Raw genomic sequence first — 57240 nt, 5'->3', positions numbered from 1 at the left:
CTTTGCGCGCCCTGATCTGGTTTCAGGCTCCACTACCGATCCCCGCCTGCGTGAAATGAATTTCGGAGCGTGGGAAGGCAAAACGTACGATATGCTTAAGGATTTTGCTGTTTATCGGGCGTGGATCGATGATCCAAAGGCGGTTACTCCACCCGGGGGCGAATCATGGCACAGCTTTCAGGGGAGGGTGGCTGAAATGGGGGAGGAACTGCTGGCACTTTCCAAGCGTTTTGTCGAAAAGAGCGATAATGTACGGCTCCTCGTGATTACACACGGTGGAGTTATTTCCATGCTTTCCGCTTTGCTGCAGCCTGGTTTCGGTTTTTGGGACACTAAGGTTTCCCCTGGTGGCGTGATTAGGATAGCACTGAAGGCAACTGATTCGGTAAACCGTAAACTGCTTTAGTCACGCCTCAGGCGCCTAGACTCGTTATCGTTAAAATATAGTGGATTTAGTCAGTTCGGTCATTGACCAGGACAGCCGTAAACAGGAAGGTCAGCAATATAGTCAGTGCGATTCCTACGATTTGAAAAAATAAGTCGTACGGCTCAGGAATAGTTATATATGCAAATATTATGTCCTTCACCAGGAAAAAGAGAATTTGAAAAATGCCCCACCCAACTAGAAGGGTGATGATCCATGGTTTGACTATTCTCATCATGCTTTATCCACCTTTGAAATTTCATAAACGACGGGAATTCAAAGCGTTTGGCTAATGCTGGAAACAATAACATTATACTGGAACAATTATCAAATTTGAATGGGAACAGGAAAGGAATTGGCGAATGAAAATTGATGCTGGCCGAGGCGGACCTGAAGCTCTAACAGATAATAGTATTTACTTTTACGCCTGCCACGAAAATGATGTGGAACTATGCCACATGGAGCTGCGCGCCTTGTTTGGACATAACCCTGAATCATCCGCTTTTATTGAGTCTTCCCGCAAAGTAGAGCCTAACCGTAGTCCCTTCATCTCCATGCGATTGGATGTCCTGTTTAGGGTGAATTCTATAGAAGAACTGGTCTTGAATGTGAAAGCTGTTCGGCTTGAGGAAAAAACCTTCAAAGTCGTTTATATGAAAAGCGGTACGAAACGCAGCTATGAAGAGCAGCGAGAGCTGGAACGCCTGATCGGGGGACATATAACTGGAAAGGTCGATGTGCATAAGCCACATGTGATGTTCGGATTATTTTCAAACGGAGATACTTGGGTCTTTGGTGTATGCCATTCCGGTGAGGCAGTCTGGCTGAAGCATAAAGACAAGCCTCAAAACTATTCAACCGGTTTAAGTACATATGTTGCGCGTGCACTTGTTAATATCGCCGTTCCTGAGACGGCGGGAATCAAGGCGATCGACCCTTGCTGCGGGATGGGCAATGTGCTGATTGAGGCGCTATCCATGGGCATTGACATCGTTGGTCGGGATATTAATCCACTGGCTATAAAAGGAGCTAGGGTCAATTTGCGCCATTTTGGATATTGCGACCCGGATTTAGTAGTCATCGGAGATATGAACGAGATAGAGGAGAGATACGATGCGGCTATCATCGATATGCCCTACAATCTGTGCTCGGTGCTTTCTCCGGAAGAGCGGGTCCGTATGCTCAACAGTCTGCAGCGATTCAGCAACAGGTCGGTCATCGTATCCTCCGAACGCCTTGAGAAGGACATAGCTGCTGCAGGTCTTGCAATTGCCGACCAATGTACATTAACAAAAGGTTCTTTTGTGCGCAACGTTTGGTTGACTTGACGGGAACATTTGTTCCCTTTATAATCAAGTCATAGGAGGCGTGTGCGCTATGAATGTCTACGAGAAACTGACCATTTTGACCGATTCTGCAAAATATGACGTGTCCTGCTCCTCGAGCGGCGTTGACCGGAAGAATACCGGCAGCGGAATGGGAAGTGCTGCGTCATTCGGCATATGTCACAGCTTTGCTGCGGACGGACGATGCATATCGCTGCTGAAAGTGCTGTTCACCAACAGCTGCATTTTTGATTGCAAATATTGTGTAAACCGAAAATCGAATGATACAAAGAGGGCCATGTTCACGCCGGAGGAACTGGCCGATTTGACGATGAATTTTTATCGCCGCAATTTCATAGAGGGGCTGTTTCTAAGTTCCGGCATCGCCCGAAACCCCGATTATACCGCTGAATTGCTGATCAATACGCTGACCCTTCTTAGAGGGCGCTATCAGTTTAACGGATACATACATGTCAAAGCCATTCCCGGTGCCGATCCGGCTTTGATTTCACGTTTGGGCCTGCTGGCTGACCGGATGAGTGTCAATATTGAGCTTCCTTCCCAGGAAAGCTTAAAGCTGCTTGCTCCCGACAAGAGCAAGGAGTCCATTTTGCGACCGATGCAGGTGATTCGGGAAGGAATTAGGGAGAATTGCACCGATATCGTGAAATACCAGCATGCTCCGAAATTTGTCCCTGCAGGGCAGAGCACTCAGATGATCGTCGGCGCTACGCCGGACAGCGACTACAAGATTTTGACGTTGACCGAGGCATTGTACAAGAAATATAGCTTAAAGCGTGTGTTTTACTCTGCTTATACGCCGGTTGTGGAGCATTCACTGCTGCCTGCTCTGGAAAGCAAGCCTCCTCTGCTTCGCGAGCACCGGCTCTATCAGGCCGATTGGCTGTTGCGCTTTTACGGCTTTTCCGCGAGCGAGCTGCTTGACGAGCGAACCCCTAATTTTAATCCGATGATCGACCCCAAATGTAATTGGGCGCTTAATCATATGGAGCGTTTTCCGATGGAGATTAATAAGGCTCCTTATGAGCAATTGCTCCGCATCCCAGGTGTTGGTGTTCGCAGTGCGAAGCGGATTGTACAAGCCAGAAAGACGGGAGTATTGGATTTTTCCGCTTTGAAGAAACTTGGAGTCGTCCTGAAACGAGCCCAGTATTTTATCACATGTGGGGGAAGATCGCTGGAAGGCTTGAAAGTGAACCAGAACATGATTCTGCGGTCGCTTCTGTCCGATCGGGAAATGAAGATGTATTCCACGGAGCCGCGCGTAGAACAGCTTAGTCTGTTTGATGTGGTGGAGCCAGTCGGGACACCGCGAGAGGAAGTGATCAAATGGCTTGGCGGAGCGATTTAGCCTATGCCTATGACGGCAGCTTCGATGGCCTGATGACCTGCGTGTTCGAAAGCTATGCGTCGAAGGAGATTCCCATTGATATTCAGTCCGGAGATGAACAACAGTATTTGCTTTTTCCCACGAAGTGGGTTGATACGAATCTGGAGAAAGCCGAGAGGGTGTACCGAGCCATTGGAATCAAGGTGTCATCTGAGGCTCAGAGGTTCGTAAGGGAAGGATTTTTGACATGTGCGGAGCAGAAGGAAGTGCTAATACTCCGCTTTTTACGGCTGGGTTTTACGCATGGTAAGGCTGTGATGGATATGCTGGCAGACGATACGGTTCACCTGCTCCAGCGAGCAGTGCAGCAGCTGAATCATGAAAGTCACATGTTTACGGGGTTTGTACGGTTTTCGGTGTATGACGATGTTTTAGTTTCCGTTATTGAACCGAAAAACGAGGTATTGCCGATTTTATCCGACCATTTCTGCGAACGTTTCCGCAACGAGTCTTTCCTGATTTACGACAAAACACACAGAAAAGCGCTAGTTCATCAGCCGCCTGGTGGACCTCGTAAGACCGGACTGACGGACATTTTGGAAGTGGATGAATTTGTGTTGCCGGAGCCTGGTGAAGAAGAGAAGGCATACCGACGGTTGTGGAAGCAATTTTACGACACGGTTGCGATCAAGGAGAGAATTAGTCCTCGGCGGCAGATGTCTCATATGCCTAAGCGATACTGGGCAAATCTCACGGAAATGTCTTATGATGAAGTCAAAAGGCTGCGCTAATTGTCCGCAGAGATTGTAAATCCCGGCATCTGTAATGTTGTAAGTTTAGTTTCAACAGGAAAGGTTTGGCATTGTAAGATTTCCTCTTTTCCCCTATAATCCTAGTGAGAGTAATGCCATATTCAAGCGAATCATAGTGCCCGTAGGTCCTGAAGCAGCGGCTGTGTCGTCTGCTTTGGGTTAAAAGGGAAGCCGGTGAAAGTCCGGCACGGTCCCGCCACTGTAACCAGGGATGAGCTCATGATGCCACTGTTGCCCACAAATGCCGGGGATGGGAAGGCGAGCGAACATCAATAACCTGGAGTCAGGAGACCTGCCCACGGGAATCCAAGACGGTCCTTCGAGGAAAGGATAACGCTCTGCTTAGATACCATAGCCGCAACTGGACATTTAATTTGAATTTTCTAGTGCCGCTATCGGCTTTGTAGACGTGCCCCTAATCCTTAAGGATTAGGGGCTTTCTTGTTTCTTATTTTGGATTGATTGCTAGGTACTGATTGCTGCATCGCAGTATCGCTTTGACTCAGGCGTTCTTGAAATAGAAAACCGCTATAGCAGAGGAGAGAGGCTTTAGATGATGAGAACATGGAAACAAATATGGGCGATCGGACTGCTGGTTTTGGTGCTTTTAACCGTAGCTGGCTGTGGATCCGATAATGCAGGAAAAGCGCAAGAAGTTAATGGGGCTAAGGAATCAACCCAGCAAGAGCAGAATGGCGGAGCTGCGAAGACTGACGACGATCAGCAAGGAAAGCAAACGGTATATCCGCTCACCCTCAAGGATTCCAGCGGGGTAGAATTTACGTTCGAGAGCGCGCCTCAAAAAATCGTCACGCTCGCTCCATCTGAAACGGAGACTTTGTTCGCGCTTGGACTCGACCAGCAAATCGTAGGGGTTTCCGATGTGGATGACTATCCGGAAGCGGCGAAGAGCAAACCCAAAATGGGTGGCTTCAAAGTAAACGTTGAAGCGGTCGTTGCCGCTCAGCCGGATCTCGTCGTTGTGGGCAATCTAATAGATGAAGCTACCGTTAAAAGCTTGACTGATTTGGGACTAAAAGTGTTCCAATCCCATCCGAAAACCGTGAAGGATGTCATGGAGGACATCAAAACGATGGGAGTGATTACTAACCGTCAGGCTGAGGCTGAAGCCACGGTTCAATCGATGGAGCAAGAGCTCAATCAGGTGACGGATGCCGTTAAATCGCTTGGCGCGGATCAGAAGAAAAAAGTATACATTGAGTTTTCTCCAGGCTGGACGGTCGGCAAAGGGGAGTTTATGGACGAATTGATTGCCCTTGCGGGTGGCGTTAATGTGGCCTCCGACGTTAAAGGGTGGAGCGAAATTAATGAGGAGAATATCATTAAAGCGAACCCGGATGTCGTTCTATATGCAAAGAGCGTTGTTGACGACAAGAATAAGACGCTTGCGGATATTATCAAGGGGCGCAGCGGTTGGAATCAAATTACCGCAATTAAGGAAAATCAAGTCATTGCCCTTGACGATAACCTGCTTAGCCGACCAGGACCTCGCTTAACGAAGGGGTTAATCGAAGTAGCTAAGGCGATATACCCGGACTTGATCAAGCCATGATAAGAGGTAAGCTTGCCGGGTACGGAGCGATTGGAATCATCTTGCTAGCCGTTACGCTGCTGCTATGCATTGGCTTTGGTTCTGTTTCGCTGCCGGCTCAAGACATCGCTCTCATTTTACTTCATCGTATACCTGGACTTAGCCACTTGATTCACGCCGATTGGAGCGTATCCTCCGAGCAGATCGTCATGCAGGTACGCCTTCCACGGGTGTTGCTCGGCCTTTTGGTAGGCGCTTCGCTGGCGGTTGCCGGAGCCGGATTTCAGGGAGTACTGCGTAACCCGCTTGCCGATCCGTTTACCCTTGGCGTATCCTCCGGTTCAGCCATTGGTGCGGCGGTGCTTATCTTTTTTGGCTGGCAGTTTTCTTGGCTAGGGATCTTTACCCTTCCGACTGTAGCTTTCGTGACCGGGGCAGCGACGCTTTGGATCGTCATCTGGCTGGCTCGGGAAAACGGCAAGATTCCGATTGAAAGTTTGATTTTATCAGGTGTAGTTATGCAGTCGTTTCTTGGCGCGGTCGTTTCCTTCTTAACGGCGATGTCCAAGAAAACGGTGAATGAAATTTTATATTGGACGATGGGCAGCTTAAGTTTGCGTGGATGGTCGTATACGGCCATCCTTTTGCCGTATTTGCTGATCGGAGTGGTATTTCTTTGGAGCCGGGCCAGAACGCTGAACTTGCTGGCCTTAGGTGAACGACAAGCAGCCCATACAGGCCTTGCCGTAGAAAGAACCAAGCTCAGTGTCCTGATCGTTGCGACGCTAATGACGGCGGCCGCCGTATCGGTGTCCGGGGTGATTGGATTTGTCGGTCTTGTTGTTCCGCATATGATTCGGCTTATTACCGGACCTGATTACCGTCTGATCATACCGCTATCTGCGCTCGGTGGAGGAATCTTTATGATGTGGAGCGATTTGGCAGCTAGAACGCTGCTCGCCCCGACGGAAATTCCGCTTGGTATTGTAACGGCCTTCGTTGGAGCGCCATTTTTCGGCTATTTGTTGTATCGGAAAAAGAAACAAAGGGAGGAGGAACTGCTGCGTTGATCGAAATTACTGGAGTGTCAAAAGCTTACGGCCGCCAACATGTTCTTAAGGATGTTTATTGGCGTGTACAGGCAGGGGAGTTTTGGGGATTGATCGGCCCAAACGGCAGTGGCAAAACGACGCTGCTTAACCTCATTTCCGGCGTTGAGCAGCCCGATGCTGGATCGATTATGCTGCAGGGTGCTCCCCTCTCCTCCTACACAAGAAAATCGTTATCAAGGAAAATGGCCGTTCTGCAGCAGGATGGGCTGCCTCGGGTTGCTTACCCGGTTCGTGAAGTCGTGGAGATGGGGCGTTTTCCTTATCAAGACTGGCGGGGACGCGAGAAGCACGAAGATAATGTCCGCCTGGTTGAGGGGATTATGGAAAAGCTGGAGCTAACGGAGCTGGCGGATCGACCGCTAAGCGTGCTAAGCGGAGGACAGCGGCAGCGAGCCGCACTTGGTAAAGTGATGGCCCAACAGCCCGAGCTTGTGCTGCTCGACGAACCGACAACCTATCTGGATCTTCGTTATCAAATTCAATTTATGGAGCTAATTGCGGATTGGCAGAAGCAGGATGGACTTACCGTTGTGTCGGTTTTACATGACTTAAATCTCGCAGCTTTGTTTTGTGACCGACTGCTGGTGATCAGCGAGGGGGGAATTGTGGCGCAGGGTCCACCGGATGAGATTCTTACCGAGAAGATGATTGAGGAAGTATTCGGGGTGAAATCGCATTTGGTCGTCCACCCGGATACGAAAACCCCGCAGCTGCTGCTACAACGGGCGATAGAGAAATAGAAGTTGAAGTAAAATCCATATAAAAGGAGCAATCATAAATGGAACAATCTATTGTAGAATTGGTCAGCAGTATTAAACCGCTGGATAAGGTGGCGATGGCTGCCGCAGAAGAACATTTGAATCGGTTAACCAAACCACCAGGAAGCCTAGGTAAGCTAGAAGCCCTTGCCGTCAAACTTGCGGGCATCACGGGAAAAGTGGCAAATGCATTCCCGCAGCGAACAGTTATGGTGATGGCGGCCGATCACGGGGTTTGTGAGGAAGGAGTCAGCGCTTTTCCAGCGGAGGTTACCCCGCAAATGGTACATAATTTTTTAGCAGGCGGTGCGGCGGTGAACGTTCTGGCACGTCAAGCCGGTGCGGAAGTCCTCTGTATCGATATTGGAGTAAATGCAGAAATGACACATCCGGCACTGATTCAGCGCAAAGTTCGGTATGGAACGGCCAATATGGCCAAAGGAGCTGCAATGAGCCGCGAGGAAGCGGAGGAAGCCATCTTGACCGGAGTGAGCCTTGTCGAAGAGGCAGTATCACGGGGAGTTAACCTCTTTGTAACCGGTGAAATGGGAATCGGGAATACGACAGCGAGCGCAGCTTTAATGAGCGCTTTTACCGGTATTTCTCCTCAGGAGAGCGTAGGACGAGGTACAGGACTGAACGATGAGCGGCTGCGCCATAAGGTGGATGTTGTTAAGCGGGCTCTGGAGAAAAACCGGCCAAATACGGCTGATCCGCTGGATGTTCTCGCCAAGGTGGGGGGGCTGGAAATCGCCGGTCTAACCGGAATTATTTTAGGGGCCGCGGCCAATCGTTGCCCAGTCGTTATCGATGGATTTATATCCACAGTAGCTGCGCTTGTGGCCCGGAATCTTGCACCTGAAGCAGCGGGTTACATGATCGCCTCGCATTTATCCCATGAGCAGGGGCACCGTTCGCTGCTGCAGGAGCTGGGACTTGCGCCGATGCTGCATTTAGATATGCGGCTAGGTGAAGGTACAGGCGGGGTACTGGCTCTTCATCTCGTTGATGCGGCTTGCCGGATTATGGCGGAGATGGCCACCTTTGAAAGTGCCGGAGTTTCTTCAGCAAGCGAGCCCAAAGAGGAGAACCGATGATCATTACGGTGACCGGTGGTGCCCGAAGCGGAAAAAGTACGTTTGCTGAACGCTGGTGCATGAAGCATGCTCCGGCCGCGGTATATGTGGCTACCGGACAAGCTTTCGATGAGGAGATGGAAAACCGCATATCTTTGCATCGGCAGCAGAGGGAGAGCAGCGGCTATCCGTGGACAACGGTCGAGGAGCCTTTGCATTTACCGGATCTGGTATCCAAACTGGGAAAGGATCAAGCTTCGGCATTACCGGATGGCCATCCCCATCTCCATCCCTATGTACTTGTAGACTGTCTGACCCTCTGGTTATCGAACGTGTTGCTTAGTGCCGAGTCCGAGGAGTTTTCTTCCTCTACCGAAGTCGTTAAACAGGAGATCGACCGTCTTGCCTCTGCTGTCGCTGCTTTTCCAGGTACCATTGTTCTGGTAACCAATGAGGTAGGAAGCGGGATCGTCCCGGAATATCCGTTAGGAAGGCTGTACCGTGATTTAGCAGGAATGCTGAACCAGACAATCGCCGACATTTCGGATCAGTTTTTTCTCGTTACTGCCGGAATTCCCATTGAATTAAAAAGCAGGGAGTATCGATTATGAGCCGGAAGGATCGTCCGATATTAGCTGCCTTTCAATTTTTGTCCAGGTTTCCGATCCGTGTGGAGCTCGATTTTACGCCCGATCTGCTGCGCAGAAGCGCAAAGTACTATCCGCTTGTGGGAGCGGTGATCGGATTACTGATCTGGGCTGCAGCCGCTATATTCTCTTTGGCGCTCCCTGCGCTCCCTGCTGCGGTCCTGACACTCGTAGTTTGGGTATGGATTACCGGCGGGCTTCATTTGGACGGCTGGATGGACACCGCCGACGGATTGCTCAGCTATAGATCCCGGGATAAAATGCTGGAAATTATGAAGGATAGCCGAGTCGGTGCGATGGGAGTAATGGCTTGCGTATTGCTGCTACTTCTCAAAATGTCGCTTATTGTCTCCTTGCTGGAAAAAGGCCCCTTTTACACCGGGCTGGCCTTCATGACGGCACCAGTATGGAGCCGATGGTTCATGACTTGGGCGATGCGGACATGGCCTAAGGCCCGGCAGGGTGAAGGCCTAGCTAGTCATTTTCAGGGTTTTGAAACCCGTGCTGCTGTCCATTCTGGCGTGCTCGCATTCCTGCTATCGGCATCAGGTATGCTGCTGGCAGAAATCTCTTTGGTGGGGAGAGGGACTGAGCTACCCTGGCTGCAGCTGCTCTTCTATTTTTTGCTCCACCCTATACTTGCTTGGGGGATGGGGACCTGGGCAGCCCGCCGCATAAACGCAAAACTTGGCGGATTAACCGGCGATACCTATGGGGCATTGAACGAAGGACTGGAGGTCTTATTGCTCCTTTTCGCAGTGATTTTGTTTCGGTGATACGCGACCTTAACAACAAACTTTGACAACGCCTCCAAATTTGAGTTAACATAATAATACGCTTAGTTTTCGATGAGTAAAGTCGAAAAGCGGGGGAACCAATCATTGGGGCGAATCGTTTACATCAGAACGTAGGGATCCATCTTTCCCGAGCCCGTCAGCTAACCTCGTTTGCAGTGGATGGGTCATAATTCCTCATATTTTCAGTCATCCATCATTGACCCTTTTTATAGGGTCTTTTTGTTTTTTTATAAGACCTCTCACCGCGAAATTAAGGCGGAGTGCTATATCATTCACTGCGATTGGTTTCTCGCTTCTCTTCATTACGAATCGTCACATTCAAAGGAGGAGATCGAGCATGGCACAGCCCAAGTTTATTACCGACATTGAAAAGGTGAAACAGTTATTCGAACATGAGCGTGAAGAACTACGTCCCATCACCGACAAATTCGTATTTCGAGCAAACGACTATTATCTGAAACTCATTGACTGGAATGATCCTGAGGATCCGATCCGCAAGCTGGTTATCCCAAACACGGGAGAACTCAAGGAGTATGGGCGCTGGGATGCCTCCGACGAAGCCGCCAATTATGTTGTTCCTGGCTGCCAGCACAAATATCGGACAACTGCTTTGTTAATCGTGTCCGAGGTATGTGGTTCATACTGTCGATACTGTTTCCGAAAACGGCTGTTCCGCAATGATGTGAAGGAAGCGATGTCCGACGTGACTCCAGGCATTGAGTATATTGCTAACCACCCCGAAATTAACAATGTACTTCTGACTGGCGGCGACAGTCTCATTCTTGCCACAAAGAAGCTTCGTACCATACTGGAGAAACTACGGTCCATCGAGCATGTTAAAATCATACGCCTCGGCTCCAAAATTCCGGTGTTCAATCCAATGCGCATTTACGAAGATCCCGAGCTGCTCGAGCTAATCAAGGAATTCTCGAGCGTGGAGAAGCGGATTTATGTCATGGCTCATATTAACCATCCCCGCGAAATTACGCCGGAGGCCGTACGTGGTTTTCAAGCGCTGCATGATGCCGGAGCGATCGTCGTTAATCAAACACCAATTCTTAAAGGCATTAACGATGATTCTGCCGTTCTAGGAGATCTGCTAGACCGCTTATCTTGGGCAGGCGTGACACCGTATTATTTTTTCATCAACCGCCCAGTGGCCGGAAACTCTGATTTTGTTATCCCGCTTAAACGGGCATACAGCCTTGTGGAGGAAGCCAAAGCACGAACTTCAGGGCTTGGGAAACGCGTTCGTCTATCCATGAGTCATGCCTCGGGCAAAATAGAGATATTGGCGATTGAAAACGGTCAAGCCTATTTGAAGTATCACCAATCCCGCGATAACGAATACGGCAAGTTTATGGTGCTAGAATGCCCGGACGATGCCGCATGGTTTGATGATCTGCCGGGGAGCGGGGCGTACTGGAGGAAACCGGAGAGTAAGAAGGATAGCTGCCAGACTGCGCTTGAACTATCAGATATTGGCGTGTAGGGCTCAAACGCAAATATATAATGTATCAAAAAAGACGTACTCCCTTGACCGGCTTCGGTGCATGGAGTACGTCTTCTACTGGTAATCAGCAATTGTGCCAGCTACACTTGAAACTTCCCAATGGACTCTCTTAGGGACAAAGCTTGCTCATGCAGCGAGCGAACTGTTTTGGCGTGTGATTCCATTTCGCTGAGCTGTTGCTCGGAATATTTCGAAATTTGTTCCATGTTCTCAAGCGATTTGGCTGTAATGTTTGCCGATTCCTCTACAGAGGCGGTGACTTCCTCCGTACCGGCGGACACCTCTTGCGTAGAGGCGGATACAGATTGGATCGTCAAATTGATATTGTCAATGAGCCGGGTTAATTGTTCGAAGGCAAGCCCAGCTTTCTTTACCCGGTCGGTACCGGACACAATTTCTTGACTGGCGCGGTGCATAGCGTTGACAGAGTTTTCCGATTCCTCGCGAATGCTCAGCAAATATTCCCCGATTTCTTCCATGGCGAGGCGCGATTGCTCAGCCAGCTTCCGCACTTCCTCGGCCACGACGGCAAATCCCTTGCCGTTTTCACCGGCTCGAGCCGCTTCGATCGCAGCGTTTAAGGCAAGAATATTAATCTGCTTCGTGATTTCAGTAATCGTTCCGACCACACTCGCAATGGATTCAGAGCGTTCGTTCAAAACACGGATGTGCGTCAGGGTTTGATCTGCAGCATCTTCAACCTGCTGCATTTGCAGCACTGCGGTTTGTGCAAGGTCATTGCCATCTCCAGCTTCCTTGGCGGCTTGACCGATCCGTTCGGTAACCTCTGCAGAAGAGGTTGCAATGTGCTGAACTCCTTCAGAAATTTCCTCCATGGCTCGTGCATTCTCCGCCGCAGCCGAGGCAATCATTATGCTCCCTGATTCAATTTCACGCGTGGCTGCATTAGAGCGGGTGATCAAGTCCTCGAAGGTAGTAACTGATTTCGCCAGGTGATCCGAGCCGCTCACAACGGTTTGAGATGTTTCCATGACTTTAGAGAACATCTCTTTAAGCTGATTCGACATCGTACGGAAGCCACTGGCTAATTGTGCGACTTCATCATGACCGACAACCTCAATGTTTTGGCGAAAATCGCCACTAGCCATTTTTTCGGTAACTGCTACCAGCTTCTTGATTGACTTGGTGACGCGGCTGCTGTTTATGTATGCGACGATAAGACCGACGACAATGACAAATACCGTAATTGCGCTACAAATCCAAAAGATTTCGCTCCGCTTCTCTTCAATAAAAGTAGCATCAAGACCTACAGCCAGCAGCAATTCACTGCCGGGGATTGCGATATAAGCCGTTTTATGTGACCCATACTTGTCAGAATAAAGATCACTGATTTGCACTCCGCCTTTGGAAGTGTTCTTCATCGCCTCGATAGTCTGGAGCTTGTCCCCCGCCTTCATACCAGAATTCTCATTTGTTGCTAGGACAGTAGCGGAATCTGCCTGTAAATGAAGCAGGTAGGCGGTGTTTAATTTAAAGTCTTTGGTGCTCTTCGTTAAATAGGTCTCTACGGTAAAACGTGAATTTTCCTGTCCCTTCAAAAGCTGTAGGGATTGGGTGGTGTCCAGCTGTTTGTATATGTCCTGAGTACTGGTCAACAGGACCTTATCAAACTGCGGAAGCACATTTTGATTGATGATTCCCATGGCGATGTAATTAAAGCTTACACTGAATAATAAAGATGATACCACGATGACCGCCGCATAGGTTGCCATAAATTTGCGGCTGATGGAGCGACTGATTTTGAACATGGAAATCCTCCCCCAATCTCCCTTTAGAATAGTGATTTATGTCTATTACTTCATATGAAAACCATGGATTCTGTTTTTTAACCAATGGTTCATAAGTAACATTCTATAGGAAAAAATCCCCGTTGAAAACAACAAAGAAGTACTTTTTTTTGGCTTTCTTTACATATTCACTCCACTTTTCTTTAAATCAGGGGGGATAGGGCCAAAAAAAATCGGCCTTCAAGCCCTAAAAATAGGACTTAAAGGCCGATATATAACATATTATGTCATATATTCATGAGCTGCTTAGGATACGTAGTAAGTACTTCTACGCCGGAAGAGGTGACGAGCACATCGTCCTCGATACGTACACCGCCGACCCCAGGAACGTAAATGCCGGGTTCAACTGTAAATACATTGCCCTCGGCCAACAGATATTCATTCTGCCCATGGACGGAAGGAAACTCGTGAACATCGATACCGAGACCATGCCCTAATCGGTGTATGAAATAAGGACCATATCCGGCTGCTTCAATTACATCACGAGCAGCTTTGTCGATGGAAGCGAAGGTAACGCCTGGACGTATCGCGGCGATTGCTGCTTTATTGGCAGCAAGCACGGTGTTGTAAATTCGGGTCAACTCTTCCGACAATTCACCAACGGCAAACGTGCGGGTAATATCGGAGGCATAGCCATCTTTGTAAACCCCGATATCGAACATTAACAGATCGCCGCGGCGGATTTGTCTTGACCCGGGTACGCCATGCGGCAAAGCAGTTTTTTCACCGGACAAGACCATGGAATCAAAGGAAGGGCCATCCGCGCCAAGCTTACGAATTTGAAATTCAACTTCGGCAACAAGTTCGTTTTCGGTGACGCCTTCTTTGACTTTGTGCAAGGTTTCGGTAAGCACCTGTTCAATGAGCTTCACCGCGAGCTTCATTTTGTCAATTTCAGCCTCGCTCTTACGTAAGCGAAGCTCGCGGAGCCACGGACCTACGTCCATGTATCTGGAGAAGGACAACGTTTCTTGTAGACGTTCAAAGCGGGCGACCGTCACTTGCTCTTTCTCTAAACCTATTGTCCCTAGCGGGCCTTTAAGCTGGCTTTTAAGCAGTTGATAAGGGTCATCCGTGTCCTGATGGGTGATGATTTTTTGGATGCTTGACGCGGCTCGAGCCGCTTCTTCGTCAAGCGCTGGCACAATCAGAAACGGTTCATTTCCGGATTGGAAAACGACACCGAGAAATCGCTCATGGGGGTTGCTTAGAAAACCGGTCAGGTAATATACATGCTTAGGATCGGTGATTAATACGGTGTTAATGCCGGTTTCACGCATTTTGCGTTCCAGTTCATTCCACTTGTGATTCATTTGAAAAAACTTCCTTTCATGAATTTCTCATTTCATTATAAAGGATTGCTGCAAGAAGAGACAGTTTACTTCCAAGTATTGGGTTCAATATACCACAAATTTTTTTACTTACGGTGGTTTACTTTTCCATATGATTTAACTACAATAAAATAGCTTCATATTCAAATTTGAATAAGGTAAAGGAGAACATATGTCAACGCTACAAAAAAAAGATAATACGAAAGTAATATTGATCGGCCTGATGCTGGCGATTTTAATGTCGGCCATGGACAACACGATCGTGACGACCGCAATGGGAACCATTGTTTCGGATCTTGGAGGAATGGAGCAATTTGTTTGGGTTACCTCAGCCTATATGGTTGCCGTTATGGCGGGAACACCGATATTCGGCAAGCTGTCGGATATGTATGGGCGGAAAAGATTTTTCATCTTCGGGATCATCATGTTCATGCTGGGATCTGCGCTTTGCGGTATTGCTAATAGCATTGTTCAGCTCAGCATCTACCGTGCGATTCAAGGTATTGGCGGGGGAGCTTTGATGCCGATTGCCTTTACAATCATTTACGATATTTTCCCATTGGAACAGCGCGGGAAAATGACGGGTTTACTCGGAGCCGTCTTCGGTACATCCAGCATTTTTGGGCCGCTTCTCGGGGCGTTTATCACCGATTCGCTCAGCTGGCATTGGGTATTTTACATCAACATCCCGATCGGAATCGTCTCGTTGCTGTTGATTATTTCCAACTACCGGGAATCACTTTCGCATATGAAACAACAAATCGATTGGGCCGGCGCTTTTACCTTGGTTGGTGCAGTCGTCTGCCTGATGTTTGCCCTTGAACTTGGCGGTGAGAAATATGCTTGGGACTCCAGCGCCATTTTGGGATTGTTCGCCGGTTTTGCCGTACTGTTCATCGCTTTCTTGATCGTGGAGCTAAGGGCAAAAGAGCCGGTCATCTCGTTTGGGATGTTTAGAAATCGGCTGTACTCTACAAGCAGCATCCTGGCATTGTTTTACGGCAGCACGTTTATTGTAGCCACCGTGTACATTCCTATATTTGTTCAAGGTGTTTTTGGCGGTTCGGCGACCAATTCCGGAGTCATTCTGATGCCGATGATGATTGGTTCCGTAGTCAGCAGTATGCTGGGTGGGATGTTAAGCTCCAAGCTGTCGTATCGGACGATCATGGTGGTCTCGATCATTAGCTTTCTCGGGGGAATTTTTGCCCTGAGTACGTTAACAACCGATACCCCTCGCTACTTGCTTACGCTCTACAGCATTCTCACTGGCTTCGGAGTTGGATTCTCATTCTCCGTACTGAGTATGGCGGCTGTACATCACTTCGACATGCATCAGCGCGGTGCGGCAACGTCGACAAACTCCTTCTTGCGAAGTCTTGGCATGACGCTGGGGATTACGATCTTCGGTATTATTCAACGGAATCTTATGAACGACAGTTTGGCTGCTTCCTTTAAAGGGATGGGGCAGGCAGGGCATTCGTTTGGCGATACAAGGGAAGCGTTGAGTCCGGAAAAGCGGGTACTCATCCCTCCGCAAATTCTTGATAAAATTACCGATGCGTTGTCTTCCTCCATCGCGCATACCTTTATGTGGGCTTTAGTTCCGCTTGTTGGCGCGGTACTGGTCGTTTTTCTTATGCCGAATGACCGGATCGTCCGCAAAGCCGGCAATCCGATGAAGCAACAAGGGTGATCAGGCCGTATGAAGGCTTTATCCATTCGTTTGTGTATTTTGGGATTACTACTGGAGGAAGATTTGCATCCCTATGAGATTATGGTCCGAATGCGTGAGCGTTTCCTGGACCATGAGGATAAGTTCAAAATTGGCTCACTGTATTATGCGGTGGATCAACTGGCGAAGCATTCCTTTATTGAAGCGGTTGAAACGATCCATAGCGCTTCAAAACCCGATAAAACGGTCTATCGGATTACGGACAGCGGCAAGGAACAATTTCATAGGCTGCTTTTGGATCGTTTCAAGGAAGATGCACCGGTGTATAATCCGCTGCATATTGCACTAGTTTTTGCCTCCCGAGGGGATCAGGAGAAAATCGCCGAGATTTTGCGGGAGCGAATACGGGAGGTCGAGTTCAAGGTCGATTTCTCCCGTAGAGTGTATAAGGAGCATCAGGGGCTTGTTCCGCGCAGCGTGCTGCATTTGATGGCTGGCCAATACGAACACGCGAAGACCGAATTGAAGTGGCTGAAGCGATTGCTGGCCGATACGGAGGCGGGGAAGCTTGGCGACACCGATCCTACTTCGTTGATGGACCAAGATGAAATCTAACCGTTTAGGCTAAAAAGAAAGCGCGAGTACAGGAGCTTTATGCTCTTGAAACTCGCGCTGTTTTTTTGTATCAGGTCGTTATACACTCAATTCTTTCAGAAGATTGGGAGGAGTGTGTCCGCTAAGAGCGGTAACCAGGTTTTCCGCCGCCATCATGGCCATTTGATAGCGAGTTTCATGGGTTGCTGAGCCAATGTGCGGAAGAGTGACGACATTAGGCAGCCTAAGCAGCGCATGACCGGGGGCAATGGGTTCGCGCTCGTACACATCAAGCCCTGCGCCGTATATGCGTTTGTTCTGCAATGCAGATAGCAAGGCTTCTTCGTCTACAGTAGCTCCTCTGGAGGCGTTAATGAACACAGCCGTAGACTTCATCAGCGATAGCTCCCGTTCGCCGATTAGCCTTACTGTTTCCGGCGTGAGCGGGGTCATGAGAACGACAAAGTCGGATTCCTTAAGTAATTGCTGTAAAGAGCAGTACACAGCGTCCAGATCGGCTTCTGCCCGGCGTTTGCGGCTGCGATTGTGGTAGAGAATGTCCATCTCAAAGCCCCGTCTGGCGCGGCGGGCGACGGCTTCGCCGATTTCTCCCATGCCGATGATGCCAAGCGTCTTATGGTGCACATCAAGCCCGAATAGGCTTTCAACGTCACCGCGCTTCCAACTTCCATCCTTCACATAACGATCCAGCTCACTGACGCGGCGGGCAACGTCCAGAATCAGCGCAAAAATCAGATCTGCCACGGTATCGTTCAGTACGGAGGGAGTATTGGTGCCCAGAATTTTGCGCTCCCGCATAGCGTCCAAATCAAAGTTGTCGTAGCCGACACTCATCGTGCTTACAACCTGCAAATGGGGAGCATGGTCGAGCAGTTCGCTGTTGATTTTGCCTCCGGAAGTAAGCAACCCGTTTACGTCACGTAAGCTTTCGAGCAAATGGGAGCGAGGGATCGGTTCGGGCCGGTCCCATTTGCTGTAATGACAGTGCTTCCCGATATAGGCTTCCACTTCAGGCGGAACCGGTCTCGCTATAAACACCTTCGGCTTCATGATACGAACCTCTCCCTTCGGATTCGTTCCTCTCATTCTACCTGTATTTTACCAGAAAATATGACCTTTCGGACTATCGGTTATCGACTTTCTCCGGGTACATATCATGGTTGAGCAGGCGATGCTCAGCCATCGCTTCATATTTGGTCTCAGGGCGTCCGTAGTTGCAATATGGATCGATAGAGATGCCGCCCCGTGGGGTGAATTTGCCCCAAACCTCAATGTATTTCGGATCCATCAGCTTGATCAGGTCGTTCATAATGATGTTGACGCAATCCTCGTGGAAATCACCGTGATTGCGGAAGCTGAACAGATACAGCTTCAGCGATTTGCTTTCAACCATTTTGACGTCGGGAATGTAACTAATATAAATGGTGGCGAAATCGGGCTGGCCCGTGATCGGGCAAAGGCTTGTAAATTCGGGACAGTTGAACTTCACGAAATAATCCCGGTAAGGATGCTTATTATCAAAGCTTTCAAGCACTTCGGGTGCATAATCAAAAGGATATTTTACGCCTTGGTTGCCCAGCAGCGTGACATCCTGCATTTCTTCGCGTTTTCTTCCGGCCATGGCGGGCCCTCCTTATTAGAAGTTTATTAGTTTATACTCCGCGTTTATTGCCCCATACAAGGGCATGCAGCTGCGGCAGCACGCGTACATTGTTCAAATCCGGTGATGCGACAACGTCCTCGATCAGCGCCTCATAACGGTGCAGCAGATCGGTGGCATGCTGGCTGATGTCCATCCGCTTCACGTCAGGATTGCCCACCTGGAGATACATGGCTACATCAGGGTACCTGATGTGGACCCGTTTGGCGTAATCAAGGTCATCGCCGTCGAAGACGACAACCTTCAGGCTGACGGAAAGCGGGTGAGGACGGCTCGATAATTTGGCGACGATATCGTCCAACATTCCCCAGTCGGTATCCATGCCGGAGCTGGGCGGTTTGGGAGAGAGCGTTACCTGATCGATCACGGCGAGCCAGTCCTGCCAACGCGAGCCCTGAGTTTCGACGGCTACGGTTATGCCTTCGGCGTGCAGCAGCTCCACAAGGGCTGCCAGCTGCGGTAGCAGGGCCGGGTTCCCCCCGGAGATCGTCACGTGGGAGAAGCGGCTGTCGCCGATGCGGCTAAGCTCGTCCCTGATCTCCTCTGGGCTCATATGGCGAATCGCCTCCTTGGCGCTGCCGTCCCAAGTGAAAGCGGAATCGCACCATGAGCAGCGATAGTCGCAGCCGGCGGTACGGACGAACATCGTCTTTTGCCCGATGACCATGCCTTCACCCTGGACGGTTGGCCCGAAGATTTCCAGAACCGGAATCTTCAGTTCACGGCTACTCATCGATCATCCACTCCCGTCTGGCTTCCGCATAGCTGGTCGGCGTCTCGTAAAGGCGGACGAATTCCGTTCGACCCTCCAGCACAGAAGTGCAATAAGGCTCCGTTTGAAGTGCCGTTTCCATCCGCTCAAACAGCCATACGACCATATTTTCAGCCGTTGTATTCATTGGGGGAAGTGTTTCGTTGATATATCGATGGTCCAGATAGACTTCGATTTCCTTTTTCCAAATTTCCTTGATCGTACCGAAATCAACGGTCATGCCGATCTCGTCCGGCAGGCCGCTGATGCCAAACACGACTTTGTACGTATGACCGTGCAGGTTTTTGCATTTTCCTTCGTATGCATGCAAATGGTGGGCGGCATCAAAGGTGAATTCTTTGCTGACGAGCACCCGGCGGCGGTGATATCTTAACTGGTCCTTCGCAATGTCTTTCCCTAGCTTCTGCAGCGATTCGACGATCCGAAATTCGCCTGGTGTCATATTCATTGAGCTCCGAACCCCTCTCTAGAATGAAGGTAGGTTTCAAGACCCGCTCTTCTCAGCTTGCAGGCCGGGCATTCGCCACAGCCATCTCCGATGATGCCGTTGTAGCACGTAAGCGTACGCTCACGAACAAAATCGAAGGCGCCAAGCTCATCGGCCAGCTTCCAGGTTGCGGCTTTATCGATCCACATGAGTGGAGTATGGATGACAAATTCGTAGTCCATCGCGAGGTTCAGCGTTACATTCAGCGATTTAATAAATACGTCCCGGCAATCGGGATAACCGCTAAAATCGGTTTCGCATACGCCGGTTACGATGTGTTTAGCGGAGATGCCCTTGGCCATGACCGCCGCAAAGCTTAAGAAAAGGTGATTACGTCCATCTACAAACGTGTTGGGCAGCTCGCCGTCTTTCTGTTCAATCGTCATATCGGAGCGGGTTAGCGCATTTTGGGTTAACTGTCCAAGCAGGCTCATATCGAGAACGGTATGCTTAACGCCCAGCTCTTTGGCGATTTCCTTGGCGCATTCAATCTCCAGCTTGTGGCGCTGTCCGTAGTTGAAGGTCACAGCCTCAACCTCGCCAAATTGCTGAAGGGCCCAGAACAGGCAGGTTGTACTGTCTTGACCGCCGCTGAATACGACAATCGCTTTTTCATTTTTTAACATAAAAAAACCCTCCGTCTTCTTGAAATTGTAGTTGGAGGCCTTTAGCCTTCCATCTCGTAGAAGAAAGAGAGTTCTTGAACCGGTCATAAAAAAACAAAGCCCAGTCGCCAGCGAGTGTTCCAGTAGCAAAAAGAACACCCCCTTGAAGGCGGGGCGGATATAGTTTTTTATAGAGGGAGTTCGCGAACCTCTCCCATACGGCATATGCGATGTTCAGGCACAGGCTGTATGGATCTTCTTCAATTGGGTGTATCAGCTGCGCAAACAGCTGGTAGCACCAAGCTATTATAACATAAATGCCGACCTGCGGAATAAAAAATAGAAAGGGGGACACGTAATGTTAATTTATTGTTAAATTCGTATCCAAATGATACCGATTTCTTATTTACAAAACGCTCCATGTTCATGATAATGAAATAAATTCATCTTAAGGAGGAACATGAGTGCGAAAAACAAAATGGTTGGCCATCCCTTTAGTTTTTATTATGATTGCGCTTGCGGGATGTCAGGCGGTATCGGGCTTTGACGTGAGCAAGGCGCTTCTTGGCAGCCTTAAGCCGACATCGAGTGAATCGAAGCAAAAGTTGTCCATTGAGGTCGTACCTGCTGCCGGAAATTTGAACAAGGAAGATCAAGCTGCAATTGAACTCATTAATTCATTAGCGCTAAACATTGACAGCGCCAAAGTACAGGACGGCAAAAATGTGTCCATGAAAGGCTCGGTCGATTTTAAAGGAAATAAGCTTCCGTTCCTAATGTCTATGGATACCAAAGGGATTGCGCTTCAAGTCGAAGGGGCCAAGCAGCCAGTATACATATCCCTTGATGCAGCAGGCCTGGGGTACCCTCAGCTGAACATGAACGAGGAAGGTATACAGAATTTCACGACAAAAGCAGCCGAATTCATATTGAAGCATTTTCCTAACCCATCGGTCGTAACGGCGGGCCAAGTCCAGGAGAAGGTAAATGGCGAATCGCTTAGTTTGACGAATCTGCACGTTGAAATTCGCGGCGACGAGCTGATCGGATTGATCAAGCCGTTCCTGAGCAGTATCGCAAAGGATGAGCAAGGCTTGAAGGAGCTGCTGGGTACTTTTTACGATACGTTCTATCCGATGATGAATTCCATTAATGAGCTGCGTGGGGATGAGAAGCTTCCGGAAATTGCTCCGGATTCCAAGAAGGCGGCCGTAGATGAAATTTACACTGAATTCAAGAATGAGCTTGATAAACTATTAAGCAATTACGATAAGGAAGTCGCTGATTTGTTGGCTGATACTCCGGAGCTGTCTACGGTTTTGGGTAAAAATACAGTTCTCAAGCTGGATGTGTATTTCGACGGTAAGCTGAATATTCGCAAACAGAAAATGGATTTGAATATCGCCCTTCCAGCGTCGCCTGACCTGCCGATTACGGCGATAAAGGTTCACAGTGAAAGCGAATTGTGGAATCATGGCGGTAATATTACAATCGATCAGGTTGACACCAAAGCAGGTACGCTGGATATGTCGAGTGAAGAGGTAACGCCAGGACAAATTCTGCGCAATTTCGAGGCGGTTACGCCGTTGTATAAAGTGCTGAAGGAAGATTTGAAGCTCGGGCACAAATCGATCGTCATTGATTCCTTAAGCGACTATTACGGCCTAATCCATAAAGACAATACGTACTATATACCGGTTCGCGATTTGGCGGAGCAGTTGGATGCCGAAGTAAAATGGTCTGAAAGAACAGGCCGGCTCGTGGTCGTTAACGACTTGACCGGAGAGGAAATCGTGCTTACAGCCGGCTCTAAACAAGCCACGGTAGGAGGCAAGTCTGTTACGTTAACCAAGCCTGTATTTGTGAATAAGGATGGAACGACCTATGTTTCGCTGCGTTTCCTGGCCGAAGCTTTGGGAGCTACGGTGAGCATGGATGATGAGGGATGGATTACCGTTGAACGGAACTGATTGATTTCAACCTTTCCGAATGAAAGAACAATAAGCCAGGGGTTCTCCAAGTCATTTTAGATGATCGGAGCACCCCTGGCTTTACTTTTGAAGTTGGAAAGCCTTTCAGTGCGCCAAAATAAGAAATAATTCTATGAAAATAGGGAGTTTACATTCGCATTTGGGAGCGGCCCGAGATCGTTATTCTCCTTCGCAGCTAAGCTACAAGGCTTTTATGCTAAACCAAATGCAAATTCATCGTCTCCGAAAAAGCCTCCACCTCATCCCAATGAATAGAAGGGAGCGGTTTGTTTTCCTTCTGCGCCGATTTGGTGATAATTTTCGCCAGAAACTTATCCAGAAATCTCATGTTTTCCAGATTCAGCTCCCCGCCAAAGCCGGCCTTAGCCGTTGCATGCTCCAACAGTTCGGCCGGATAAGCTTCCTTGAGAAACTGCTCGGTATTTTCGTAGGCAGCATTACAGATAAACAGGCCAAGCTTTCTGCGCTTCAAGTCAAGCAAATGATCCGTACAAAACTGCTTGCAAGCCTTCTGGAATTGACCGAAATAGATCGAGCCTCCGACGATAACGCAATCATAGTTGGAAAGTTCAGGAACCGTATCGTGATGCAAATTGATGACTTCAACCGGGTCTTTGATCTGTGAGGTCAACGCATTGACGCATTTCTCTGTGCAGCCGTATTTTCCCGCGTATACGATCAATGTGCTCATTACTTCGTTCCCCCTTTTCAGACTTTTATAGTATGAGATTTATATTTCGATGGGTCTTCAATCCATACTTATAATTATATTGGAAAAGTTTGGGGGAGAAAGCGACATCTATCATAGGCTAAGAGTAAGTTTACAGTAGGTACCATTCCTCAAGGATAGCCTGTTCATCCAGTTGAAAGCCGATGAATACGATATAAAAGGGACCTCCAAACGAACTGGGCTCCCAGACGAAGCGCTTCCCTGAATATTGAAGCATATGCGTTTGAGTAGGTCCTGCAAATTGGACATATCCTTTGGCCCGAAGCAGGCTGGATCCCCATTTTTTGATAAAATGCTCCAGTTTGCTGATCGAAACCGTCAACGGTCCGGTTAAGGGCAGGCAAATCGTAGCGATTCGGCTAAATGAGGCTGCTGATTCTCTGGGGGCAGGGGTCGCCACGGGTTGGCTGATCGCCGTAGGACTGATTCGATACGAAGCGCGATATTTTGTATTTGCAGTGAAACCAGCGGTACTCTCAATATGGGCCGAACGGCTTGCTGTACTGACTTGAGCGAGGGACTGGACATTTTGCCGAATCATTCTCATTCCCTGGAAAAAGGGCGCTAGGGACACGTTCGCCTTCACGGCATAATGAATCCGCCCGTCCGGGTTATATTTTCGAAGCATCTCTGTCACTCTGCCGTTATGCGTTGGGGGGACAAGGTCGGTCTTATTGATGATGAGCTCGTCGGCAGTTGAAATTTGGCCGCGAAGCGTCCGTACGAGCTGCTTGTCGGAGGCAAAAATGCTGTTGTACTCCAGCGCATGCTCGGCGTCGATTAGGGTGATGACCCGGTGCAGATAGACGCGAGTAATCAAACCCGGCTCGGTGAGCTGATCCACGATTTCCTCTGGATTTGCAACGCCGGTTAGCTCAAGCAGTAGAAGGTCGGGCTTGGTGTCCAGCAGCTTTCGAATGGCTCCCTGGATTTCGGATTTTTTCGTGCAGCAAATACAGCCGTCCAGCAGTTTTTCCATAGGGATGACCTCTGCAGAGGAGCGGGTGACCCATTCACCATCAACGTCCCTCTGGCCGATTTCGTTCATCAGTATGCCCGGGCGAAGTTGACGCTTGGCTGTTTCCTCAAGCATGCGCAGTAAAAGGGTAGTTTTACCGCTGCCTAGAAATCCGCTTAAAATGATAACCGGTACCTTCTCGAAAGTCTGCATAATTAGTAACTCCTCTCTGAAATAAACCATCAAAATGAATAGCGTTTACCGGTTTCCCCACGCTTTTACCGAATCGCCGTTCGGGTATACATAGGGCGTCTTCGGATGGGGGATCTCCCGGATGTGACTTGCCGCTATGGTAATGATCTCCTTGCCTTGGCGGGTTTGCGGTTCAATCGTGCCCTCGACTTCGATCCAGCTATCCTTGCCGATCCCTTCAAGCGGCTGCATGGAGGTGATAACCACGCCGAATGGCGCGGCATCGGCCGTACAGCACAAGACAAGAAATCTGCCGAGGATAAACTCATTATGGCCGCCAACTACTTTGGGTTCTTGGTAAACGAATCCGCTGAGCTTGACGCTTTTTCCCCGGAACTTCTCCTTGAACAGCTCGATCGCACCGATCGTTTCGGAGAAAATCTCTGGCCTTACCTCAATCACCTTCTCGGGGTAGAGCCGTTTGGCAAGCTCCGTGAACTCTACATTGTAAGGATCCGGAGCTTGGAAAAATTGCTCTATTCGTTCAGCCGCCAAGATCGGAGACGTTAGACTCATTCCTTTTTGGGCGGCGGCTGCACTGCCCATTGCTTGATTGGGGAGCAGCATGCCCAGGCCAAGCGGCAGTAGGAACAAACCGTAGGTAACGCTGTTTTTGAAGCCGGATACCGGGAGAGGACGCTCGCAGTCGCAAAGTTTGGACGATTTGCCAAACATCGCTTGATAGACTAGAACCAAAGACATGATGACCAGCGGGATGATGCTATAGCGAATGAACGGCTTCATGCGCGGGGCGATGTAATATTGCAGAGAGTCCGATGCGGACAAATGGGCAATGAACAGAGCGAATCCAAGTAAAACGAGCGACCTAGCAAAATAGTGGGCACGGATAACTCGGGGATGGTTCATGGGGATATCACCTCCTTCGTTCAATGGACAATTTTACAGCAGCAGTTTGTCGACGATTACCGCGCCCGTGAATACGATCGTACAGATAAGGAAGCCCAGGTAAACTACAAATTTTGTTTTGAACACCGAAAGCAGCATCAGTGCGTTTTTGAAATCAAGCATCGGTCCAAACACGAGAAAGGCGAGCAGAGAGCCACTCGAGAAGGTCTGCATAAAGGTGGACGCCACAAAAGCATCGGAGGTGGAGCAGAGGGAAAGCAAGAAAGCAAACCCCATCATAAATACATAAGAGCTGACCGTGCCGCCGCCAATCGCCGCAAGACTTTCCTTAGTGACAAATGACTGGATGCCTGCGGTCAGCATACAGCCGATAAGCAAGTATTTGCCCATTTCGAACACCTCGTCCGCTGCGTGGACAAACACGGATGTTAGTTTACTACCCGCATGCTCTGGTGTGTGCAGCGAACGCTCTCCATCCACCCCCTGTGAGAAGGTGAGCTTCAGCGGGTTGTCTTTCCACGTAACATAGACAATTATTCCAATTACGGCTGCGACGACAAAGGCTAACCCCATCCGGGCGTACACCATTTCGGGGTAAAAACGGAACGCCATATAGGTAGCGCTGAAAACGACCGGATTCAGGATCGGCCCGGACAAAATGAAGACAACGGCAATATACAGGGGCATTCCTTTTTGAATGAAGCGGCGAATTAAGGGAATCATCCCGCACTCACAGACCGGGAAGATCAGCCCCAGCACGCAGGCAAATAGAATGCCGAGCACAGGATTACGTGGAATCCACCGCCGTAGTGTCTCTTCGGACACAAACAGGTGCAAAAGTGAAGACAATAGGGCTCCGACTAACACAAAGGGTAGTGCTTCAAGAAGGATCCCGATGAAGCTTGTCTTGAACGTTAGCAAAGCCTCCATATTGACCTGCTTTAGTAGGGTTGGAAGCAGGACCGTCAGGCAGGCTAGAGCGAAAGCAACGGGAACAAGTATGGGCAGCAGGCGGGATAAGGCAACTTTGTTCATGGTCATCTCCTTACCAGCTTTTGGAGTAGGCTTGGCTAAATCATAATCATAACTATTAACATGCGCGGCGATTCAGAACCGAAGGTCATCGAGACGGATAAATTCATTTTTTCGTTGACAAACCTGTGAGCAGGAAGATATAGTATTGAATGTTAATCGTAAGTATTACGAATAAGAAAGAGGGATAACTGATTGAATCAAATGAATCAAATGAAAGATAAGCAGAGACCGTTACCTGTCACCGTACTCAGTGGATATTTAGGCTCCGGGAAAACAACACTGCTCAATCATATTCTTAACAATCGCCATGGAATGAAGGTAGCTGTAATCGTGAATGACATGAGCGAAATCAACATCGATGCCCACCTCGTGGAGGCTGAAGGCAACTTGTCCAGAACTGAGGAGAAGCTGGTTGAGCTATCTAATGGCTGCATCTGCTGCACCCTGCGTGACGATTTGCTTAGGGAGGTGCAGAGGCTGGCGGCGGAAAGACGGTTCGATTATATCCTAATCGAATCGACCGGAATCAGTGAACCAGTACCTATTGCTCAGACGTTTACTTATGCCGATGCGGATACCGGGATCGATTTAACGGCGCTTGCTAGGCTGGATTGCATGGTCACGGTTGTAGATGCGTATCGGTTTTGGCATGATTTCTCTTCAGGAGAAACGTTAATGGAGCGAGGTCAGGCAACCGGAGAAGGGGATACCCGTGACGTGGTCGACTTGCTGATCGATCAAATCGAAACCTGCGATGTGTTGGTCTTGAACAAATGCGACTTGGTGAATGGTGAGGATCTGGATCAATTGGAAGGCGTGCTGAGGAAGCTGCAGCCGACTGCTAAATTTATCAGAGCCATGAAGGGGCAGGTTGATCCGTCAAGCATTTTAAATACTGGATTGTTTGACTTTGAAAAAGCCAGTATGTCGGCGGGCTGGATCAAGGAACTGGAGCAGGCAAACCATACGCCGGAGACAGAGGAATATGGCATCGGCTCATTTGTGTACCGACGCGGACGTCCTTTTCATCCTGAACGACTGGCTCGGTTTATGAGGGATTGGCCGGAGGACGTTGTCCGGGCCAAAGGTATCGCCTGGATCGCAACAGCAGACGATATGGCGGCTAGTATCAGCCAAGCGGGCCCCTCGATCCAGTTTGGGCCAGCCGGTTACTGGGTTGCGGCGCTTCCCGGGGAACAGCGTGAAGAAGTATTTATGAATGAGCCTGAAGTGCTGCAAAAATGGGATCCGACCTGGGGCGATCGCATGAATGAAATCGTATTTATCGGGATCGATATGGACCGTTCGCAAATTGAGCAGCAGCTCGATCAATGTTTGCTCCGTGACGAGGAACTCGAGATGAACTGGGCTTCTTTCCCGAATCCACTACCTTGGATTTCCGCTGAAGAATTAGCCAAGTAGGTTAAACTTTCGGCGGAGGAGACTAGGAGCTTTCAGGTTATTGTGACTTTGGCTGACTTTACCTTGTACGGTAAGCGCGAGGGAGATTTGTCACTTTTTTAAATCGTAATAATTACTAATAAGGAAGGATCTTATGATTTTATCAACAATGGAGAATGTCGTCTTCGGCTACGGTGAAACCCCGGTTTTGAGCGGAATATCACTGGAAGTTCATGCTGGTGAATTCGTTGGGATTACCGGCCCTAACGGGGCGGCTAAAACAACGCTGCTCAAGCTGATGCTCGGTTTACTCAAGCCGTGGAGCGGCGTGGTAAAGATTAACCGGGAAGCGTTGGTGGGCAAAAGATTGAACATCGGATACGTTCCGCAGCAAGTGGCGTCGTTTAATAGCGGCTTCCCGAGCCAGGTACTGGAGTTGGTTCAATCCGGCTGTTACCCAAAGCTGGGTTTGTTCAGAAGGCTCGGTCCCGAGCAGCGAGACATCGTGGAACGAAGCTTAAAGCAGGTCGGAATGTGGGAGCACCGGCATCGTAAAATCGGTGAGCTGTCAGGGGGACAGAAGCAGCGCATTTGTATCGCTCGGGCGCTTGCTGGTCAGCCTCAGGTGCTGATTCTCGATGAACCCACGGCCGGCATGGATCAACAGAGCCGCTTAGGCTTCTACCAGCTGATGCGGCATTATGTGACCGCACATGGCGTCACAGTGATCATGGTTACCCATGGGCTGGAGGAGACCGAACAATACCTGGATCGCGTTATTTCACTGGAACAGAAGGAAAGTGAGGAATGGCAATGTTTGAGTACGAGTTCATGCAGCGTGCGTTTTGGGCCGGCGCCTTTATCGGAGTAATCGCCCCGGTGCTCGGCATTTACTTAATGCTAAGGCGTCAGGTACTTATGGCCGATACGTTGTCGCATGTCTCTTTAGCCGGAGTAGCGCTTGGCTCGGTGCTGCAGTGGAATCCGGCCGCTACAGGGTTCGCCGTAGCGATACTTGGTGGGCTGCTGATTGAGCAACTCAGGCGAGCCTATCGCACATACAGTGAGGTTCCGGTGGCGATCACCATGACCTCGGGATTAGCTTTAGCCGTGGTGCTCATGAGTTTTAGCACGAATTTGAACAAGAGCTTCAGCTCCTATCTGTTCGGTTCGATCGTGGCGGTCAGTAAGGTACAGCTTTGGATGATTGGCGGGGTTGCTGCCGCCGGCATAATCTACTTTATTTTGCTCAAAAGACCGCTGTACAACCTGACGTTCGATGAAGAAACCGCCCAAATCAGCGGGGGGCGCGTACGGTGGCTGTCTTTTTCCCTCGCGATGCTTACCGGGATGACTGTGGCCTCGGCGATGCCGGTCGTAGGCGTACTGCTCGTTTCTTCACTGATGGTGCTGCCCGCCTCTTTGGCGCTGCGTTTGGCCCGCGGCTTCACCGCCGCGTTGGTGATGGCCGTCTTGCTTGGACTAACGGGGATTTTTAGCGGATTAACCGCTTCATATTATATGGACACCCCGCCCGGCGGGACGATCTCGCTGATCCTGCTGCTGTTCCTGCTTATCGGAATAAGTGCTCAGAAGGCTCGCGCGTTCCTTACTAAGCGCAGTGCGCGTGTCCTTCAGAGAGAGCGCTTATAGACAGAGATTACTAGAGTTTTTAATTCGTTATGAGAAGGAGAGAGGAAGAAGATGAAACGTAAAAGAAAAGCTTTTATGGCGGTAGCGTTAAGTATATTGGTGATTGCCGGGTGCAGTGCTAGAGGAGGGAATGACCCCGCATCTTCTCAGGTTGACTCGGCGAAATCCGCAGGTGCGGCACAATCCACGGAAACCGTCGCCAAGCCGGATAAACTGAAAATACAAACCAGCTTCTACCCGATGTATGAGTTTACTAGGCAGGTGGCTGGTGAGCTGGCAGATGTTGAACTGCTCGTCCCTGGCGGTGTCGAGCCACATGACTGGGAGCCCACACCACAAGATATTCAGAAAATTGAGGAATCCGATGTGCTTGTCTACAATGGCGCCGGAATGGAAGGCTGGGTGGATCAAGTCAAGTCGGCCATTGGCAGCGGCAAGCTAGTGACCGTTGAGGCAAGCCAAGGACTGGATTTAATCGAGGGAACGGAAGAAGAGCATGGCGATGAACACGACCACGATCACGATCATGATCACGCGACCGGGGATCACCGCCATGAGAGTGGTGACGAACATGCGCATGATCACGGCGGCCTTGACCCTCATGTTTGGCTGGCGCCTTCCCTTGCAGCCCAGGAGGTCCGGAATATTGAAACGGCTCTTGCCAAAGCCGCCCCGGATCATAAAGACAAATTTAAGCAAAATGCCGACGCCTACATAAGCAAACTGAATCAGCTGGATCAGGAATTCAAGGAGGGGCTGGCGAAGGCGAATCGGAAAGATTTTATAACTCAGCACGCGGCGTTTGGGTATCTGGCGAAACAGTACGGCTTAACGCAGGTTCCGATTGCCGGCCTGTCCCCGGATCAGGAACCTTCCGCAGAGCAGATGACGGAAGTGATCAAGTTTGCTAAGGAGCACAAGGTGAAGACAATATTTTTTGAAACCCTTGTCTCTTCGAAAGTAGCGGATGCCATTGCGAGTGAAATCGGGGCTAAAACGGCGGTACTTAACCCGATCGAAGGGCTCACCGAAGAGGATGAGGCCAATAAGCGCGATTACCTCGCACTGATGCGCATAAATCTGGAGTCATTGCAGGCAGCGCTAAACGAGTAGGCGCCATTCGTATCCGAAACTCACGTATCGCTATAACCGTAGACTCTAATATTGGCGGGAGAGATATGCACAACTCCGATATGGTGCCTCCACCAGCCTCCACCACAGAATCTCAACAGCTCCCCGCCTCATTGTTGTATTTTATTGTTGTACAAACTGCAACATTCACCCGAAAATGACCGACAGTCGGGGCCAAATGTTGTACTTTTTACAACATCAAATCCATGCAAGGGATGACTACGGTGAGCCCCGATACTCTCTACATCACAATCACATATCTAGTCTAGCGTTTGGCTGAGCTCCTGTACTCTAAATCTCTTTTCACAGACCGAAACCGAAATCCAGCGATCCGGATAAAATATTTTTGCCGTAGAAAATTTCATCCATCTCCGTAATGAGCCTAGCGGTAATATCTTTAATCTCCTCGGGATCCAACGCATCCTTCGTATAGCCGAATAGATAATTGTTAAGGTCAAATTGCTTGAGCTTGCATTTTGTATGAAAAATATGCTCCTGATACACATTGACGTCAATCATTTGATACAGCTCGATCACTTCATCGGGAATATAGTTCTGGATGGAGCTGATATCGTGATCGATGAATAGCTTCTGCCCATTGATATCACGGGTAAAACCGCGCACGCGGTAGTCGATCGTCATAATGTCCGCATTGAAGGAATGGATAAGGTAGTTTAGGGCCTTGAGAGGCGAAATTTCTCCGCAGGTAGACACGTCGATATCGGCCCGGAACGTGCTGATGCCTTCATTAGGATCATATTCAGGATACGTATGCACGGTGATATGACTTTTGTCGAGCTGCATTACAACGGAGTCGGGAAGCGGTCCGGGGGATTCATCAAACGACTCATTCGGCACCTCCACGACAGGGCCTTCCGATACAAGCATCGTTACGCTAGCCCCCTGAGGAACATAATCCTGATTGGCGATATTTAAAACGTGAGCTCCGATGATATCGGCTACGGTGCGAAGAATGCTTGTGAGTCGCGTTGAATTATATTCTTCATCAATATAGGTGATATAGGCTTCGCGTTCTTCTTTGGTTCGGGTGTAGCAGATGTCGTACATATTAAAGCTTAACGTTTTTGTCAGGTTGTTGAATTCGTGCAGCTGTACGCGTTGCTCGGGCGTTAACTTCATCAGGGAATCCCCCTTTGATATAGGTGTATCTTTACTTTTTATTCCCAATCTTCCGCGAAAAAAACGTTACTGCCTAACAAGCTTCATGAATTCATACAATCCCTGTTAATTCAAGCTGTCCCACCTCGTCCACATTTCCGGCGGATTCACCGTATAAATCCCATCTTCCCGGCTCATAAACCGGTAAATGATAAACTCCCGTCGGATCGTCGCATAATCATCATCAACCCTTTTGATATACTCGTTAATCTGTTTCTCCGAGTAGCTATGCCCCTGTTCCAGCTGAGAAACGAGATGCTCCAAAACGATCAACTTTTTCTTGAGCTGGGCCGGTAAATGAGTTAACTTTCCTTCCTTTGTAAAAAAGTTCCGCAGCACCGCTTGCACTGTTTTTTCGTTCAGCGCCTTGTCTGAATTATCCATCATGACATACCTCCTTAAGATTTAGTATATAAGCAAATTAAACATATATCTAATTAAATAAATATCTAACTGAAGGATAATAAAAAAAGCATGAATTGTCAAATCGAAATTCATGCCGTTACGATTCCAGCAGGCTTTTTAGCCGATTTAAGTTGATGTGAGTGACTATCCCATCAGGGTGCCAGTGTCTGGCACAGCCGCAGTAATTCAGCAGGACACATTGGGGTTCAAATCCCAGCGACTTTGCTTTGTATCCTCCAGAGATCAGTTGAAGCACACAGGCGATGCCGATAATGCCGATCTCGCCTTTCCTCCGGTCGTCCAGTTGTTCGAAAGCGGTTGAGGCGTGGGGGATAATCCGTACTTGAAATTGTTTTTCTTTACCCAGAACCGTCATTTGATTGACTTGGCATTCCTTTACACAGCCAGTGCAAGCATAACCGTCCTCTACTCGCACCGCCCGGCAGCCAATTTCTCCTCTCAGCCTCATGCAAATAGGTAGCAGTACTTTTTTCTCCTTCGTCTGTAGAAAGCAGTCCCTAAAGGCTCTGTTCATCAGCTCGGCGCCAACCATATTCAAATGATATTCCACACGCCCGCGAGTGCAGAAGATTAAATTTTCCTTCCATTTCAGACTTTGAGCGTGATGTTCTCGAAATGAATCTACATTGGGGGTATAGCAGCCTAGAACTATGACACTCCTGCGTTCGAACCAGTCAGTCAACCGGATGGCGCGTTCAAGAAAAGATATGCTTTCGTTCAAAGGTTTACTTAATAGATAAGCTTTCCATATGTTCAGGCGTTTGCATTCTTCCTCAAATTCACCGGTTGCTGCAAGCCAACGAATGAGCTTTCCAAAATGATCAGGATGGATGTTTAGCTCGGTGGTACCTGCTTTGGCCAAAACGGTTGTATTTAGAAATCCCTTTACCCGGTTGACGGCTTCCCGCTGCTGTTTTCCTTTGCTTCGCAATCGGTAAATCCGGGTTAAGAGACTCGTTCCGCGCAGATGGAAGGCAGCGGCTTGTTTGCCGTAGCTTCTCCATAGGACACCGATCATAAGAAACTCTAAAACATAAACCTGATTACTCATAAGCTCCAGTTCGTGCTCAGCCGTGAATGAGACAAAATCGGACACGGCTTTTTCACCTTTAGTCGTTTCCAGCAGCTCATCCGCCAATTGAGACACATCGTGGTAAAAGGCATCCGATCCGGAGGCATTTTCAGGCAAAGCGTAAGTTATAACTTCAGGTGTCATTGATGCCCTTGGTGTCATAGGATTCATAGTTCTCACCTCCATATTGCCTATATGAAGATTTTAGCAAAACGCAAAGGGGTCAGATGATGCATAAATGAATAATTGGAGAAAATTCGGGCGGACATAAAAAAAACGGCCCGGCAGAAGTGCTATTGCCGGACCGCATAGAGACTTAACGCGCACCTATTTTAAGTTTATTGTGTAATTCCTTAAGGCTCAAGTCCCCAAGCCAGAGTTCCTTTCACATAAAGCGGAACTTTATCCCATTCGGTATAGGAAGTTTTGGTGGCATCATGGGAGAAGTCTCCTGCTTCGTTGTAATTAGACCAGTCTGTTTTGTTGAACCGGATTTGGATATCGCCAGTGTCTGCACCTGGAGCCAGAGTACCCGCCCCTGATCCGAAGGAAATTTCCAAATAATAATCGGCGCCTGGTTTTGCGTTAGGCATTTTGACAAAGCTGCCGGTGACATTTCCGCTGCCGATGGCAGCATAGTCACAGTAGAATTCCTGCGCTTTGTCACCGTCCACCGTATAGTAATACCGCACCTTTACATTACTCAGTGAAACGGGTTCCGTTCCGGTGTTCACAATTTTGAGATTAGCCCGGACCTGGTTATCGGTTTCATTGCTATCTGTGCTGCGATACTGCAGCTTCAGATTACCATGCACCGGAGTAGGCGTTGCCGTCGGCTTGGCACTGACCTCTGCGGAATCAGGACTTGTGCCAACTGCGTTCGAGGCGCTAACTACGTAATAATAAGTTGTGTCGTTAACAACATTCAAGTCGGTGTAAGCCGGTTCAGTCACAGTAGCGATATTTGCATAAGGTCCGCCGCTAGTGATCGAACGTTTTACCGTATAGCTTTCTGCTCCGGTCGATTTGCTCCAGGACAACTGAACTTTGGCATCCCCTGGAGTAGCTTTGAGATTTGCAGGCGCTTTAGGAGCCACCGGATCGACTGGGCCGCCACCGCCGCCGTTGATCAGGCGATCATATTCGGCATAGGCTGTAGCCATGTCGACTTGTGACCAAAAACGGTGATATGTGAACTGAGGCGCACCGTTATCCCACTTCTTGGTTTGCGGATTCCAACTGGTGTTGTATTTATCCACGAGAGCTTGCCAGCTTGGGTCGTTTTTGATTTTCGGACGAACATCGGAGTAGCTGGCATATACGCCGTTTCCGCCTTTGGACGGATCGGAAGGCACTGTATTCGAGCCAGGGAGCGTGTTGCCTTGACCATATGTGCCGCTCCAGCCTGATGGGAAATAAATCTCTTTCGTAAAGTAACGGTAGTAGTCATCGCGCGGCTCCGCTTTGGCAATGCCGATGCCATCGTTATAACTCCATGCCGTATCCAGCAGTGATTTTGCCAACTGCCCAGCTTGACCGCCAATTGTAGTGTAGCTGCCGTTTTCGGCTTTGGTACCTGCTGCAAAGAAGGTCAGCGCTTTGATGTAGCTTCCGAGTACGCCAACATCTTGACCAGGGTTCTTCGTCACCACGTGAAGGCCAGAGTTACCTGTGTGGCTGCTGTAGCCGTTCCATGAATCCGGTTTGCCTTGCCATTCCAGATTGCTAGGAATCCAGAATTCTCCCGGAGCGGCGACAGTAGCGATTTGCGGATTGGTTCCGCCAAGGACACGGTTGCCTTGTGCATCCAGATAATAACCCTCAGAGTCGGAGGACGGACGGCTGTTCACAAATACATAGTCCATCGACCAGTCGATCCATTTGCTGATCACTTGTTTGGCCATTTGGAAGTTCTCGGAAGAAGTGTCACCGTTTGAAGCAAGGATGTAGTAGTATTCGGCAATGCGTTCTACCGGCCAGGCTTGCATGCCGAACCAGTTATTTGAAGGAGGGTCATGGTAGACAGGAGCATCATCATAAGCCAGCCCGTAAAATGTACTCGTTCCAGCCGGGTAAGCTTTGTATGCTCCATCCCAACTGTTTGTGGCGCCGCCGGCAATCGCTCCTTCGGCGGATTGCAGCCAGGTGTAAAATTCCAATTGGCGTTTCAGAGTTGTATTCCAGTCCTGTCCTGCTGTTGCGGAGTCGGGAATCAGTCCGCCGTCGGGATCGGACAGGGCATAGGATGCTACGACATTTTGATATCCTTGATGGACATGGCTCGCACCGATCCGCCAAGCCCAATTGCCGCCTTGCCCAAGTCCGCCGCCCCATGCCGTATACCACGACATCAGAAAATGGCTGGCGTCTTTGCCATTCCCGGCTGCAGGACTGCCGTCCGCTGCGCTGCCGATTTGCTGGAAGTACTTATCGTACATGCCGTAACGGAGATAATCCCCCATTTTCTCGGCTTTTTTCAAATAGACCTCGTTATTGTAGCCTAACTCTTTGGCCCAGTACATAGCTTGAACCGCCCGGGCGTCGGCATCGGTAGCGTTGGTGTAGCGCCATTGAGCTGCCGGTGCATTGTTCTCCTTCGTGAACAGGGACATGAAGCCTTCACCCGTTTTGCCGAACGTTTTGTTGTCCTGCGAAGGGTGAGTAATGGCTTCCCAAACGGATTCCTGCTCGCCGCGCTGGAACGTGTTCACATAAGTGGCCGTATGGCTTGGATTGAGCAGGTTGCCGAACCCGTACCAGTTATCGACGTCCAGCAGCCAGTGCATCAGGTACGTTTGATTGTTGCCGTAAGTGGCTTTCAGCTCTGCATCAAGCGGATCCTTCCCAGCGGAGTACTGGCCTGTGAGACTGCTTGGATATTTGTCTGGCTGACCGTATTCCGCCGCATAGGTGGCTGGACTGTTCGGGTTATAGTTGCTCATAGTAGGCTGTTCTTCTTTCCCGTCGCCCTCATTGATCGGGATCATATATTTTTCCATATTGTCCCATGCATCTTCGAGTTTGTTCCAGTCACCGGTATAGTGGCCGTACAAAACCTCAAGCCACATCCAGTAGCTGTATGCCTCAGAGGTCGTCATATGTCCATAATCGGGAGCTTCACTCATGAGCGTTTCAATGGAATGATAAGGGATGCCTTCCGCGGAAAAATAGCCGTTACTTGGGTCTTTAATCTGAGAGTATAGCTGCAAAAAACGAGTTTCTTCCACGGAAGCTGCGGAAGCTTTAGGAGTCCCAAAGCCAAATACACCCGTCGTCATCGTGAATAATAAAGCCATCGTCATCAGGATAGAAGCAGATTTCCTGAATTTACCCGTTCGCGTCATCCAAACATCATCCTTTCAAAATGAATTGTTCAAATTCGGAAAAGATTAAGGCTCGACTCCCCAAATGAGCGTACCATTCCGGTACAGCGTCACTTTATTCCAATCAGCAAAGGTTTGCTGCGTTCCACCGTACGAATAATCGTCGCTTTCGTTGTAATTGGTCCAGTCCGTTTTGTTGACGCGGGTTTGAATTTCGCCGCTATCGGCGCCCGGAGCCAGACTTCCGGCTCCTGGAGCGAAGGCAATTTCAAGATAATGGTCGCCGCCGGTAACCTGATGATCCAGCTTGACAAACCGGCCGCTGACATTGCCGCTGCCGACAAATGCATAGTCGCAATTAAACTGCTGCGGTTGGTCGCCGTCAGTAGTGTAATAATACCGAAGGGTAAGATCGCTGAGCGAAACGGTCTCATTGCCGGTATTCACGATTCGAAACAGCGGCCTCAACTGATTATCACCGGAGTTCGTATCGTTGGTGCGATATTGAACCTTCAAATCGCCTTCTGCCGGTATCGGAGTTGAACGCGGTTTTACGGAGACCTCGGAAGAAGGAAGGCTGTCGCCTACGGCATTCCTCGCGACAACGACGTAATAATAGGTTGTTCCATTTGTCAGCCCCGAATCGGCAAACGAGGGAACGCTTGAAGTTCCAACAGTGTTGTAAGGACCGCCGCTCGCTGCCGATCTCTTGATCAGATACTCGGAGGCACTGCTTACTGCGCTCCAAGATAGCTGAGCTGCTTCATTTCCAGGCAGCGCTTTCACATTCTGCGGCGCTGCAGGTGCTGTTGGTTCTCCTGGGTTGCCACCTCCGGCAGGCAGTTCCCCAAACACACGTACTCCGGCATCAAATACCGGGATATTCGGCGCTTTAATGGGACTGGATCCTCCAGAAGCGATGCCCTGATAAGAGAAGTCATTGGCGTTGTTCCAAAATGTTGTGTTCAAAGGCGCGGCGATCCGGAATTGCACTTCCTTGCGATAAGCGGATTGACCGCCGGGATATATGCGCGTTCCTGAGAAATCCACCGTCGTATAGTAAATATTTTTGCTTACATCGTAAGGTTTGAGGGGGGTGACAGTAGCTCCCTGATTATAACCGCCGGCTGCAACAGTAATATCTCCAGGTCCATAGCCCGCAGCGATCGCTTCGCTAAGATCGACATAGTAATTAAACGACATGTTTTCGCTGGCACGTGCCGGCCATCCGGAACGATTGTTCAGCAGGGCCCTAATTTCTACAAAGTTGCTGCCGCTTGCATTTACCGAGGCCTCAACGAACATTTCGTCCTCGCGTGTCTCCGGAGCGGGGAAGGAGGCGACCGGCTGCTGGCCAGCTCCATGAAGCAGCATCATTTTGGCCAAAGCGCCTGTAAAGCCGGCATTGTAATCGGTTGCAACTTCGTTAGAGACGAAATCGCTGATGGAGTCGGTATAGGTATCATCTTTGGATGGACCGCCGACAAGGGCCCCGTACAAAATGTGACGGTGGTTCACCGGTGTGTTTTGGCTGTCTGCCCATGAGCCGTGGGAGGTGCGATGATGCGGATGCTGCGGCGAATTGTTGCCGTATCCGATGACGTAGCTGCTGTTTCGAGGGTTGTCTCCGAGCATGTATAAAATTTGCTGCTCAGCGAATGAACGCGCGTTTATCTTCTTCGCAGGATCGCTCACCCAGTCGGAATACACAAATGCTAGAAAAGCCTGATTTGCTGCATAGCGGAGGGCTCCCCACTGATCCAGGTGCGCTAGGCCGCCGGGCGTATAGGCAACCCGTTCACCTGTTCCCGAGACACCGGTCGTCCAGAATTCCATATTGCGTTCCGTGGACCGGACGAATTTGGAATCGCCGGTGATGCGGGCCAGCAGCAGTTGGGCCCCATAATGCTTATCATCCCAGGCATGGGTCCATTTGTAGTCCCAATCTCCTTGCTGGTTGGTGCCCCAAAGCTGGCTTGCGGCGATGGCTTTGTTCAGGTAGGTCTGATCGTTTGTCGCCAAATAGAGCCAGACGGCTCCCCAGCTCAACTCATCGGCATAGCCGCTCCATGAATTGTAGAATTGCTTCGCATCGGTGATGCTGTCCGAATATTTGCCCCGATATTGGTCGGCAAAGTTGTACAGTTCTTTGGCGTGACGAAGCAATTTTTCGGAATAAGCAGGATCGCTGTCCCGGAAAATAATCGCGGCGGACGCAAGCGCCGCAGCGGTTTCCCCGGCAAGATCGGACCCCGGATGGGTGGTATCGATTTTGTAAGCAGGTCTTTGCATCGGCATAACCTCTGCAGGACCCCACCAATTATGGTCGGCCGTACCGTTGCCGATCTGTCCCCATAACTCATTTGGGGCCGTGTGGGCTTTCATAAAGTAATCTGTGGCCCAACGGATATTATCCAATATTTCTTCGAGCTGACCGGACTGTTCATATCCTTCCCGGTACTCATATACAGACCATGCGAGAATTGTTGCGGTAGCTGCCATCGGGAATCCAAATTTAACGTGGTCCCCGGCATCATACCAGCCTCCTGTAAGATCATGACCGACATCTGCACCGTCCTGGAGGCCTGAATCTCCGCGCCATTCCACACGGTTATTGGCCGGGAGGTCCCCTGAGCGCTGCGCTTCGTAGAAGTAAATTGACTTTTGCAGTGCTTCGGCGTAATTGTAGCTGGTCGCTTCTGCCTTAGCGACTGGAGAGAAGGAGCCCCATCCTGAGTATCCTGTAAGCGCTAACAAAAAGCTGAAAGACATAATCCCGCTTTTCTTCATCCATTTGCCCATAGCAGATTGAATCCTCCTTATATAGAGTGTTCTACTAAAACAAACGATTAGTGCTTTTTACTGTTGGAACCTGGTGTGCTCTTTCCTTATGACTCGTGATTCTGTGTATTGAGTGTCCCTTGCGGTAGCCAAAAACAGCCCGATCACCCCACTTTCCTCAGGATTGAAGGAGACGCTGAATGACATAAAACGTTAGCAATTTGCGGCCCCTGCCCATAATATACCAAAAGATGTAATGAAATTCTATAATTAACAGTAAATTTTTGTTATCACTTCCATATGAAATGAAAAAATCGGTCTAAATACCTTGTTTAATTTAGTTCAAATGAACCGGTTGATAGGGCAAATGAAGGGCAAATAACACTTCTGGACGTAACATAAATTGGGATATTATAATCTGGACTAAAAGGGAAGTATTGACCACTTCAAGGAGGGATAGAGTCAATGACGATCTACATCGCTTTACTGCGAGGCATTAACGTAGGCGGCAAAAATATGATCAAAATGGCCGAATTAAAGCGCACTCTGATGAATTCGGGGCTGCATGAGGTGCAAACCTACATTCAGAGCGGTAACGTTCTGTTTCAATCTGATGAGGGAGAAGAGTCGCTTCGCTTCTGCATCGAACAAGCAATTTTGACCGATTTTGGCTTCCCGGTGACCGTGGTATTAAGAACGGCCGAAGAGATGAAACAGATTGCTGATACCTGTCCGTTTTCACCCGCGGAGATTTCCGCAGCAGAAGCCACGGCAACCGGGGAATGCCTGCATATCGCTTTTTTGTCAAAGGAGCCTTCACAGGAAAGCGTGCAGAAGCTCGGCGGCTACAAAAACCAGAACGAAGATTTCCGGATTATCGGGCGGGAAATCTATATGCTATTCTCCGATAGCATCCGAAACTCCAAGCTCGCCAATCATTTGCCGAAGCTGGACGTTCCGGCAACCGCCCGAAATTGGAAGACGCTGATGAAGCTTGTTTCATTGGCGGAAGCCATGACTTAGCCTACAAATTCGAGATTTGCCAATCGATTTCGCCAAGTCCTTGGACTTTTAGAAACTGATTTGTCTTCGAAAACGGCTTGCTGCCTAAAAACCCCCGATGTGCTGACAAGGGACTTGGGTGCGGTGTTTTGATCAGATAGTGCTGCTTGTTCGTAATCAGCTCGGCTTTTTTCTGGGCATGGCTGCCCCAAAGCAGAAACACTACCGGATGCTCCTTCTGATTAAGCGTTTCGATTACTTTGTCCGTGAAGTTCTCCCAGCCCATATTTTTATGTGAGTTCGGAGTATCGGCACGAACGGTCAGTACCGTGTTTAGGAGCAGGACACCTTGTTCGGCCCATTTGACCAAATGCCCGTTGTTCGGGATATAGCATCCTAAATCGTCGTGCAGTTCCTTGAAAATATTTTGCAGTGAAGGTGGCGACTTGATGCCCGGTTTTACAGAGAAGCTCAAACCATGAGCTTGTCCAGGTCCGTGATAAGGATCCTGGCCCAATATGACCACTTTCGTATTGGCGAAGGAAGTATAGTGGAGTGCGTTGAAAATATCATATTTGTCGGGATATATGAATCTCGTATTATATTCCTCGACAAGAAATTTACGCAGCTGCAGGTAGTAGGGCTTCTCAAATTCACCTTGTAAATAAGGCGCCCAATCGTTTTTTAATATATTCAAAGTCTAGTCACCTCTATCATGAGATGTAGCTATTATATCAAAAAGATAGCATGGCGACTGTTATACATTTTCTGTAAGGCCCAGTCGGGCATAAATTGTCCAGTTCTTTCTCATCTTAACTAATGAATCGAAACTTAGCAGAGAGAGGATGAGAAGCAATGGCAAAGGTGCTGTATATCACAGCCCATCCGCATGACCATTCCACGTCGTTTAGTATGGCTGTTGGCCAAGCCTTTATCGACATTTATAAGCAAGCGAACCCTAGCGATGAGGTCGTTCATATTGATTTGTACCGTGAGTCCATTCCTCACATCGATGCCGATGTGTTTAGCGGATGGGGGAAACTGCAATCGGGAAAAGGCTTTGAAGAGCTATCCGAGCAGGAAAAAGCCAAGGTTGGACGCCTTGGTCAGCTTAGTGATCAGTTTGTGGAGGCGGATAAATATATTTTTGTCACGCCATTCTGGAATTTTTCTTACCCGCCTGTCATGAAATCGTATATTGATGCCGTATCTGTAGCGGGAAAATCCTTTAAGTATACGGAGCAAGGGCCTGTAGGCCTGCTGACGAATAAAAAAGCGCTGCACATTCAAGCACGCGGTGGCGTTTATTCGGAGGGACCGGCCGCAGAGATGGAAATGGGGCATAGACACTTAAGTGCACTCATGAAGTTTTTTGGCGTTCCTTCCTTTGAGGGGATTTTTGTGGAAGGGCACGCTTATGCACCTGAAAAAGCGCAGGAAATCAAAGAAGCTGCGATCGCTCGGGCTAAAGAAGCGGCGCGCAGCTTTTAGTTGCTAAGGCTTACACTAGAAGCTTTCCTGTCATTAAGAAGGCGAAAGCTTTTCTTATTGGCTCTATACAGCGATTTGAACACTTGATAGTTCCTGTCATGCTTTGACTTGTTCGCCATATCGGGAAGGTAGCGCGCATTGGCTTTAATCCATTGTTTCGCATCGTTAACCTGATCGATCATTCCAAGTCCAACGGCAGCCATCAAGGCAGCGCCGACGGCTCCGGCATTTTGCGGGCTATCGACGGTTTCAATTTCCCGGCCGAGGATATCCGAAAGAATCTGACAGGTAAGAGGGGCTAATGCGCCGCCTCCCACAAAACGTATGATCTTAGAGGTTTTTACTTTTTTCTCTTGAACCTCAAGCTGCCACCTTAAATGATAGCAGATGCCTTCAAGAACGGCATGAATCATCTCGGTTTTTCCGGTTTCCAGACTGATATTAAAGAACATGCCGCGTGCATTGGCGTCTTCGAAAGGGCAGCGGTTACCATGCAGCCAAGGTGTGAAAATAACCCCATTGCTGCCTGCCGGCACATGTTGGACGGCGTGCATCATATAATCGTATAAGCTTGTGAAAAGATTTTCCGTGGATTCCGAAATGTGTTTCTTTTCCAAATAAATATCGATTTCATCCAACGCGAGATGATCCTTGACCCATTCCAGACACTTGCCAGCCGTTTCGAGTTCAGCAAAATAGTTAAAGGCTCCGGGATTGACTCCGACGATGGCAGCGATCATTGATGAAGCATCTACCACTTGCTTATTGGCGACAGTCGACACCCAGCCGGAGGTGCCTGAGTAGATATGCGTGCTGCCTGGCTCCACTGCGCCTGCTCCCACGCCGATCAGTGAAGCGTCCCCGCCTCCGCCGAACACAGGCGTTCCCTCTTGCAAATGCAGTTTGACTGCCGCTTCTTTTGTGATGCGGCCCACCATATCCGTACTGCGAACGATTTCAGGAAGATGCTCCGCATTTACGCCATACATCCTGCATAATTCCTTACTGATGCAGTTCATCCCTTTGCGAGTATCATAAAGCAGAGTGGCAAAAGCGCTGTCCTGTGTCATGATAAAGGCGCCCGTACATTTGCAGATCAAGTACTCCTTTACATCCAACCACTTATATATCTTTTCATAGACTTCGGGCTCATTGCTTTCCACCCATTTATACTTCCAGACGGGGTCCTTGATACTGGCTGCCACAGCCCTGGTAATGGAGAGCGATTTAAGCAGCTTGAACAGGTTCACTCCGGCAATCCGCAAACCATGAGCTATTCCTTCCTTGAGCTCCTTCTGTGCCCGCTGATCCAAATAACTCATGGCGCGCCGTACAGGCTCTCCATTCTTGTCAACAAGAACGAGCCCCTGCATTTGAGAGCAAAAGGAAATGCCCAGAATGCGTTCAGCAGGAATGCCGCTTTCCACCAGCACTCGGTTTGTTGTTCTGCACATCGCATCCCACCAGTCATTCGGCTCTTGCTCGGCGCCTCCATTATCCATCACGTAAAGCTTATACCCCTCCATAGCGGAAGCAATCAGCTTTATGGCGTTCGAAATTTCAAATACACAGGTTTTTATTCCGGTCGTTCCTACATCATAGGCAATGACATAGTCCGCCACAAATGCACATCCTTTCATTTCAAGTCGTAACATATTATCAGAGTTTTGCAATAAATATGACTATGAGATTGACTTATTCCGGTGTTGGAAAATGGGGGAGGGACGTATGGATAATCGATTCGCGATTTCTGAATATCCGAATACTGCTTCGATCATCAAGCAACTGGACGAATTGATCAGAAAACCGATTTACTCCATCAGGCCCGAGACACTAAAAATCTACATAGAAGAGTATTACGGCAAGCGATGTTCCGGATCCAGAAAAATGATTGAAGAAGCGAAAACTGTCATTCCCGGAGGCGTTCAGCATAACCTTGCCTTTAATTACCCGTTTCCGCTGGTTTTTACTAAAGCCGAGGGAGCCTATCTGTATGACATCGACGGCAATACATATTATGATTTTCTGCAAGCGGGCGGCCCGACCGTTTTGGGAAGCAACCCGATCGAGGTGCGCAGCAAGGTTATCGAGCTGCTGAATGATTGCGGTCCGTCCACGGGGCTTTTTCATGAATTCGAGTATAAGCTTGCGAAGAAGATCTCTGAAAACATAAAAACCGTCGATATGTTCAGGATGTTGGGGTCAGGGACTGAAGCCTGCATGGCGGCCATACGCGTTGCGCGTCTTGCTACCAAAAAGAAGAATATCATCAAGATGGGCGGGGCCTATCATGGCTGGAGCGACCAGCTCGCTTACGGCATCCGCATTCCCGGCTCCAAATGGACGCAGTCCCATGGCGTTCCGCGTTATATTTTCAAACACACCCAGGAGTTCTTTCCCGGCGATTTGCATGACCTTGAAAAAAAACTGCAGTTGAACCGTTTGCGAGGCGGTACGGCTGCCGTTCTGATCGAGCCGGTTGGCCCTGAAAGCGGAACAAGACCTCTCGACAAGGATTTTAACAAGGGAGTGGAGGAGCTCTGCCGTAAATATGGCGCTTTGCTGGTGTTTGACGAGGTGGTAACCGCCTTTCGAATCGGCATGGCCGGTGCACAGGGCTACTTTGGCGTTTCTCCGGATTTAACGATTTTCGGGAAGGTGGTTGCCGGCGGATATCCGGCTGCGGGCGGTCTCGGCGGCAAGAAAGAGTATATGAAATTTTTGGCGGCAGGTTTGCAATCCGGGGAAAAGCATAAGAAGGCCCTTGTCGGCGGTACGATGGCGGCTAATCCGCTTAGCTGCGTTGCCGGATATTATACGCTTTGTGAAATCGAGAGGACGAATGCGGCAGAGCGAGCAGGGGAGATGGGCGATAAGCTGATCAAGGGCTTACAGCTGCTTATTCAAAAATATGACCTGCCGTTCGTGGCATTTAACCAGGGATCAATCTGCCATCTTGAAACGGTCGGAACCTTGCATCATGCCATCCAATGGTCCAAACCTTGGGAAATCCCCAAAATATTAAAGGCAACGTCCGAGCGAAAAAAAGAAATGGAGCATATGGGAGCGGCCTATATGGCGGAGGGGATCGTAACGTTGGCAGGAAGCAGGCTGTATACCAGCGCAGCCTATACGGACGAGATGATCGCGGATGTGCTGACCAGATTTGAAAATGTGTTTAAGCATATTGGAATAATAGCTTAATGTCGTGATGTGCGATGGAGGTTATCATGAATATTGCTGAAGCCAAGGAAAGAGTTGTTGAGGCTGGCCGAAAGCTAGTCGAGTCGAAACTCATTGCCCGCACGTGGGGGAATGTAAGCTGCCGGATCAGCGAAAGTCGATTCGTGATCACACCGAGAGGAAGAGACTATTTATCTTTGACGCCGGACGATATCGTTGAAGTTGAAATTTCAGATTGCAGCTATAGCGGCGATATCAAGCCTTCGTCGGAAAAGGGCATCCATGCTGCGGTTTACAGGCAGCATCCGGACGTTCATTTTGTCATTCACACGCATCAGGAGAATGCATCCGTAGTTAGCGCCGTCGGGGTGGATTCCATGAAAGTGGAGGGAGGATTGCCCCTTCTTGGCGGAGAAGTGATCTGCGCTCCGTACGCCTTGCCGACCACAAAAAAGCTGGCCCAGAGCGTCGCGCTTACATTGACCCGTTCGAAAGGCAATGCCGTTATTTTGACCAATCACGGTGCGCTTTGTTTTGGAGAGAATGATGATCAAGCCTTTACAGTTGCCTCGGAACTGGAAAACGCCTGTGATCGCTTTGTCACCGGACACTATTTGAGAGTCAGCGGGCATACCGATTATGACCCCGATCAGATGAGGCGCTATGCGATTTCACGTCTTACCGGCTCGGCAGAAATGGTTCCTGGCAGCATGCAGCAAGGTTGTTTTAGCGAGGCAGAGAGGACCGGGAACGGTTTTCGAATGCATATGAGCGGGGGCGGCATCGTGAACGTCAAGTTTGACCAGTTGGACGCCTCTCTGCCTGAAGAAGCGAGAATGTATCATAATATTTTTAAGAAGCATCGAAAAATCAACTATATCGTCCATGCAAATACTCCAAATATCGCAGCCGTATCGCACGTTGGCATCACGCTTCGTCCATATCTGGACGACTTTGCGCAGCTTGTGGGGACCTCAGTAAAAACGGTGGAAAAGCATTCTGCCCCAATAAATGCCGCGCTGAAAGGTGCTTCAGCCGTGTTCATCCGAAAATCTGGCGCATTATGCTGCGGGGGCTCCAAGGGAGATGCAGCTGCTGTGGCGATGGTAATGGAGAAGAATTGCAAAGCGTTCATTGGCGCATTGCTATTTGGAGATAAAAGCAAGCCAATTCACCGTTTGGAATGTGCTCTTATGCGTTTCATCTATTTGAAAGATTATTCTAAAGCAATTAAAAAACCGTCACTCACGAGATGACCCGCTACCATTCGATTCGTTTTTCATCTCTGAAGAATCCTCCGTTGGGTCCTTCAGGTCCTATTGTCGCTAACCAAAGGATAGATTCGGCAGCTTGCTTAGGGGTTCTTGGAGCAGATGGTCCACCCATATCTGAACTCACCCACCCCGGATCGGCTGCATTTATTTTGATATCACCATGGTTTTCTGCAGCTAGCAATTGTGTCAATGCATTTAGGGCAAGTTTAGACAACTTATAAGCTCCTACTCCTTGATGTGACATCTCGCTCATCGCCCCATATTCTGAGGAAACATTAATAATTCTCCCATAGCCTTGCTTTTCCATGAGGGGGATAAAGGAACGTATCACATGGTAAACTCCAAAGAAATTGGTTGCCATTGTTTTCTCCAGAATAGAAGGGTCCATAGCCACTAACTTTCTATTCTCATCCAGATACACGCCAGCATTATTAATCAATACGTCTAATCTTCCATAACGCTCATTTACTGTAGCCGAAGCTTGACGGATGCTTTCTCGATTATCTACATCTATCGACACAAACGAAACGTCCAAATTTGACTTCCTAAGTTGTTGTATCGCTTTATGACCCTTCTCTGGATCCCGACTTGCCAATATCACCTTAAAACCTTTCAAAGCCAATAGTTTGACCAACTCATATCCAATTCCTCGATTTCCGCCAGTAACAAGTGCAACTTTTATATCCCTTGACAATTTATTCCCTCCTTTTCGGCTAATCGTTTATAGAAGAAATGATAAAGCTGTCGAGGTCTTCTCGACAGCCTATGCTTTAGAAAATGAATAGCTTCTTAGCTTTATCTTATCTTATGATTATTACCAAGGTTGACTTGTTGGCCCAATGGTAAACTCATTTACGTTCGTATCTTCTGGTTGATCAATCGCGAATGCAACAACATTGGCAATTCGATCAGGTGAAATGCCGTATTGTTCGTACAATGCAGTCATACCACTTGAAATATTCTTATCAGTAATCGTATCCAACAATTCCGTGTTGATCGCTGCCGGATAAATAGTTGCTGTGCGGATGTTAGTACCTTCTTGGGCAGATTCCATACGCAAAACTTCCATTAAATCACGAACAGCCCACTTTGTTGCGCCATAAACTGCACCGCCTGGGTAAGCTTTTAGCCCAGCTACTGATGAAGTAGTGATGATATGTCCTGACTTTTGCGATGTAAATGTTGGCAATACTGCAGCGATCCCATTCAATACACCCTTAATATTAACGTCAACCATATTGTTCCAATCATCAGTTTTTAATGCGGAAAGTGGTGAATTAGGCATTAATCCAGCGTTCAAGAAGATTACATCAACACCACCAAAAGTGTCTTTAGCTAGTTGAACAAGCTGCTGATTATCATCTGGATTAACAACATCTGTGACGCGATACGCCGCTTGACCCCCATTCGCTTTGATTTCGTTGGCTAATTTTACTAAACGCTCTTCACGTCTTGCACCAAGTACAACTTTTGCGCCCTTCTCAGCTAACAGCTTAGCAGTAGCTTCCCCAATACCTGAACTTGCGCCTGTAATAACAACCACTTTATTCTCAATTGCCATTTTGTTTTTTCGCCCCTTCAAATTATCAAAACAACTATTGATGTATTCTCGACATCTGTCTATAATTTATACAACAAAAATAGTAATTACAAGGCACATGGCTAGTCATTTTAATCAGTTTTGTTGTTTACGCAACAAAACGATAAAATTTGTTGATTATTTCAAGAAAGCATGGTGTTTTTAACGTGACAAAAGTAGATAGAAGGGTAACAAGAACCCAAGAAGCAATTAAAAAAGCTTTCCTGGAATTAATGTCTGAAAAAAATTTCGATAGCATTACGATTCAGGATATTTCTGACAGGGCAAATATTAACCGCGCAACGGTTTACCTTCATTACTTGGATAAATTTGATCTGTTGGATAAGATCATTGAAGAACATATCCATAACATGGCTAATCTTTGTGAGTTGGAAGCTGAAATGAATTGGATTGAAGCGACTGTACTCTGCATGGAATATCTTGAAAGTAATTACTTGTTTTTTTCGACGATGTTGGCAAGTGAAGGAGCTCCGTATTTTCGCAGCCGGTTTGTTCAGCATAATATCGAAGAATTCAAAAAAGACGTAGATGTAACAAAAGGCAAAAATCTCGGTCAAAATAAAGATATAGTTGCCGAATTTGTTGCAAATGCTTACGTAGGTGTAGTGGAATGGTGGCTAAAAAATGGTATGCCTTATCCACCGAAGGAAATGGCAGAGCAAGTGGGGGATTTATTAGACAGGATAATATAGAATAAGCGGTCAGTCGCCTTGGAAAGAACGTCAATTGACGTTCCTTCCTACGATTCGCCCAATGCCTTTTTTAAATCCGATATGTAGGTCAGTTGCATCTTCTTTAAATTCATCAAAGCATACGAGAGCAGCTTAATGATGGGATTATGGATATGAATTTGTTCAACAAAGGTGATCGTAGTTCCTCCGGATTCACTTTCCGAGAAATGACCATACCAGCTGCCGGTAAACATTTTATGCTCCATCGAAAAGGCGTACTCTTTGTAAGGTTCTTTGACCGTGATCGTAAATGTTGTAGCATTCCCGTTAGGTGCATACTCGACAAACTTATTCCCGTCACTTAGAACATCAATTCGCTTAATGTCACTGCGCCATGTGTAATTCTGAAGATCGGTAACGAAATTCCAGACAGATTCGACGTCGGCACGAAAGTGAGCCGTTACTTCCGACACTCTAGCTTTACCCAATGTATTCACCCCAGTGTAGATATTTACCCAAGGTTAGTCCTATCATTAACGTCAGTACAAGGGATTATGTCACTTTGTGGGTTTATAACGTCTTCCTCCAGAATGGCTAATGTCTGATGATCCTCCCATTTTCCGTTGATCCTTACGTTTTTCCTTGCAATGCCTTCTTTTGTGAAGCCTGCCTTGAGCAGCACCTTCATGGAGCCGACATTAGGTTGAATAGGGACTCCGCATCCGTCTCCTGAGCCGCAGTAACGATGATGTGCTCGCCTTGTAACTTCATCGTCACACTAGGGTTGCTCATTTAGACTCTACCATATACTTCTCTCTATACTCATGCTCAAGCATACTCATGAGGATACTATCGTGGTACTCCTGGTTCAGAAATAACAAATCCCTTTGGACACCTTCTCGATTGAAGCCTAATTTCTCATAGACATGAACAGCTCTTTTGTTAAATGCAAAAACTCCAAGCTCAACCCGATGCAGATGCAGCTTTTCAAACGCATGCCAAAGCATGAGGAGCAGGGCCTCTGAACCGTAGCCTTTTCCTCGATTCTCCCCGCCGGTAATACCGATGCGGATATTGGCGCTTCGATTAACCGGGTCGATGTCGTTTAGCACCACTTCTCCGACCAGTTGATCAGTATCCTTGGTAATAATCATAAGATCAACTCGGCTATCGTCCGGTGTTGAAATTTTCTCAAGCCAACGGACTGTTCCTTCTTTGGTAAAAGTTTGCTGAGTGCCTGTAAATTTGCCCACTTCTGCATCGCACAAATAGGTATAGTAGTCATCCAGATCATTTGGAACGGCCGGGCGCAGATAGATTTGCTTGCCATACAAGATATTTACCTTTCGCTGCTCATTCATATTGGGCCTCCTCAATTTGGGAAAAATGACGATCACTACTCATTTTACCGCAAAAAGGTGGAAAACGGCGAGGGAAAAAACACCTTTATTCAACAATTCTCAAGCTCACTCTTATGCCTTGGAAAGCTTCCGCTTTTGATATAAAAGCAGGCCGAGTACAAAGTAAAATACCGTAAGCAGGACAATCATGAAGATTTCAAAGGATACGTCCGCAATCCCACTGCCAAAGTTCAGAATTTTATTAAACGCACTGGCCGTATGCGTAAGGGGAAGGAGGTCCGTAATCCCGAAGTGATGTCCTCCAATCGTGAAAAGGTTCACTTTAGGCAGCGGGAACATGCTTCCGGTGAAGAACATTTGTATAAAGAACGGAAAACATCCGATGGTTAAAACATCAAATACGGTGTTTAGGAAGCTGGCCACCACCAGACTGATCGCAACCATAGAAAAGCTTGATACGATCCCTACGGCAAGCACTGCACCAAAGCCGCCTACGGGTTTGTAGCCGAGTCCAAGCGCCGTCCAGTAGGATAGGATGATTGCGACTAAGGCGATGATGGTCTGAACGATGCTAACGCCGCCAAGGAAATGAAAAGCACCTAGTTTGCTCAGCTTGAGCCGAATCAATGTTCTCTTATCGTTTTCTTTTACGATTGAGGCGGACGCGGAGAATAGAATCATTAGTACGGCAAGCGATATCGTTCCTGGAACATATTGTTCGAACTCGTTTAGCGGCTGTTTCTTTTCAAGCAGAGTCTCATGGATATTAGCAGGGAGAGTTACCTTCGCGACTTCCATCCCTTGCTTTGTGATGGCATCAGACGCGAAAACGGCGGCGAGTGTATATTTCATATTGCCCATGCTTCCGTAGAAACGGACAACAGCAGGGGCTTTAGTCTTTCCAGTGGCATTCTCCTCTAGCTTTCCCGAGTAATCCTTAGGAATAACGATACCGATATCTACGGTCTTATCTTTGACCTTGGTCTCCAGATCTTGCTGATCATCAAGCGGAGTAATCTTGAAAAGGCTGGATCCATCTTTGCCTTGAGCAGCTGATTCTATGTGCTGTATAAGAATTGCGGATTTATGGCCCGCATCATAGTTGAGTACTCCCACTTGGTATGTAGTTGGCGCTCCGCCGTAAAACAGATTCATGAGCAAAATAAAGAATGGTGAGAAGATCAGCACCATGACAAGAACTTTCCAGTCTCTGACGTTTTCCTTAAGCGTCTTCTCCATGGAAGCAACCAGTTTCATTCCCGCAGCCCCCTTCCGGTCATCGCAATGAACGCATCCTCCAGCGTGCGCTTTCGGACAGTCATATCTTGAGCAGCTACATGATAAGCTTTGAGTGTTTGGTTTACTGCAGGAACAAGCTCCAGTAAGTCAGCGGCCCCCAGAAAAAAACAACCGTCAGCGAACCTTTTTTCGGTAAAGTCAGCCGGTAAGGATTGCATGATGTGTTCCGCCAAATCCTCATGGATCACATCCGCACCAACACGAACCTGCAAAATATCTCCGGCTCCCGCTTTCGCTTTAATATTGTCGGGGGTGTCTACTAACAGAATTTTGCCATGATCGACGATGGCAATCCGGTCGGACAATCGATCGGCTTCGTCCATATCATGGGTGGTCAGGATGACGGTCTTGTCTTTAGCTAGGTTTCTAATGAAATCACGCACGAGAATGCGGCTTTGCGGATCAAGACCGGCCTGAGGCTCGTCCAAAATAATAATTTCCGGATCGTGGACTAAGGCGAGAGCGATATTAAGCCTGCGCTGCATGCCCCCGGAAAGTGTCTTGGCGAGCTTGTCTCTTTTTTCTGATAGACCTAAGGACGAGAGCAAGCTGTCTGCCTTTTTTACTGCTTCGTTAGCGGAAAGACCATAGGACATACCTACAAATTTCAATTGCTCCATACAGGTGAGCAGATCCCAAATGACAATTTCCTGAGGACACAGTCCGATGATGGACTTTATGTCGTTATAGCTGCCGGACATCGATTTCCCATTATAGCTGATGACGCCGGAGTCCGGCCTGAGTAAGCCGCACAGCATTTTGATCGTGGTTGTCTTCCCGGCACCATTTGGGCCTAAAAGTCCGAACACTTCCCCACGGTAGACCGAAAAACTGATTTCATCGACGGCCACCATATTTTTGTACCTTTTCGAAAGCCCCTCTACGGAAAGAAAAACGTCTTGTCTCATCGCAGCACATCCTTCACTTGTGATCGATCCAAATCTTCCCTACGCGCTCAGCCAGCAGTTTAGGATCCACTTCCGGATGAATAATCGAATACGTCAGCACGCCGTCCAATGCGCCCATCAGCGTAATTCCATAGGCTTCAGGATCAGATATTTGAGCTTCGCCTGCAGTTGCAGCTTTCTGGAACATTCCGGTGAAAAAATCAGTTGACGCGTTAACGTACTCCTTGTAGTAATCCATCAAAATTTCGGATTGGAGAGCTTTTGACATCGATAGAAAAAAGAAGCTAAGCTCTTTGGGATGCTCCGCCCAATAGGTAATGTATTGCTCAATATACCTGCTCAATCCATGAAGCGGACTTTCGTCAGCATAAGCTTGTTCAGCCATGGCGACAATCGGCTCCGATAGCTTTCGGTTAGCTTCCATCAGCAGAACTTCCTTATTGGGAAAATGGTGATAGAACCCGCCTTTGCTCATGCCGGCCCTTCTGGCAATTCCATCAATCGAGGCGCCATCATAGCCTTTCTGAAGGAATTCCTCTACGGCTGCGCTGAGCAATGCTTCAACACGAACTTCTTTGGCTTGCTTCATTTGTTTGTTCACCTCCATACCGACCGTCGGTATGTATATTGTAGCAAGTAATGAATGCGCAGATAGCGAAATACATCACAACGTTACCAGTTTATTAATTGCAAAGCTAGCTTGACACTTTGTGCAAAGCTAACTATACTATAAATGCAAAGTTAACATTGCAAAAGGAGGACCTGATATTTGAAGACTCGTATACAAGAGTTGCGCAAGCAGCACAAACTATCCCAAGAAGAATTGGCACTTGCCGTCGGTGTCACAAGGCAGACGATTACTTCGCTGGAGTGCGAGAAATATACAGCTTCGCTCATTCTGGCTTACAAGATAGCAAAATACTTCGGACTTTCGATTGAAGAGGTCTTTGACTTTTCAGAGGTGGAGGAGTTTTAAATGGCGCTCAGCAGCGAGGATCGACTAAAGAAAATGTATATTGAAATGAACGATGAGCGGAGCAAACTCATCAAGGACAAAATCGGCGGGATGGGATTTAATTTCTCTATTGCTGTCGTTGCAACAGCCACAATCGTTTCTGGATTTTTCCACCAGTTAGTATTCGTGACCCTGCTAGCGGTGCTTATTTTCCTGGTCACGGTAAAAGCTGTCTTGAAATTGTACTATAAGAAAAAATATTAAAAAAAAAGCGAGATTGCAGGTTATCCCCGGATCTCGCTCTGTTTGTACTGCTCAAATGATTAGGCTTCGTCAATCTCATCATGGGCCGAACGTTTATTTAGCCCAAAGATGTAATAACCTACGATTACAAGTCCGATGAACGTAGCGCCAACGATCAAGGACAGCTGCGTATCCGGGTTGAACCACATTCCTACAATAACGAGCGCCAGGAACACAATCGTTATATAGTTGCTAATCGGGAAGAAACGGGACTTAAACGGATGATCCGCCATTTCGTTGGCCCATTTCTTTCTGAATTTGAATTGACTGATCGCCAGTGCAAACCAAGGGACCATTCCCGGCAAAATACTCGCACTGTAAATATAAATAAACAATTTCGAGTTTGGCGCCAAATAGTTAAACAACACGCCGATCAGCAGCAAGGCAATAGTTGTAAAGATACTGTTTCTTGGAACTCCGCCCTTGGACAGTTTTCCGAAAAATTTAGGGGCTTGCCCATTTTTAGACAGTGTATAAAGCATGCGGCCTGCACTGTAAATCCCACTGTTACAGCCCGACATGGCAGCGGTTAATACGACAAAGTTGATAATCCCCGCTGCAGCCACGATACCTACTTTGGCGAAGGTGAGCACGAACGGACTTCCGATTTCGCCCACCTGATTCCAAGGGTAGATCGTAACAATGACAAAGATGGCTCCAACATAAAAAATGAGAATGCGCCAAATGATATTTTTGATGGCTCTCTTTAAGGTGTGCTGAGGATTTTCCGCTTCACCGGCCGTAATTCCGACCATCTCGATACCTTGATAAGCCGCCGTGACGATACACAGCGCAAATAAGAAGCCTTTTAAGCCGCCGGCAAAGAAGCCGCCATGACTATAGAGATTTGAGAGACCGATCGGATGCCATCCGTTCCCCAGGCCAAAGAAGATCATGCCCGTACCGATAACAAGCATAAAGACGATGGCTACAACCTTAATGGTTGCAAACCAGAACTCAAATTCGCCATAAAACTTCACGGCAGCCAGATTGGCCGCAGCGATAATCCCAACGCCCAATAAGGCAGGCAGCCATTGAGGAATGTCCGGGAACCAATAGCCTACATAGATTCCTATAGCGGTCACTTCCGCCATACCTACTGTTACCCATAAGAACCAGTAGCTCCAGGCCGTCATGAACCCAACCAATGGGCTGATATATTTGTGAGCAAAAGTCGCGAAGGAGCCAGTTACCGGTTCAATATGCAGCATCTCTCCCATAATCCGCATGACAAAAAACATAATTATGCCGGCCAAGAGATAAGCCAGTAATACAGAAGGTCCAGCCCATTTGATGGTACTCGCCGATCCCATAAATAAACCGACGCCAATCGTTCCTCCGAGTGCAATCAGTTCAATGTGTCTTGACTTTAGCCCTCTTGTTAATTTTTTCGATTCCAATTGAATGCTCCCCTTTTGTTGTGTCTTCGTCAACTGTCAATGTTTAAATTACACGCCTGGGCAATCTTGCAATTCTAACCTGCAGTGATGTTTCATCGCGTTACAGCAAGTTACAAAAAATTGTATGACAAAATTCGACTAAATACAACAATATGAATTAGGATTTTGCTGGGCTTTTTTGAGGCCTTAATTGTGAAAGACAGCAATCCATGCTTGCTCAAGCAAGATGGAGGCGACTGCAGATAGTTTTCGAAACACCATTCTCAATTTTATAAAACCGTCCAATAATGGGGATTTTAAACAAAGGAAATGTGGATGTACGGAACACGCCTCAGGCGATTTTTGAGAACAACATGCTCGTCAACTTTAATATTCTCGAGGCCTGTAAAGATATAAAAATTCCAAAGCTGGTGTGGGCATCCAGTGAAACGGTGCTAGGCTATCCTTTCGTTCCGGAAGAGTTGACCTATCTTCCTGTCGATGAGGAACATCCTATGCTTATGAAATCATCTTACGCGATGGCCAAAGCATTAACGGAGCAGCTATGCGGGATGTTTCACAGACTGACGAACGCGCAGATCGTCTCGCTTCGATTTGCCAATATGTACGAGCCGGATGAATATGAGAAAATACCCATCATGCACTGGAATGAGCAGCAAAAGGATATTCAGAAGAAAAATGCTTGGGCATACTGCGATGCAAGAGATGCAGCGAATGCATGCCTTCTAGCTATCGAGAAAAATGGCCTTGGAAACGAGTTGTTTCATATCACGGCCCCGGATACGATTATGCCTGATTTAAGCGAGGATTTGGTCAAAAAATATTTCCCGAACGTACCTTTGAAAAAGGAAGTAAAAGGGTACGAAACGCTGATGTCCATCGATAAGGCACGGAGGGTTCTTGGATATGAGCCGCGCTACTCCTGGCGTTCTATTCTAAATAGTGATGGGACGACCAAGGCATTACCGGAGGATCAGCTCGCTTTGTCTCATACGGACATTTAATACTATGGAAACATACAAGCCGGCTGTTGATTTTGTAGATCAACACCGGCTTGCTTATGTTTTTTATTGCGGCGCGCCGCCTAGCATCCGAAGCGGGGCCCCGGCCAAAAATGCCTCGATATCCTCTACTGCTTGGCTAAAATAAGTACGATAATTCCGCTCCGTGACATAACCTAAATGCGGGGTGGCGAGGACATTGGGCAATGACCGAAAAGGATGATCCTTGGGAAGTGGTTCGATATCATAAACATCGAGGCCTGCCCCTGCGATCCGGTTGCTTTGCAGAGCATGGATCAGCGCTTCCTGATCCACGATTTGCGCCCGTGAAGTGTTGATGAGATAGGCGGTAGGGCGCATCTCATTAAGCTCTCTCGCTCCAATCAATCCTTTCGTACGCTCGCTAAGAACGAGATGAATCGAGACGAAATCACTACGCCGCAGCAAATCCTCCTTGGAAGCAGCCAATTGCACACCTGCCGCATCGGCTTTCTCCTGGGTCAAATTTTGGCTCCATGCCACGACATCCATACCGAAGGCTTGAGCGATGTGGGCCATTTTGCTGCCGATTTTACCAAGCCCGAGAAGGCCGAGTGTACGACCGAATAGATCGGTGCCTAGTGTTGTTTGCCAAGGGCCGCTATGTTGAAATGAATGATGCTCAGGTACAAGCTGCCGCGCCAAACCTAATATGAGTGACCAAGCAAGCTCCATCGGTGCTTCAGAATGGCTGGTAGTCCCGCAAACTACAACACCATGGCTAGATGCGGCGGTCATATCGATGGAGGCGTTGCGCATACCGGTAGTGACTAACAATTTGAGCTGCGGGAGGCGATTAAAGAGGGATGCCGTAAAGGGAGTACGCTCACGCATGATGACGATGATATCGCATTTGGCAATCGCTTTGACGAGATCATCCTCGTGCTCGAAATGGTCATGTATTGCCGTGACTTCCACTCTGTCCGCAATCGACGACCAATCCGCCATGCGCAAGGCTATTTTTTGATAATCATCCAAGATGGCGCATTTTAACTTCATAAGTAACCTTCCTTCGTTAGAAAATTTTCACTAGTACGATGATGAAAGCGATGATAGCAACCAGGATCAGTAAATTGGAGATCTCTCTCCAAAGCCCGGGAGGACCAGCGGTATGCATTTTTTTCTGTTCTGTATCAAAATGGGCCTTGGAAGCGTGGGGGTCGTTAGGAAGTGAGAATGGCTTATGATTATTATTATTATCCATCATCAGAGTTGTCCCGCCTTTCTGTGTTAAAAATTCGGGCGTTCATAAATCAACATTAACATTATTATCCTTAAAATGGAATATTGTGAATAGTGAGGCAGGCTGTCCGTCTCTTTGTTCAACATGATTAATAAATATCGAAAAAGTGGCAGTGGGGTAGGTGGTGGTGGGAGAAAATATTGTATTTTGTACAACAATCGAATCGGGTCCTGGGCTTTTCAGGCCGGATTGTTGTAAAAAGTACAACAATATTGCAGCAGTAGGCCCAATTAACCCAAAATTGTTGCACGATATACATCAATCCTATAAAGCCCCCTAATCACCTTGGACACTTTCAGGCTAAACAATATACAATAAAAATTAGCTGGAGGTAGTCCGTATGAGAGTGCAACACAGTAAGTTTGACGAGTTGAGAATACAGGTCGTCGAG

General features: G+C 48.3%; 55 protein-coding genes, 1 pseudogene and 3 riboswitches (1 of these 59 only partly in view). Of the genes and pseudogenes, 26 read left to right on the top strand and 30 right to left on the bottom strand.

Translation table 11 applies throughout. The annotated features are described in order from the left end of the window. Window positions 1-406, top strand: the 3' portion of a protein-coding gene (locus ACFQ3W_RS22345; RefSeq protein ID WP_379321450.1) for a histidine phosphatase family protein. The gene continues 191 nt to the left of window position 1, outside the view; the window shows 406 of its 597 coding nt (coding positions 192-597); its start codon lies beyond the left edge, outside the window; the stop codon is at window positions 404-406. A gap of 46 nt (window positions 407-452) precedes the next feature. Here the strand turns inward: ACFQ3W_RS22345 and ACFQ3W_RS22340 are convergent, their stop codons facing one another. Further along, window positions 453-662: a hypothetical protein gene (locus ACFQ3W_RS22340; RefSeq protein WP_379321449.1), complete on the bottom strand. Its 210-nt coding sequence runs from the start codon at window positions 660-662 to the stop codon at window positions 453-455. A 124-nt stretch (window positions 663-786) separates the two neighbouring features. Between ACFQ3W_RS22340 and ACFQ3W_RS22335 the strand changes: the two genes are divergently transcribed. From ACFQ3W_RS22335 to ACFQ3W_RS22290, 10 genes are all read left to right on the top strand, one after another. Then, window positions 787-1752, top strand: a complete 966-nt coding sequence (locus ACFQ3W_RS22335; RefSeq protein ID WP_379321448.1) for an RNA methyltransferase — start codon at window positions 787-789, stop codon at window positions 1750-1752. A 49-nt stretch (window positions 1753-1801) separates the two neighbouring features. Next, window positions 1802-3121: a putative DNA modification/repair radical SAM protein gene (locus ACFQ3W_RS22330; protein ID WP_379321447.1), complete on the top strand. Its 1320-nt coding sequence runs from the start codon at window positions 1802-1804 to the stop codon at window positions 3119-3121. Beyond that, window positions 3100-3891 carry a TIGR03915 family putative DNA repair protein gene (locus tag ACFQ3W_RS22325; RefSeq protein WP_379321446.1) on the top strand — a complete coding sequence of 264 codons (792 nt, stop codon included), beginning with the start codon at window positions 3100-3102 and terminating at the stop codon, window positions 3889-3891. Before ACFQ3W_RS22330 ends, ACFQ3W_RS22325 begins: the two co-directional genes overlap by 22 nt. Before the next feature lie 127 nt (window positions 3892-4018). Further along, a riboswitch (cobalamin riboswitch) is annotated at window positions 4019-4226 on the top strand. Between the two features lie 242 nt (window positions 4227-4468). Further along, entirely contained in the window at window positions 4469-5485 is a 1017-nt protein-coding gene (locus tag ACFQ3W_RS22320; RefSeq protein ID WP_379321463.1) for an ABC transporter substrate-binding protein, read from the top strand. Next, the gene (locus tag ACFQ3W_RS22315; protein WP_379321445.1) at window positions 5482-6534 is read left to right on the top strand and encodes a FecCD family ABC transporter permease; all 1053 of its coding nucleotides are present in this window, start codon (window positions 5482-5484) and stop codon (window positions 6532-6534) included. Before ACFQ3W_RS22320 ends, ACFQ3W_RS22315 begins: the two co-directional genes overlap by 4 nt. Further along, window positions 6531-7316, top strand: coding sequence for an ABC transporter ATP-binding protein (locus ACFQ3W_RS22310; protein WP_379321444.1), 786 nt, complete (start codon window positions 6531-6533; stop codon window positions 7314-7316). Before ACFQ3W_RS22315 ends, ACFQ3W_RS22310 begins: the two co-directional genes overlap by 4 nt. 38 nt (window positions 7317-7354) lie before the next feature. Next, a complete protein-coding gene (cobT, locus tag ACFQ3W_RS22305; RefSeq protein WP_379321443.1) occupies window positions 7355-8431 on the top strand; it encodes a nicotinate-nucleotide--dimethylbenzimidazole phosphoribosyltransferase in 1077 nt (358 codons plus the stop codon). Next, window positions 8428-9021 (top strand): bifunctional adenosylcobinamide kinase/adenosylcobinamide-phosphate guanylyltransferase, encoded by a 594-nt coding sequence (gene cobU / locus ACFQ3W_RS22300; RefSeq protein WP_379321442.1) that lies wholly within the window; start codon window positions 8428-8430, stop codon window positions 9019-9021. The genes cobT and cobU overlap by 4 nt, the downstream gene beginning before the upstream one ends. After that, the gene (gene cobS, locus ACFQ3W_RS22295; RefSeq protein ID WP_379321441.1) at window positions 9018-9833 is read left to right on the top strand and encodes an adenosylcobinamide-GDP ribazoletransferase; all 816 of its coding nucleotides are present in this window, start codon (window positions 9018-9020) and stop codon (window positions 9831-9833) included. Before cobU ends, cobS begins: the two co-directional genes overlap by 4 nt. A gap of 49 nt (window positions 9834-9882) precedes the next feature. After that, window positions 9883-10024, top strand: a riboswitch (cyclic di-AMP (ydaO/yuaA leader). A gap of 167 nt (window positions 10025-10191) precedes the next feature. After that, a complete protein-coding gene (locus ACFQ3W_RS22290; protein ID WP_379321440.1) occupies window positions 10192-11346 on the top strand; it encodes a KamA family radical SAM protein in 1155 nt (384 codons plus the stop codon). A gap of 101 nt (window positions 11347-11447) precedes the next feature. Here ACFQ3W_RS22290 and ACFQ3W_RS22285 read toward each other — a convergent pair whose 3' ends face one another. Further along, the gene (locus tag ACFQ3W_RS22285; RefSeq protein ID WP_379321439.1) at window positions 11448-13136 is read right to left on the bottom strand and encodes a methyl-accepting chemotaxis protein; all 1689 of its coding nucleotides are present in this window, start codon (window positions 13134-13136) and stop codon (window positions 11448-11450) included. 266 nt (window positions 13137-13402) lie between these two features. Beyond that, window positions 13403-14488, bottom strand: coding sequence for a M24 family metallopeptidase (locus tag ACFQ3W_RS22280; protein ID WP_379321438.1), 1086 nt, complete (start codon window positions 14486-14488; stop codon window positions 13403-13405). 190 nt (window positions 14489-14678) lie between these two features. Between ACFQ3W_RS22280 and ACFQ3W_RS22275 the strand changes: the two genes are divergently transcribed. After that, a complete protein-coding gene (locus ACFQ3W_RS22275; RefSeq protein WP_379321437.1) occupies window positions 14679-16202 on the top strand; it encodes an MDR family MFS transporter in 1524 nt (507 codons plus the stop codon). 9 nt (window positions 16203-16211) lie between these two features. Beyond that, window positions 16212-16796, top strand: a complete 585-nt coding sequence (locus tag ACFQ3W_RS22270) for a PadR family transcriptional regulator (protein ID WP_379321436.1) — start codon at window positions 16212-16214, stop codon at window positions 16794-16796. 78 nt (window positions 16797-16874) lie between these two features. Here the strand turns inward: ACFQ3W_RS22270 and ACFQ3W_RS22265 are convergent, their stop codons facing one another. Genes ACFQ3W_RS22265 through queC form a run of 5 tightly spaced genes read right to left on the bottom strand, consistent with a single transcriptional unit; the run spans window position 16875 to window position 20341 of the window. Then, window positions 16875-17882, bottom strand: coding sequence for a 2-hydroxyacid dehydrogenase (locus ACFQ3W_RS22265; protein WP_379321435.1), 1008 nt, complete (start codon window positions 17880-17882; stop codon window positions 16875-16877). A 37-nt stretch (window positions 17883-17919) separates the two neighbouring features. Beyond that, window positions 17920-18417 (bottom strand): preQ(1) synthase, encoded by a 498-nt coding sequence (gene queF, locus ACFQ3W_RS22260; RefSeq protein ID WP_379321434.1) that lies wholly within the window; start codon window positions 18415-18417, stop codon window positions 17920-17922. 31 nt (window positions 18418-18448) lie between these two features. Then, window positions 18449-19189, bottom strand: coding sequence for a 7-carboxy-7-deazaguanine synthase QueE (queE, locus tag ACFQ3W_RS22255; protein WP_379321433.1), 741 nt, complete (start codon window positions 19187-19189; stop codon window positions 18449-18451). Next, a complete protein-coding gene (gene queD, locus ACFQ3W_RS22250) occupies window positions 19182-19676 on the bottom strand; it encodes a 6-carboxytetrahydropterin synthase QueD (protein ID WP_379321432.1) in 495 nt (164 codons plus the stop codon). Before queD ends, queE begins: the two co-directional genes overlap by 8 nt. Next, a complete protein-coding gene (queC, locus tag ACFQ3W_RS22245) occupies window positions 19673-20341 on the bottom strand; it encodes a 7-cyano-7-deazaguanine synthase QueC (RefSeq protein ID WP_379321431.1) in 669 nt (222 codons plus the stop codon). The genes queD and queC overlap by 4 nt, the downstream gene beginning before the upstream one ends. A 153-nt stretch (window positions 20342-20494) precedes the next feature. Next, a riboswitch (PreQ1 riboswitch) is annotated at window positions 20495-20538 on the bottom strand. A 246-nt stretch (window positions 20539-20784) separates the two neighbouring features. Here queC and ACFQ3W_RS22240 point away from each other — a divergent pair. Then, on the top strand, window positions 20785-22290 hold the full coding sequence (locus tag ACFQ3W_RS22240) for a copper amine oxidase N-terminal domain-containing protein (protein ID WP_379321430.1): 1506 nt from the start codon (window positions 20785-20787) through the stop codon (window positions 22288-22290). A gap of 217 nt (window positions 22291-22507) precedes the next feature. Here ACFQ3W_RS22240 and ACFQ3W_RS22235 read toward each other — a convergent pair whose 3' ends face one another. The 4 genes from ACFQ3W_RS22235 to ACFQ3W_RS22220 all read right to left on the bottom strand — a co-directional run bounded on the left by ACFQ3W_RS22235 (window position 22508) and on the right by ACFQ3W_RS22220 (window position 26153). After that, window positions 22508-23002, bottom strand: a complete 495-nt coding sequence (locus ACFQ3W_RS22235; protein WP_379321429.1) for a flavodoxin domain-containing protein — start codon at window positions 23000-23002, stop codon at window positions 22508-22510. 130 nt (window positions 23003-23132) lie between these two features. Beyond that, the gene (locus ACFQ3W_RS22230) at window positions 23133-24212 is read right to left on the bottom strand and encodes a CobW family GTP-binding protein (RefSeq protein ID WP_379321428.1); all 1080 of its coding nucleotides are present in this window, start codon (window positions 24210-24212) and stop codon (window positions 23133-23135) included. Between the two features lie 45 nt (window positions 24213-24257). Then, entirely contained in the window at window positions 24258-25118 is an 861-nt protein-coding gene (locus ACFQ3W_RS22225; protein ID WP_379321427.1) for a TIGR03943 family putative permease subunit, read from the bottom strand. Between the two features lie 33 nt (window positions 25119-25151). Next, a complete protein-coding gene (locus ACFQ3W_RS22220) occupies window positions 25152-26153 on the bottom strand; it encodes a permease (RefSeq protein ID WP_379321426.1) in 1002 nt (333 codons plus the stop codon). 201 nt (window positions 26154-26354) lie between these two features. Here ACFQ3W_RS22220 and ACFQ3W_RS22215 point away from each other — a divergent pair, with 201 nt between their 5' ends. From ACFQ3W_RS22215 to ACFQ3W_RS22200, 4 genes are all read left to right on the top strand, one after another. Further along, on the top strand, window positions 26355-27575 hold the full coding sequence (locus ACFQ3W_RS22215) for a GTP-binding protein (RefSeq protein ID WP_379321425.1): 1221 nt from the start codon (window positions 26355-26357) through the stop codon (window positions 27573-27575). 133 nt (window positions 27576-27708) lie between these two features. Beyond that, window positions 27709-28425 carry a metal ABC transporter ATP-binding protein gene (locus ACFQ3W_RS22210; protein WP_379321424.1) on the top strand — a complete coding sequence of 239 codons (717 nt, stop codon included), beginning with the start codon at window positions 27709-27711 and terminating at the stop codon, window positions 28423-28425. Beyond that, window positions 28362-29207, top strand: a complete 846-nt coding sequence (locus ACFQ3W_RS22205; protein ID WP_379321423.1) for a metal ABC transporter permease — start codon at window positions 28362-28364, stop codon at window positions 29205-29207. The genes ACFQ3W_RS22210 and ACFQ3W_RS22205 overlap by 64 nt, the downstream gene beginning before the upstream one ends. 51 nt (window positions 29208-29258) lie before the next feature. Continuing rightward, window positions 29259-30320: a metal ABC transporter substrate-binding protein gene (locus ACFQ3W_RS22200; RefSeq protein WP_379321422.1), complete on the top strand. Its 1062-nt coding sequence runs from the start codon at window positions 29259-29261 to the stop codon at window positions 30318-30320. Window positions 30321-30641: 321 nt separating this feature from the next. Here the strand turns inward: ACFQ3W_RS22200 and speD are convergent, their stop codons facing one another. The 5 genes from speD to ACFQ3W_RS22175 all read right to left on the bottom strand — a co-directional run bounded on the left by speD (window position 30642) and on the right by ACFQ3W_RS22175 (window position 39140). After that, the gene (gene speD / locus ACFQ3W_RS22195; protein WP_379321421.1) at window positions 30642-31478 is read right to left on the bottom strand and encodes an adenosylmethionine decarboxylase; all 837 of its coding nucleotides are present in this window, start codon (window positions 31476-31478) and stop codon (window positions 30642-30644) included. Between the two features lie 105 nt (window positions 31479-31583). Continuing rightward, on the bottom strand, window positions 31584-31904 hold the full coding sequence (locus tag ACFQ3W_RS22190) for a DUF2087 domain-containing protein (protein ID WP_379321420.1): 321 nt from the start codon (window positions 31902-31904) through the stop codon (window positions 31584-31586). Window positions 31905-32019: 115 nt separating this feature from the next. After that, on the bottom strand, window positions 32020-33186 hold the full coding sequence (locus ACFQ3W_RS22185) for a DUF116 domain-containing protein (RefSeq protein ID WP_379321419.1): 1167 nt from the start codon (window positions 33184-33186) through the stop codon (window positions 32020-32022). Window positions 33187-33368: 182 nt separating this feature from the next. Then, window positions 33369-36359, bottom strand: a complete 2991-nt coding sequence (locus tag ACFQ3W_RS22180; RefSeq protein WP_379321418.1) for a glycoside hydrolase family 48 protein — start codon at window positions 36357-36359, stop codon at window positions 33369-33371. 45 nt (window positions 36360-36404) lie between these two features. Then, window positions 36405-39140 (bottom strand): glycoside hydrolase family 9 protein, encoded by a 2736-nt coding sequence (locus ACFQ3W_RS22175; protein ID WP_379321417.1) that lies wholly within the window; start codon window positions 39138-39140, stop codon window positions 36405-36407. Window positions 39141-39584: 444 nt separating this feature from the next. On the opposite strand from ACFQ3W_RS22175, the gene ACFQ3W_RS22170 reads away from it, so the two are divergent. Continuing rightward, complete coding sequence (locus ACFQ3W_RS22170; RefSeq protein ID WP_379321416.1) at window positions 39585-40142, top strand: DUF1697 domain-containing protein; 558 nt, start codon at window positions 39585-39587, stop codon at window positions 40140-40142. A gap of 1 nt (window position 40143) precedes the next feature. Here the strand turns inward: ACFQ3W_RS22170 and ACFQ3W_RS22165 are convergent, their stop codons facing one another. Continuing rightward, window positions 40144-40818, bottom strand: a complete 675-nt coding sequence (locus ACFQ3W_RS22165) for a uracil-DNA glycosylase (RefSeq protein WP_379321415.1) — start codon at window positions 40816-40818, stop codon at window positions 40144-40146. A 158-nt stretch (window positions 40819-40976) separates the two neighbouring features. Here ACFQ3W_RS22165 and ACFQ3W_RS22160 point away from each other — a divergent pair, with 158 nt between their 5' ends. After that, window positions 40977-41612, top strand: a complete 636-nt coding sequence (locus ACFQ3W_RS22160; protein ID WP_379321414.1) for an FMN-dependent NADH-azoreductase — start codon at window positions 40977-40979, stop codon at window positions 41610-41612. Here the strand turns inward: ACFQ3W_RS22160 and ACFQ3W_RS22155 are convergent. Continuing rightward, a complete protein-coding gene (locus ACFQ3W_RS22155; protein WP_379321413.1) occupies window positions 41609-43234 on the bottom strand; it encodes a xylulokinase in 1626 nt (541 codons plus the stop codon). The genes ACFQ3W_RS22160 and ACFQ3W_RS22155 overlap by 4 nt on opposite strands. 106 nt (window positions 43235-43340) lie before the next feature. Between ACFQ3W_RS22155 and ACFQ3W_RS22150 the strand changes: the two genes are divergently transcribed. Continuing rightward, on the top strand, window positions 43341-44816 hold the full coding sequence (locus ACFQ3W_RS22150) for an aspartate aminotransferase family protein (protein WP_379321412.1): 1476 nt from the start codon (window positions 43341-43343) through the stop codon (window positions 44814-44816). A gap of 26 nt (window positions 44817-44842) precedes the next feature. Further along, window positions 44843-46051, top strand: coding sequence for a class II aldolase/adducin family protein (locus tag ACFQ3W_RS22145; RefSeq protein ID WP_379321411.1), 1209 nt, complete (start codon window positions 44843-44845; stop codon window positions 46049-46051). 4 nt (window positions 46052-46055) lie between these two features. Here ACFQ3W_RS22145 and ACFQ3W_RS22140 read toward each other — a convergent pair whose 3' ends face one another. Then, window positions 46056-46763, bottom strand: coding sequence for an SDR family oxidoreductase (locus ACFQ3W_RS22140; RefSeq protein WP_379321410.1), 708 nt, complete (start codon window positions 46761-46763; stop codon window positions 46056-46058). A gap of 120 nt (window positions 46764-46883) precedes the next feature. Next, complete coding sequence (locus ACFQ3W_RS22135; RefSeq protein ID WP_379321409.1) at window positions 46884-47630, bottom strand: SDR family oxidoreductase; 747 nt, start codon at window positions 47628-47630, stop codon at window positions 46884-46886. Between the two features lie 185 nt (window positions 47631-47815). Between ACFQ3W_RS22135 and ACFQ3W_RS22130 the strand changes: the two genes are divergently transcribed. Then, window positions 47816-48361 carry a TetR/AcrR family transcriptional regulator gene (locus ACFQ3W_RS22130; RefSeq protein WP_379321408.1) on the top strand — a complete coding sequence of 182 codons (546 nt, stop codon included), beginning with the start codon at window positions 47816-47818 and terminating at the stop codon, window positions 48359-48361. A gap of 47 nt (window positions 48362-48408) precedes the next feature. Here the strand turns inward: ACFQ3W_RS22130 and ACFQ3W_RS22125 are convergent, their stop codons facing one another. The 6 genes and pseudogenes from ACFQ3W_RS22125 to ACFQ3W_RS22100 form a co-directional block, all read right to left on the bottom strand. Further along, window positions 48409-48828, bottom strand: coding sequence for an SRPBCC family protein (locus tag ACFQ3W_RS22125; RefSeq protein WP_379321407.1), 420 nt, complete (start codon window positions 48826-48828; stop codon window positions 48409-48411). An 89-nt stretch (window positions 48829-48917) separates the two neighbouring features. After that, window positions 48918-49040: pseudogene (locus tag ACFQ3W_RS22120) on the bottom strand (GNAT family N-acetyltransferase); the annotation flags it as partial. 88 nt (window positions 49041-49128) lie between these two features. Beyond that, complete coding sequence (locus ACFQ3W_RS22115; RefSeq protein ID WP_379321406.1) at window positions 49129-49701, bottom strand: GNAT family N-acetyltransferase; 573 nt, start codon at window positions 49699-49701, stop codon at window positions 49129-49131. A 111-nt stretch (window positions 49702-49812) separates the two neighbouring features. Beyond that, window positions 49813-50958 (bottom strand): ABC transporter permease, encoded by a 1146-nt coding sequence (locus tag ACFQ3W_RS22110; protein ID WP_379321405.1) that lies wholly within the window; start codon window positions 50956-50958, stop codon window positions 49813-49815. Then, a complete protein-coding gene (locus ACFQ3W_RS22105; RefSeq protein WP_379321404.1) occupies window positions 50955-51908 on the bottom strand; it encodes an ABC transporter ATP-binding protein in 954 nt (317 codons plus the stop codon). Before ACFQ3W_RS22105 ends, ACFQ3W_RS22110 begins: the two co-directional genes overlap by 4 nt. A gap of 13 nt (window positions 51909-51921) precedes the next feature. Further along, window positions 51922-52497, bottom strand: a complete 576-nt coding sequence (locus tag ACFQ3W_RS22100; RefSeq protein WP_379321403.1) for a TetR/AcrR family transcriptional regulator — start codon at window positions 52495-52497, stop codon at window positions 51922-51924. A gap of 180 nt (window positions 52498-52677) precedes the next feature. Between ACFQ3W_RS22100 and ACFQ3W_RS22095 the strand changes: the two genes are divergently transcribed. Both ACFQ3W_RS22095 and ACFQ3W_RS22090 read left to right on the top strand, forming a co-directional pair. Next, the gene (locus ACFQ3W_RS22095; protein ID WP_379321402.1) at window positions 52678-52884 is read left to right on the top strand and encodes a helix-turn-helix transcriptional regulator; all 207 of its coding nucleotides are present in this window, start codon (window positions 52678-52680) and stop codon (window positions 52882-52884) included. Continuing rightward, a complete protein-coding gene (locus ACFQ3W_RS22090) occupies window positions 52885-53127 on the top strand; it encodes a hypothetical protein (RefSeq protein ID WP_379321401.1) in 243 nt (80 codons plus the stop codon). A gap of 59 nt (window positions 53128-53186) precedes the next feature. Here the strand turns inward: ACFQ3W_RS22090 and ACFQ3W_RS22085 are convergent, their stop codons facing one another. Further along, window positions 53187-54566, bottom strand: coding sequence for an amino acid permease (locus tag ACFQ3W_RS22085; protein ID WP_379321400.1), 1380 nt, complete (start codon window positions 54564-54566; stop codon window positions 53187-53189). Between the two features lie 311 nt (window positions 54567-54877). Here ACFQ3W_RS22085 and ACFQ3W_RS22080 point away from each other — a divergent pair, with 311 nt between their 5' ends. Continuing rightward, window positions 54878-55570 carry an NAD-dependent epimerase/dehydratase family protein gene (locus tag ACFQ3W_RS22080; protein WP_379321399.1) on the top strand — a complete coding sequence of 231 codons (693 nt, stop codon included), beginning with the start codon at window positions 54878-54880 and terminating at the stop codon, window positions 55568-55570. A gap of 63 nt (window positions 55571-55633) precedes the next feature. On the opposite strand, the gene ACFQ3W_RS22075 is transcribed toward ACFQ3W_RS22080, so the two are convergent. Continuing rightward, the gene (locus tag ACFQ3W_RS22075) at window positions 55634-56605 is read right to left on the bottom strand and encodes a D-2-hydroxyacid dehydrogenase family protein (RefSeq protein ID WP_379321398.1); all 972 of its coding nucleotides are present in this window, start codon (window positions 56603-56605) and stop codon (window positions 55634-55636) included. Window positions 56606-56621: 16 nt separating this feature from the next. Further along, a complete protein-coding gene (locus ACFQ3W_RS22070) occupies window positions 56622-56813 on the bottom strand; it encodes a hypothetical protein (RefSeq protein WP_379321397.1) in 192 nt (63 codons plus the stop codon). Between the last annotated feature and the right edge of the window lie 427 nt (window positions 56814-57240).

The organism is Paenibacillus puldeungensis, assembly GCF_042678945.1.
GTDB classification, from domain to species: domain Bacteria; phylum Bacillota; class Bacilli; order Paenibacillales; family Paenibacillaceae; genus Fontibacillus; species Fontibacillus puldeungensis.
Note: the sequence above shows the minus strand (reverse complement) of the source record. Positions and strands in the feature narration are given on the sequence as shown.

What these genes read in the sequence shown, in the direction of transcription:
- ACFQ3W_RS22340 (WP_379321449.1), bottom strand. Translation starts at nt 662, where the DNA reads ATGATGAGAATAGTCAAACCATGGATCATCACCCTTCTAGTTGGGTGG.
- ACFQ3W_RS22335 (WP_379321448.1), top strand. Translation starts at nt 787, where the DNA reads ATGAAAATTGATGCTGGCCGAGGCGGACCTGAAGCTCTAACAGATAAT.
- ACFQ3W_RS22330 (WP_379321447.1), top strand. Translation starts at nt 1,802, where the DNA reads ATGAATGTCTACGAGAAACTGACCATTTTGACCGATTCTGCAAAATAT.
- ACFQ3W_RS22325 (WP_379321446.1), top strand. Translation starts at nt 3,100, where the DNA reads ATGGCTTGGCGGAGCGATTTAGCCTATGCCTATGACGGCAGCTTCGAT.
- ACFQ3W_RS22320 (WP_379321463.1), top strand. Translation starts at nt 4,469, where the DNA reads ATGAGAACATGGAAACAAATATGGGCGATCGGACTGCTGGTTTTGGTG.
- ACFQ3W_RS22315 (WP_379321445.1), top strand. Translation starts at nt 5,482, where the DNA reads ATGATAAGAGGTAAGCTTGCCGGGTACGGAGCGATTGGAATCATCTTG.
- cobT (WP_379321443.1), top strand. Translation starts at nt 7,355, where the DNA reads ATGGAACAATCTATTGTAGAATTGGTCAGCAGTATTAAACCGCTGGAT.
- cobU (WP_379321442.1), top strand. Translation starts at nt 8,428, where the DNA reads ATGATCATTACGGTGACCGGTGGTGCCCGAAGCGGAAAAAGTACGTTT.
- cobS (WP_379321441.1), top strand. Translation starts at nt 9,018, where the DNA reads ATGAGCCGGAAGGATCGTCCGATATTAGCTGCCTTTCAATTTTTGTCC.
- ACFQ3W_RS22290 (WP_379321440.1), top strand. Translation starts at nt 10,192, where the DNA reads ATGGCACAGCCCAAGTTTATTACCGACATTGAAAAGGTGAAACAGTTA.
- ACFQ3W_RS22285 (WP_379321439.1), bottom strand. Translation starts at nt 13,136, where the DNA reads ATGTTCAAAATCAGTCGCTCCATCAGCCGCAAATTTATGGCAACCTAT.
- ACFQ3W_RS22280 (WP_379321438.1), bottom strand. Translation starts at nt 14,488, where the DNA reads ATGAATCACAAGTGGAATGAACTGGAACGCAAAATGCGTGAAACCGGC.
- ACFQ3W_RS22275 (WP_379321437.1), top strand. Translation starts at nt 14,679, where the DNA reads ATGTCAACGCTACAAAAAAAAGATAATACGAAAGTAATATTGATCGGC.
- ACFQ3W_RS22270 (WP_379321436.1), top strand. Translation starts at nt 16,212, where the DNA reads ATGAAGGCTTTATCCATTCGTTTGTGTATTTTGGGATTACTACTGGAG.
- ACFQ3W_RS22265 (WP_379321435.1), bottom strand. Translation starts at nt 17,882, where the DNA reads ATGAGAGGAACGAATCCGAAGGGAGAGGTTCGTATCATGAAGCCGAAG.
- queF (WP_379321434.1), bottom strand. Translation starts at nt 18,417, where the DNA reads ATGGCCGGAAGAAAACGCGAAGAAATGCAGGATGTCACGCTGCTGGGC.
- queE (WP_379321433.1), bottom strand. Translation starts at nt 19,189, where the DNA reads ATGAGTAGCCGTGAACTGAAGATTCCGGTTCTGGAAATCTTCGGGCCA.
- queD (WP_379321432.1), bottom strand. Translation starts at nt 19,676, where the DNA reads ATGAATATGACACCAGGCGAATTTCGGATCGTCGAATCGCTGCAGAAG.
- queC (WP_379321431.1), bottom strand. Translation starts at nt 20,341, where the DNA reads ATGTTAAAAAATGAAAAAGCGATTGTCGTATTCAGCGGCGGTCAAGAC.
- ACFQ3W_RS22235 (WP_379321429.1), bottom strand. Translation starts at nt 23,002, where the DNA reads ATGAGCACATTGATCGTATACGCGGGAAAATACGGCTGCACAGAGAAA.
- ACFQ3W_RS22230 (WP_379321428.1), bottom strand. Translation starts at nt 24,212, where the DNA reads ATGCAGACTTTCGAGAAGGTACCGGTTATCATTTTAAGCGGATTTCTA.
- ACFQ3W_RS22225 (WP_379321427.1), bottom strand. Translation starts at nt 25,118, where the DNA reads ATGAACCATCCCCGAGTTATCCGTGCCCACTATTTTGCTAGGTCGCTC.
- ACFQ3W_RS22220 (WP_379321426.1), bottom strand. Translation starts at nt 26,153, where the DNA reads ATGAACAAAGTTGCCTTATCCCGCCTGCTGCCCATACTTGTTCCCGTT.
- ACFQ3W_RS22215 (WP_379321425.1), top strand. Translation starts at nt 26,355, where the DNA reads ATGAATCAAATGAAAGATAAGCAGAGACCGTTACCTGTCACCGTACTC.
- ACFQ3W_RS22210 (WP_379321424.1), top strand. Translation starts at nt 27,709, where the DNA reads ATGATTTTATCAACAATGGAGAATGTCGTCTTCGGCTACGGTGAAACC.
- ACFQ3W_RS22205 (WP_379321423.1), top strand. Translation starts at nt 28,362, where the DNA reads ATGGCAATGTTTGAGTACGAGTTCATGCAGCGTGCGTTTTGGGCCGGC.
- ACFQ3W_RS22200 (WP_379321422.1), top strand. Translation starts at nt 29,259, where the DNA reads ATGAAACGTAAAAGAAAAGCTTTTATGGCGGTAGCGTTAAGTATATTG.
- speD (WP_379321421.1), bottom strand. Translation starts at nt 31,478, where the DNA reads ATGAAGTTAACGCCCGAGCAACGCGTACAGCTGCACGAATTCAACAAC.
- ACFQ3W_RS22190 (WP_379321420.1), bottom strand. Translation starts at nt 31,904, where the DNA reads ATGATGGATAATTCAGACAAGGCGCTGAACGAAAAAACAGTGCAAGCG.
- ACFQ3W_RS22185 (WP_379321419.1), bottom strand. Translation starts at nt 33,186, where the DNA reads ATGAATCCTATGACACCAAGGGCATCAATGACACCTGAAGTTATAACT.
- ACFQ3W_RS22180 (WP_379321418.1), bottom strand. Translation starts at nt 36,359, where the DNA reads ATGACGCGAACGGGTAAATTCAGGAAATCTGCTTCTATCCTGATGACG.
- ACFQ3W_RS22175 (WP_379321417.1), bottom strand. Translation starts at nt 39,140, where the DNA reads ATGGGCAAATGGATGAAGAAAAGCGGGATTATGTCTTTCAGCTTTTTG.
- ACFQ3W_RS22170 (WP_379321416.1), top strand. Translation starts at nt 39,585, where the DNA reads ATGACGATCTACATCGCTTTACTGCGAGGCATTAACGTAGGCGGCAAA.
- ACFQ3W_RS22160 (WP_379321414.1), top strand. Translation starts at nt 40,977, where the DNA reads ATGGCAAAGGTGCTGTATATCACAGCCCATCCGCATGACCATTCCACG.
- ACFQ3W_RS22150 (WP_379321412.1), top strand. Translation starts at nt 43,341, where the DNA reads ATGGATAATCGATTCGCGATTTCTGAATATCCGAATACTGCTTCGATC.
- ACFQ3W_RS22145 (WP_379321411.1), top strand. Translation starts at nt 44,843, where the DNA reads ATGAATATTGCTGAAGCCAAGGAAAGAGTTGTTGAGGCTGGCCGAAAG.
- ACFQ3W_RS22135 (WP_379321409.1), bottom strand. Translation starts at nt 47,630, where the DNA reads ATGGCAATTGAGAATAAAGTGGTTGTTATTACAGGCGCAAGTTCAGGT.
- ACFQ3W_RS22115 (WP_379321406.1), bottom strand. Translation starts at nt 49,701, where the DNA reads ATGAATGAGCAGCGAAAGGTAAATATCTTGTATGGCAAGCAAATCTAT.
- ACFQ3W_RS22110 (WP_379321405.1), bottom strand. Translation starts at nt 50,958, where the DNA reads ATGAAACTGGTTGCTTCCATGGAGAAGACGCTTAAGGAAAACGTCAGA.
- ACFQ3W_RS22105 (WP_379321404.1), bottom strand. Translation starts at nt 51,908, where the DNA reads ATGAGACAAGACGTTTTTCTTTCCGTAGAGGGGCTTTCGAAAAGGTAC.
- ACFQ3W_RS22100 (WP_379321403.1), bottom strand. Translation starts at nt 52,497, where the DNA reads ATGAAGCAAGCCAAAGAAGTTCGTGTTGAAGCATTGCTCAGCGCAGCC.
- ACFQ3W_RS22090 (WP_379321401.1), top strand. Translation starts at nt 52,885, where the DNA reads ATGGCGCTCAGCAGCGAGGATCGACTAAAGAAAATGTATATTGAAATG.
- ACFQ3W_RS22075 (WP_379321398.1), bottom strand. Translation starts at nt 56,605, where the DNA reads ATGAAGTTAAAATGCGCCATCTTGGATGATTATCAAAAAATAGCCTTG.
- ACFQ3W_RS22070 (WP_379321397.1), bottom strand. Translation starts at nt 56,813, where the DNA reads ATGATGGATAATAATAATAATCATAAGCCATTCTCACTTCCTAACGAC.